Below are 57671 nucleotides of genomic sequence, written 5' to 3'. Positions count from 1 at the left end.
ATGGGCTATCCGCCGACGCCGGAGGAATTCTGGCGGATCCTGTTCTTCCTGATCATCGCCGTGGTCTATATCGGCTTCTGGCTGAACCTGTCGATCCTGTTCTCGATCCGCTTCCGCCAGGCAGCGACCTCGGCCTTGTCCGGCATTGCCGTCTGGCTGTTCCTGACTCTGTTCTACAGCATGATCATTAATCTGATCGGCAGCGCCACGGCGGTACCGGATACCGCTGCAGTCAGCGAGCAGCTGCGCCATGCCAACTTTATACTTACGCTAAACCGCCTGTCGCCGAGCGAGCTGTTCGCCGAGACGATCACCACTATGCTGTCGCCCGGCGTCCGCTCGCTCGGTCCGCTGACGATGGACCAGTTGGTGGGAGCGATCTCGGCTCCGCTGCCGCTGGGCCAGAGCGTGCTGCTGATCTGGCCGCAGCTGACGGGGCTGCTGGCCGAAACCGTATTATGCTTCGGCATCTCTTACTATCTGTTCATGCGTCAGGAGATCCGCTCGCGCAACTGAGGGCAGGACTGCCTATGACGGCAAAACGGGCCGACCCGGAAATCATCCGGATCGGCCCGTTTGTATGTGCCACAATTTGAAGCGGTATGATAAAGAGAATGGAATCAGCTGTTCTCCAGAATCGTCTGCAGTGTGGTTCGGTCAAGTCCCTCGACCAGCTTGATCAGCAGCTCTTTGGCAGCGTCAATATCATCGCTGTGAATGATGGAGGTCGCGGTATGGATGTAACGCGAGCAGATACCGATGACGGCCGACGGAATACCGATGCCGCTGACATGTACCTGACCGGCGTCGGTGCCGCCCTGGGAGACGAAATACTGGTATTTGATCTTGTGGGTGTCGGCCGTATCCTGCACATATTCGATCAGGCCGCGGTGGGTGATCATCGTCGGGTCAAAGATGCGCAGCAGTGCGCCTTGGCCGAGATGCCCGAAGGCCTGGCGGTCGCCGGTCATATCAGCGGCGGCGCTGGCGTCAAGGCCGAAGAAGATATCCGGCTGCAGCAGATTGGCTGCGGTGCGCGCGCCGCGCAGGCCGACTTCCTCCTGGACGGTGGCTCCGGCGAACACCGTGTTCGGCAGGGGCTTGCCGGCCAGCGCCTTCACCAGCTCAATGGCCAGACCGACGCCGTAACGGTTGTCCCAGGCCTTCGCCATAATCTTCTTCGGATTGGCGAGCGGCGTGAACGGGCAGACCGGAAGTATCTGCTGGCCTGGCTTGACGCCGAAGCCCATCGCTTCCTCGCGGCTGTCGGCGCCGATGTCGAGGTACATCTTGGCGATGTCGCCCGGCTTGTTCCGGTCCTCGGGGCTGACCAGATGGACCGGCACGCTGCCGACAACGCCATTGATTGCGCCCTGCGGCGTAATAATCTGCAGCCGCTGGGAAGCCACCGCTGCGGCCAGCCAGCCACCCAGCGGGGTGAAGCGGATCATACCGTTGTCCGTAATGCCGGTCACCATAAAGCCGACTTCGTCAAAATGGCCGGCGACCATAATCTTCGGACCGTTTGCTTCGCCGCGCAGTACGCCGAACAGGCTGCCGAGCCGGTCCTGCACGAATTCGTCTGTATATGGCGCCAGCTGTTCCTTGACATATGCGCGCAGCTCTCGCTCGAAGCCGGGCGCCGCCGGGAATTCAGTGAGTGTTTTAAACAAATCGAGGGTTTCCTGATTCATGTTGATCTCTCCTTTGCTGTTCCTTAACTATAAGTTGAACCATTGAAGTACTCAATCGGCTCTGTATGCAATGCGGTAATGTTTGGACTTCCGGCCGCTGTTAGATTTGGATTTCTTGGATTTAAACGAATCTCGGTAGAAATTCAAATCTAAAGGCGGACGCTCCCGCTCCTCCAGTTCCAAACCTTCCCTAAATTGCTGATGCCTCCGAGCATTCAAGTTCATCATATCCAGTATGAACATTGTTGGCGCGATTGTCCACGCCAGGAAAGGATGAACACCCGGCATAAAGCCCGCGAATAAGATAAGAGCGGAGGCTCTGTGCGTAAAGAGCCGCAGAAAGGAAGCGAGTGCAATGAAAGGTGCAGGAAGCCTGGCCCGCCCCGCCAGTCAAGGGTTCACCGGCAGGATGCGGACTAGCGGGATGCGGCGGACTTTTCCCCGCCGCTACGGTCCGCCCAGCGAAGCCGTGCTGATTTTAATCCTGTTTTTGCTGCTGGTCGTGGTGCTGTTGTATTTTTCCTGAACGGCGGGTGTCATAACGGAGCGGTATCCGGCGAACAATAAGGAAAAGTTATCGCGAAAGCAAAAGAAAACCGGAGGGAGCGCCGGATGCCCAGCAGCCGGCCTTTCCTTTCGCCATCATTCCAGGAGGTGTCCCTATTGCCGGTCAAAACGAAAACTTCCGGTGTCAAGCTCCGTCTAGACACTATGACCCCTCAGGACTACGAGAAATTGTCCAAGCCTTACGTACCTTCCCGTCCCGTCTTTAAGAACTGCATCCGCGCCTTTCTCTCCGGCGGATTGATCTGCGTACTGGGTCAAGGCATTCAGGAGGCCTTTATGGCCATCTTCGATATGACCTCACGTGAAGCGGCCAGTCCCACAGTCGCCGTATTGATCCTGCTGTCGGTCATCCTGACCAGCTTCGGGGTGTATGACAAGCTGGCCCAGTGGTGCGGGGCGGGAACCGCAGTGCCCGTAACGGGCTTTGCCAACAGCATGTGCTCGGCCGCACTGGAACACCGCGCCGAAGGACTGGTGCTCGGAGTGGGCGGGAATATGTTCAAGCTTGCCGGCTCCGTTATTGTTTTTGGTGTCGTCGCCGCCTTTGTGGTTGGCGTAGTCTACGCCATTATGGGCTGGGGAGGTTCACACTAAACGATGGAACAACTCGGCAGCCAGACCTGGCTTTATACCACCCGTCCCATAATTCTCGGGGCCTCCGCTGTCGTCGGCCCGGAAGAGGGCGAAGGCCCGCTTGCTTCAGATTTTGATTTCATCTATGATTCCCTGGAAATGGGGGAGAAAACCTGGGAGAAGGCAGAGCGTGCGCTCTTCGAGAAGGCGGCAAAGCTGGCGATTATGAACGCCAAGCTGGAGCAGGAGCAGCTGGAATTTTTTGTGGGCGGCGATCTGATGAACCAGATTATCAGCAGCTCGTTCGCGGCCCGAAAGCTCTCTGTTCCTTATCTAGGGGTGTTCGGCGCTTGCTCGACTTCCATGGAAAGTCTCGCGATTGCCTCCATGATTGTGGACTCAGGGGGCGGCAAATATGCACTTGCCGGTACCTCCAGCCATAACTGTACCGTCGAGAAGCAGTTTCGCTACCCGACGGAGTACGGTTCCCAGAAGCCGCCGACCGCACAGTATACAATCACCGGCTCAGGCTGTGCCGTGGTCGGCCGCAACGATGGCAGCCCCGGCGCTATCCATGTGGTATCTGCGACAATCGGCAGAATTATGGACCTCGGCTTGACCGACCCGTTCAATATGGGCGCAGCGATGGCTCCGGCGGCAGTCGATACGATTACCGCTCATTTCCGCGACACCGGCCTCTCGCCGGGGTATTACGATCTGATCGTTACGGGCGACCTGGCATCCGTTGGCCTGCCGATTGCCAAGGAGCTGCTGGCCAAGGAAGGCATTCCGATGGAGCAGACGACCTTCAACGACTGCGGCCTGCTGATTTACGATATGGACAAGCAGAAATATGTCATCGCAGGCGGGAGCGGCTGCGGCTGCTCGGCGACGGTGACCTACGGCCATCTGCTGAAGCGGATGCGCAAGGGGGAGCTGAAGCGCGTGCTGATCGTCGCTACCGGCGCGCTGCTCTCGCCCCTGTCGTATCAGCAGGGCGAAAGCATTCCGTGCGTCGCCCATGCCGTAGCGCTTGAGAGCGGAGGTGATGAAGCATGATTTATTTATGGGCTTTTCTGATCGGCGGGGCCATCTGCGTCATCGGGCAGATCCTGATGGATGTATTCAAGCTGACGCCGGCGCATACGATGAGCACCCTGGTGGTGACGGGGGCTGTGGCGGACGCATTCGGCCTTTATGATCCGCTGGTGAAATTCGCCGGAGCAGGCGCGAGCGTGCCGATTACCAGCTTCGGCAACTCCCTGGTGCACGGGGCGTTAACCGAACTGGAGCGGGATGGCTGGGTCGGGGTCGTTACAGGTATTTTTGACGTAACCAGTGCGGGGATTTCCTCGGCGATTGTATTCTCATTCCTGGCGGCGCTGGTGGTGCGGCCGAAGGGATGAGTTATATCAAACGGAATATGCAGTGGGAACGGACCGCCGATTGGCGGTCTTTTTCAATGCTACGGAATAGGCGGGACCATCTTGAAATTTTCTCTCGAAGTTCCGAAATATAGAGTGTGCTGTAGAGGTCTGCCTATTTATGAAAATGAATGCAAGCGCTTGGGATCCAGAGAATGGCCGGGGCCAGGGGGACGATGAACGAATTTCTTTTGGTATTATGCAGGCTAACAATAGGTCAAATGTTAAAAAAAAGTCGAAACTTGACGATATATTCTTAGATTCATGGAAAATATGGCGGAGGATGTGCAGGATGTTGAACAATCAGCGTAAAATTGAGCTTTTTTGGACTCGAAACAAAATTATTATCGGTGCTTTCTGGATAGTTTGCGCTGTGGCAGTGGTGCTGGCCTTTCAGTTGCCCAATCTGTGGGTATCCAACACTCCTGCTGTCCTTATGGCTGCAGCGGTAACGTACTGTAACATGAAGCGCAAAGGGGTGCTGGTCATTCCCTGGATTTTTACCGGCCTGCTTACACTGCTCGGTGTATATTTGACCATTTATGAAGTGAATGCGCTGGTTGTTCTTTTGTTATGTTCCGTGCTGTTATTCTATCCGGAATACAAATATTTCGCCGTTGCCGCCGGCTTAAGCACGCTGAATCTTCTGGTGCAGCTGAGTCTGACCGGTGAGTTCGCTACCTCCGAGGAGAGGTTGATGGCTTATGTGAACGAATTCGGCGTTTATCTGCTGATCAGCGGCGTTTTGATAGTGGTTGCGTTTCTTAACCAGCGTCTGATCCGTCATAGCGAAGCGCAGCGGGATGAGGTTGAGGCGGCCGGAAGCAGGATCGAATTTATGCTGGACCGGGTGAAGGCAGCGGTAGACGGTCTCTATAAATTTACGGGCAATTTCAAGGTTGAGGTGGAGATGGCCGGGGCCATTACCAATGAGGTGGCAATCGGATTCCAGGAAGTGTCCAAGGGCATTGAGTATCAGGCCGGAAGCATCTCCGAGATCACAGAAGCGATCTCCGTGTCGGACCGGCATATCCGCGATGTGGCCGGTTATTCGCAGGATATGAAGCGGCTGTCTGCGGCAACGGCTGAGGTCAGCGAGCAGGGAGGCGGCAGGGTGGCAGTGCTCACCGGGCAGTTCACGCAGCTGCAGCAGGTTATGGAGCAAACCACGACCCAAATGGAGGCGTTCGCGGAGCGGGGACAGAACATCCATGACATGCTGGAGGGCATCATGCAAATCTCACGGCAGACCAATCTGCTGGCGCTGAACGCGTCGATTGAGGCGGCACGTGCGGGTGAGCATGGCCGGGGCTTTGCCGTAGTGGCGGGCGAAGTGCGCAAGCTTGCCGAGAGCTCCGGGCAGACGGCCGACGAGATCAGCGGTGTAATCGCGGCGCTGCAGCGCCAGACTACAGAGCTGCTGGGATTGTTCGAGCACAGCCGGGAGCTGCTGGTTGAAGGCAGCGCATCAATGGTAAGCACAGAGCAGGTATTCCGCGAGATTCAGGACAACACCACCAATGTATTGAATCAGGCGGGTGAAATTGAACAGAGCTCGGAAGAAATGAAGCGTTTCTCGGAAAAAGTGGTCACAGAGATCACCGAATTCTCCAGTGTCACCCAGCAATCCAGCGCGGCTACGGAAGAGATCCTGGCGGGTGTCGAGGAGCAGCGTGCCATTACCCTTCATTTGGTGGAAAGCTTTATGGAGCTGGAGAGCCTGATTGTCAGCCTGAACGAACTGGTCGGGGAGAATGGCAAATAAAATCAGGTAAATTAAGCCCCGCGCCAGCGGGGCTTTTTATGTGAGCTGTCCGGGCAAGCGCCGGACCCCTGCAAAATATCGGAGTCAGCCTCGCCTCACATGCACCGCTTTGTGGCTTGAACTTGTGGGATTTGGACCCTTCCATGAACCCGAGTCAGCTTCACTGCATCCGCACCGGTTTGCAGGCGATGTTTTGTGATTTCTTCCGAATTTTCAAGGCGGCGGCAAACATGTACTTTGGCCCCCTATATCATGTAAAATGTAAATAATACGCTTATTCTGACATAGGAGGTTCACACTATATGCCCGTACGTCAAGAATCAACGCAAATTATGAACGCTGTCCGCACTAATTTGGAATCCTGCATACTAGGTAAAAAGTTTGAAATAGAATTGCTGCTTACGGCGCTTCTGGCCGGAGGCCATGTACTGATCGAGGATGTTCCCGGCACGGGCAAAACCCAGCTGATCCGCGCGCTGTCGCGGTCCATGTCCGGTGATTACCGCCGGATCCAGTGTAATCCCGACATTTTGCCGAGTGATATTACCGGCGTCTCCGTCTACCATCCGCGCGATGAAATGTTCCATTTCCGGCCGGGTCCCGTGATGACCAATATTCTGCTGGCCGACGAGATTAACCGCGCCACTACCAAGACGCAGTCCGCTCTCCTCGAAGTCATGGAGGAACGCAATGTGACGGTGGACGGCGAGACCTACCCGCTGCCCCACCCGTTCATGCTGTGCGCGACGCAGAATCCGATTGATTTCGAAGGCACCTATACACTCCCTGAGGCGCAGCTTGACCGCTTTATGCTGCGGATCAGCCTGGGTTATCCGGATGCCGATACGGAGAAAAGCCTGCTGCTCAGCCACCAGGAGGGCCAGCCGGTGGACAAGCTGAACGCGGTGACCAGCATGGAGCAGATCGCGGCAATCCAGGAGGAGATCCGCGAGGTTTATATCAGCGACCCCGTCCTGAACTATTTGCTGACGATTGTGCGCGCGACGCGCGAGAATCCGCTGGTGCTGCTGGGGGCAAGCCCCCGCGCTTCCCTTTCATTCATGATGGCTTGCAAGGCATACGCCTTCCTGCAGGAGCGTGATTACGTGCTTCCGGATGATGTGAAGACGCTGACTCCTTTTGCGCTGGGCCACCGTATTCTGCTCCGTCCGGAGAGCCGTCTCGATAATGTCAGCATGGATTCCCTGCTGCAGAAGCTCATCCAGAGTATTCAAGTGCCCGTGGCGATGAGGCAATAAGATGAAGAATCCATGGACCGGAGCAGCCGCTGTCATTCAGCCGGGAAAATTCGCCGGTATTCTGGTCATATGGGGGATTACGCTGCTCTATGTGCTGTTTCAGGGCGGCAAAACCTCCATTATGCTGTTTATTATGGTTTCAGTGCTGCTGATCTATTTAGTCGTTTCCGGAACCTTCGGCGTCCGCAAGGCCAAGGGCATGCGTCAGATGTCGTCCGGTATAGACAAGCCGGATCTGCTGCACGCCGGCGGACATCTCGCCGTCAATTTAAAAGTAACGATCCCCGGACTCCTGCCCCTGCCTTATGTGGTGGTCCGGGAAGTGCTGAAGCGCCACAACGGGGAATCCTGGGTGTTCGAGGAGAGCCTTGTTCCGAGCTTCAAGGGCCAGGGAGAATTGAATTTCCAGACGCCGCCGCTGGAGCGCGGGCGGTATACCTTCTCCGACACGGATATTCTCTGCGAGGATATCTTCGGACTGGTGGAGCACAAAGGCACCTTCCTGGCGGAGGGCCAGTTCCGGGTCCTGCCCCGGGCGGTATTGATTCCGCGCTGGCAGCTCTACGACCGGAGGTCGCGTCTCGCCGGGCCGCAGGCAGCCCTGATGCCTTCCCGCAGAGAGACGACGCAGATCAACGGTGTCCGCGACTATGTCTACGGGGACCGGCTGTCGCGGATTCATTGGAATGCGACCGCCAAGACCGGTGAGTGGAAATCGAAGGAATTCGAGCATGAATCCATTCCCAAGACCATGCTCGTGCTGGACGGCAGCGCCAATGCCTACGGAGGCTCTGCACAATTCGAGCTTGCCGTATCCATCGCCGCCTCGCTGCTCGGCTACGGGATCCGTGAGCGGATCGGCATCGGACTATGCTGCCTGGGGAAGAATACGGCGGTATTTCAGCCCGCCGAGAGCGAGGCGGAGCGCAAGCGGATGATCCAGTACCTCGTCGATATCAACGCCGAGGGCCGGGGGCCGCTTGCCACGCGGCTGGAACAGAGCAGCCGGATGTTCCCCAAGGGCTGCTACTTCGTCCTGATCAGCCCGCAGAGCGGCCAGCCTGCACTCGATGCGCTGCGCTGGGCGGAGCGCTCGGGAATGACGCCTTCGCAGATTTATGTCCGGCATCCCGGAGCGGTTCTCCGGGGCGGAGAGTGGCTGGAGGCGCTGAAGCAGCGGGGCATCACGGGCTACAGCGTGCACTCACTGCAGGAACTGCCCGCTGTGGTAGGAGGTGAAAGCCTAAGGTGAGAAGCTGGATGAACCATTTGAAATCCTCGTGGTACCGTGCCTTCAGTCTGCTGTTTTTGATGGTGTTCGCCCTGCAATGGATCTCTTATACGGAGCCCTTCTGGCTTCAAGTTACCACCGCTTCCGTCCTCTTCACCTTAACGGCGGTTGCAGTCATTGAAATCGCCGTTCCGCTGCGCTGGGGCTACCGGCTTGTGCTGGAAGCTGCAGCTGCGCTGCTGATCGTTTACCGCATGATATTGCATTACGGGGTTTATATTCCCGATCCGTGGCTGCCGGCACTGCGCGACCAGCTTCCGGATATTGTGGCACGGATGGTACCTTATCTTTGGTTTGCACTGGCGGCGGGTGCTGTATTCCTGCTGAGCTCCTGGTGGGTAACCACCAAGGCGCGGATTCTGATGTTCACTGCCACCAACATAGTTGCTTTCGCTGCCCTGGATTCGTTCACCCCCGCCATCCTGTGGCAGGAGGTCGCCTGGACGGTCGCTGCGGCAATGGGCTGGCTGGTGATCCGCCATCTGCGGAATTTTCAGCTGCATTACCCGCGCGGCTGGGTGCATTTGCTGAAGTATCCTTTTAAAATTGCTGTTAATGTTGCCATCATCTTCTCACTTGTCATCATTACAGGCATCAATATGCCGGCGGTACGGCCAGCCCTGACCGACCCGTATACGGCTTGGCAGGAATGGAACGGATCGGGCAGTCCGGGCAAGCTCGGTACATCGGGCGATGTCTCGGAGACCGGCGAAGGCGTGCTCTCCGCAGCGCGGACCGCCTCCGGCTACAGCACGGACGACAGTAATCTCGGCGGCGGCTTCAACTTTGATTATTCGCCTGTGATGACGGTGACTTCGGATCTGCGCACTTATATGAGGGGCGAGACCCGCAGCGAATATTCGGGCAACGGCTGGAGCGACGATGACACAGCTGCGCGCGGGCCCTATAGCGGGGTGAACGCAGGCGAGGGGCTGGAGCACAGCCCGGCTCCCAAGGCGCAGATTCGGGAATTGCGCCAGACGGTCAAGCTGCTGGGCGCCAATGATTATCCTGTGCTGTTCGGGGCGTATTCGCTGGCCATGGTTGAAACTGTAGACGGCGAGGACAGCAGCTCCGCGCTGGCTTGGAGAAGCCGGGACAGCGAGCTGCTATGGGATGCGGACGAGAAGGGCTTTTCGTATCCAATGAGCTATGTTGTGGTTTCCAAGGTTCCGGTTATCCCGCTTCAGGAGCTCAGCCAGCAGACGTATAGCCAGTTATATGAAGGACGGGACCTGGGGCAGTATCTGCAGCTCCCCAACAATTTCCCTGAACGGGTGAAGGCGCTGGCGCTGGAGGTCACAGCCGAAGCGGAGAATCCGTATGAGAAAATAGCCCTTCTGCAGCAATATTTGCAGCAGACCTTTCCTTATTCGAACCAGCCTGATGTCTCGAAGGGCAAGAGCAAGGATCTGGTCGAGCGGTTTCTCTTCGAGATCATGGAGGGATACTGTGACTATTATTCCACTGCGCTTGTGACGATGGCGCGTTCACTGGATATCCCGGCCCGCTGGGTGAAGGGCTATGCGCCCGGTGAACAGGCCGAGCTGCCGGAGAATCTGGCTCAGCAGGGCTATGTCAATAACAATTATACGATTACTAACGCCGACGCCCATTCCTGGGCGGAAGTATACTTCGGCGATTATGGCTGGGTGCCTATCGAAGCGACGCCAGGCTTCAGCGTACCGCTGCTGACTCAGAGCGAAGAGCCGCTCGCCGAGGAGACAGAGGAGCCTGAACCCGAAGAGACCCTGCCGGAGCAAACGCCTGTCGATAGCGGAACAACCGGCGGCGGGCTGCACATCGGTATATGGGCGGTCATTGCGGCCGGTGCCGTTCTGCTGCTGTGGGCGGGATACTTGCTGTGGCAGCACCGTAATTCCTTGCGGTTCCTGCTGCGCCGTCTGCGCAACGGGCGGCCGCTCACTCCGCTGCAGAAAGTTATAGCAGAGACGGAGCGCTGGGTAAGCTATGCGCGCAGAAAGGGTATGCTTAAGGAAGAGCACGAAACGCTGCGGGAATCCGTAAGCCGCTGGAGCCGGGAGCGTCCGGCAGCGGCGGCGAGCCTTGCAGAGCTGCTGCGGATTTTCGAACGGGCCAGCTACAGTCCCGAGATTATTGAAGACAAAGATTGGCATAGCGTGTATACTGAAGCTTTGCAGCTGAAGCGAAGCTTGCGGGCACGCGGCTGAGGCAGCATGTGCGGCCCGGCAAGAATAAGTTATAGTTTTTCCGAATAAAGAATGAGGTGAACGTTCATTGTTTGAAAAGCTGGTCCCGAAACTGCGGGTCAATACGGTATTCGATATTGCTCTGGACGAGCTGTATGCAGCGGGATACCGCGGAATTATCACGGATCTGGACAATACGCTGGTGGGCGCCAAGGCTCCTCTGGCCACACCCGAGCTCGTGCTCTGGTTCGCAAAGGTGAAGGAGCTCGGGTTCAAGCTGGTCATTGTATCTAATAACAACATGGACCGGGTGTCCAAGTTTGCAACGCCGCTGAATATCGAATTTGTGCATCAGGCCCGTAAGCCGAGCAATACTCCGTTTCTGAAAGCGATGAAGCTGATGGAGCTTAAGCCTCAGGAGACGATAGTAGTTGGCGACCAGATGCTGACGGATGTATACGGCGGCAACCGGCTGGGACTGTACACCGTATTGGTGCTGCCGATCTCGTCGGCGGATGAAGGTGTCGGTACAAGAATTAACCGCCGCATTGAGCGGATTGCGCTGACCCGGCTGCGCAAGCAAGGATTGTGGCAAGAGGAGGACAAAACCCCATGAGTGAACATCGTGATCATCAGCGGCCCGTGAAATGCAGCGGCTGCGGCATCAAGCTGCAGAACGACAATAAGGAGCTGCCCGGCTATATCCCGGAAGCCGCATTTGACCGGGAGCCGGTCATCTGCCAGCGCTGTTTCCGGATTAAGAATTATAACGAGGCGTCTTCCGTCTCCGTCGACCAGGATGAATTCCTGAAACTGCTCGGCGGCATCGGCGGGAAGAATGCGCTTGTGCTTCATATTGTCGACCTGTTTGATCTGGAAGGCAGCCTGATTTCCGGACTGCAGCGGTTTGTCGGCAACAACCCGGTCATCCTGGCTGTCAACAAATGCGATTTGCTGCCCAAGGTAACGAACTGGAACAAGCTGCGGAACTGGATGCAGCAGCGCTGCAAGGAGCAGGGCCTGCGAACGGCTGAAATCGTGCTCGTCAGCGCCAAACGCAACCAGGGCTTTGAGCGCCTGCTTGATGTAGTGAGTGAGCTGCGCGGGCAGCGGGATGTCTACGTGGTCGGTGCGACCAATGTGGGCAAATCGACTCTGATCAACCGGCTGATCTCTGATTACAGTGATCTTACCGAGGAGCTGACGACTTCCCGTTATCCGGGAACAACACTGGATATGGTCAAAATCCCGCTCGACGACGGGCATTTTATCGTAGATACGCCGGGGATCGTCTATCCGTGGCGCTACAGTGAACTGGTGGAGCGGCGCGATCTCGGCGCGGTGATGCCGGAGAATCCGCTGAAGCCGGCGGTATATCAGTTAAATGAAGGACAGACACTGTTCTTCGGGGGCTTGGGCCGCTTTGATTTTATTCAAGGAGAACGCCAATCGTTCACCTGTTATATCAGCGGTACGCTGAAGATCCACCGCACGAAGCTGGAGCGTGCCGATTCCCTGGCCGAGGAGCATCTCGGGGAACTTCTGTCTCCGCCAAGTGCAGAGGACAAGGATAAGCTTCCGGCCTGGCAGCGTCATGAATTCCGGGTCGCCAGGGGCGGTGCTACCGATGTATTCATCTCCGGACTCGGCTGGATCAAGGTCAACTCCACCTCCGGAGCCATAGTCGCAGTACATGTGCCGCGCGGCGTGAAGGTGCTAACCCGGCCATCCATGATCTGAACGGAAGGAGGAGGCCGGTTTGTCGAAGACCCATTATAATGTTAACGGCTTAGGCGGGGACATACTGCTGGGCGTTATGGGCGATCCCATCGCCCATTCGAAATCACCAGTTATGCACATGGCGGCACTCCAGGCACTGGGCATCCCCGGTGCTTACGTTCCGCTCCATATTGTGCCGGAGCGTCTTGCCGAAGCGGTACAGGCGGTCCGTGTGCTGGGCTTTCGCGGCGTGAATGTCACCATACCGCATAAGGTGGCGGTTATGCCTTATCTGGACAAGCTGGACGCCAGTGCGCTGAGCGTCGGCGCAGTCAATACCATTGTCAACGACAGTGGGGTGCTGACCGGATATAATACGGACGGCATTGGCTATGTTCGTTCCCTGAAATCAGAGTTGGCGCCGGACTTAAACGGCGCACGCATTGTGGTACTCGGTGCCGGCGGAGCAGCAAGAGGCATCGTCACAGCCTTGCTGCAGGAGCGTCCGGAGCAGATTGTCATTGCCAACCGTACGAAGGATAAGGCGGAGGAATTGGCCGAGGCCTGCCGGAGCGCCGTTACGGTCACCGGCATCGCCCTTGAACAGGCAGCGGAGGCGGTCTCCCAGGCCGATATTATCATTAATACGACCTCTGTCGGCATGGCCCCTCATCTGGACGGCATGCCGCTGGAGCCGTCGCTGCTGCGGCCGGGACAAATCGTCAGCGATCTGATCTACAACCCGCTGAATACTCGGCTGCTGAAGGAAGCGGAGCGTATCGGCTGCCGGATTCACGGCGGACTGGGCATGTTCGTCTACCAAGGGGCATATGCGCTGGAATATTGGACCGGGCAGGCTGCTCCTGTGGACATCATGCGGCAGGCTATTTTGGATTGTCTCGGTTAAAGCTATGGATATACCGCTTTAGGGTAATAATACTTATAAACTAAGGAGCATGTTGATTTATGTTAACTGGAAAACAAAAACGTTATCTCCGTTCGTTGGCCCACCATTTGGACCCGGTATTTCAGGTCGGCAAAGGCGGCGTGAACGATCACCTCATCCGTCATATCGAAGAGGCGATCGAGAAGCGGGAGCTGATGAAAATCAGTGTGCTGAACAATAATGCCGACGATCCGAAGGAGATCGGTGCAGAGCTGGCGGAGCAATCCGGAGCCGAACTCGTGCAGGTAATCGGCAAGACCATTATCCTGTACAAGGAATCCCGTGATTACAAAACAATCGAGCTTCCTAAATAAGGACATGTTACTAAGGTCCGCATGCAGAAGCACATATAAAGCTTAGGAACAGTGGAGGGGGTGACTCTCATGAAAGTCGGAATTATGGGAGGTACCTTCGATCCTCTTCATATCGGACATATGCTGGCGGCGGAGGCTGCACGCGAGGCATACGGGCTGGAGCAGGTCTGGTTCCTGCCTTCACATATTCCGCCCCATAAGCATGAGGCGGGTGCAACCGGTGCGCAGCGGCTGGAGATGGTGCACAGCGCTGTAGCCGGCCATCCTGCCTTCCGTGTCCTTGACTGGGAAGTCGCCAGGGGCGGCGTATCCTATACCATCGAAACGGTGCGCCGCCTGCAGGCCGAATATCCGCAGGATGAGTTCTATTTCATCATCGGTGCTGACATGGTGCAGTACCTGCCGAAATGGCGGGATATCGATGAGCTGATCCGGCGGCTTTATTTTATCGGCGTCGGACGTCCGGGCACTCCGCTTGATCTTGCAGCGCTGCCCCGGCATATCGCGCAGAAGGTGCTGCTTGCGGACATGCTTCAGGTGGATATTTCGTCCACGGTGCTGAGAAGCCGCGCGGCGGCAGGGAAATCCATCCGCTACATGGTTCCGGATGCGGTGTTCGATTATGTGCAAAGGAGTGGATGTTATGGAATACAGCCGTGAAGCGCTGATGGAAGCGGTCTCTGCCCAGATGCCCGCCAAGCGCTGGCAGCATACGCTGGGCGTGATGGAGACCTCTGTACAGCTGGCGGAACGCTACGGTGCCGATCCGGCCGTTGCCGAGACGGCCGCCATTTTGCATGATGTCGCCAAATACTGGCCGGTCGACCAGCAAAGACAGATCATCGAAGCGAATGGTTTGTCCGCCGAACTGCTCCTGTACGACAAATCGCTGTGGCATGCGGAGGTCGGGGCATTCGTGGCGGAACGGGATTACGGCATCTCCGATCCCGAGGTGCTGGGCGCCATCCGTTATCACACATCGGGGCGCGTGGGTATGACGAAGCTGGAAAAGATCGTTTGCCTGGCCGACTATATCGAACCCGGCCGCAGCTTTCCGGGAGTTGAGGAGATCCGCAGGCTTGCCGGGGTCAGCCTTGAAGAAGGGCTCGTCGCCGGATTTGATTCCACGATCAGCCTGCTGCTGCAGAAGCGGCAGATTATTTTTCCGCTGACTGTACTGTCCCGCAATGATTTAGTAAGAATACTGGAGGATAAATAATGAGTGTACAATCGAACAAGCTGATGGAATTAGCCCTCAAAGCCGTAAATGACAAAAAGGCAATGAATGTCGTTGCGCTTGACCTGCGCAGCATTTCGCCGATCAGCGATTTCTTTATTATCTGTCACGGGAACTCCGATACCCAGGTGCAGGCCATTGCTACTGAAGTCCGTAAAGTGGTTCACGAAGCCGGCGGGATGATCCGCGGTATTGAAGGCATGGATGCGGCGCGCTGGGTGCTGATGGATCTCGGGGATGTAATCGTGCATATTTTCCACCGCGATGAGCGGGAATATTACAATATTGAGCGTCTGTGGTCGGATGCCAAGGTTGTGGAGTCGGTATGAGTCTGATTGCAGGAACTATTGTTACCCTGGAAGTTCTGCGGGAAGTATCGCCATACGGATATTTCCTTGGAGCAGGCGGACAGGAGGTTATGCTGCATTATACCGAGCTCGTGGGCAGCAAGCCGAAACCCGGTGCCAAGGTTGAGGTCTTTATCTTCTTTGATACCGAGGACCGCTTGGCGGCAACGATGAAGAAGCCGCTGCTGACTCTGGGCGAAATGGCGCTGCTGGAAGTGGCGGATATTCATCCGCGGCTGGGCTGCTTTCTGGAGATGGGACTAGGGCGCCAGCTGCTGCTGCCGATCGGTGAGCTTCCGGAGCTGACCGAGCTGCGGCCACAGGTCGGCGATAAAGTGTATGTCATTATGGAGCATGACAAGCAGGGACGCCTGCGTGCCAAGCTTGCAGGTGAGCAGGAGCTGGCACCGCTGGCTGTTGCCGCGCCAAGCTCATGGATGGGCACTGCCGTAACGGCACGGGTGTATAAGCCACTGCAGATGGGCACGTTCGTGCTTGCGGATGCAGGTGTGCTGGGCTTTGGCGTCATCGGGATGGTCCACGCCTCGGAACGCACCCGTATGCTTCGCTTGGGTGAGCAGTTCGAGGCCCGGGTCTCGCATGTCCGCGAGGACGGCCGGGTGAATCTGTCGATGAGCCAGCGCAAGGAAGTCGGCCGCGATGTCGATTCCGCCATGCTGCTGGAGTTCCTGAATTCCCGTCCGGGGGGCTCCATGCCCTATTCGGACGCTACACCTCCGGATATTATCAAGCAGCGCTTCGGCATCAGCAAATCGGCGTTCAAACGGGCGCTGGGCAAGCTGATGAAGGAAGGGGTGATTACCCAGAAAGAGAACTGGACCTATCTGGCTCGTCCAGAGGAACAGGCGGCGGAAGCAGAACAGGATTGAGCTAGCGCGGGCGGGCTAGTGCTGAGCAGGCGGCCTAGAGTAAGCTAAAGGGCGAGCTAGCTGAGCAGGCGGGCTAGAAGTAAGCTAAAGGGCGAGCTAGCTGAGCAGGCGGGCAAGAGTGAGCTAAAGGGCGAGCTAGCTGAGCAGGCGGGCTAGAGTAAGCTAAAGGGCGAGCTAGTGCTGAGCAGGCGGGCTAGAGTAAGCTAAAGGGCGAGCTAGAGTAAGCTAAAGGGCGAGCTAGCTGAGCAGGCGGGCTAGAGTAAGCTAGCCGAGTTGGCCTGCTGGTTTATCCGTCCTTGCTGGCCTAGCTTTCCTATCTAACCCAGCTAACCTACCTAACCTAACTGTCCTAGCTGTCCTAGCTGGTATGATCCGGCAAGCTGGTCCAAGCGGATTGACCAGTCTTGAAGGCTGGGAGCCTGGAATACTGGAGCTTGCGCTTCAGATTCACTACATGAGAGCAAGAAAGCGGTGTGCGAATTGTCTTCCTATGGGAAATTTGCTTATGTGTATGACGAACTGATGGCAGACATGCCGTATCCCCGATGGCTGGAGTTTGCGGAAGAGGCCTGGAGCCGGTACGGTAAGCCTCGAACAGTAGCCGAGCTGGGCTGCGGCACGGGAGCCATCACCATTCCGCTCGGCGGAGCGGGATATCATATGACAGGCATTGATCTGTCCTCGGATATGTTGTCTGTAGCGCAGCAGAAGCTGGAGCTGCATCCTCAAGGCCGCCGCTTTTTGCGTGAGGGCAGCGTGCGCTGGATCAGGCAGGATATGAAGGAATGGGAGCTGCCCGAACAGGTCGACTCGGTAATTTCCTTCTGTGATTGCCTTAATTACGTGCTGGAGCAAGAGGAGATTCAGGCCGTGTTCGCCAGGACCTATGCCGGATTGAAGGAAGGCGGCTCGTTCATCTTCGATGTTCACCACCCGGACACGCTGATCCGTTATGAGGAGGAGCAGCCTTTTGTTCTGGACGAGCTCCCGGTGTCGTACATTTGGACCTGCTCACTCGATGAACTGCGGATGGAGATCGAGCATCACTTGTCCATATTCGCACGCGAGGAAGGGAAGGATAGTCTGTACCGCCGGTTTGAGGAGACGCACATCCAGCGCGCCTATGATCCGCAGTGGCTGAAGCAGGAGCTGCAGGCTGCGGGGTTCAGGGATGTGAAGGTGTACGCCGATTTCACCTGGCATGAAGCCGATGAAGACGCCGAACGGTTATTTTACGTGGCTTTAAAATAGAGTAGCGCAGAGTCCTTGCCCTGGAGGCAAGGGCTTGTTTATTGATTACGGCGGCATGTGCTCTGAAGCGCAGGGGGCCGCAGCTTGAATACAACGGAATGGGGGAGCCTGACACCTGTCCCAATGCAGATTATGCTTAATTAAACGCAGTGGCTACGTGCTTAAGCCCAGTGGCTACGTGCTTAAGCCCAATAACAACATGCTTAGCCCAGTAACTACGTGCTTAAGCCCAGCCAGGAGTGCTTAGTTGCATTTTGTACAACTAAAGCTGCCTTTATAGGCGGTAATACTGAAATAGCTGTATTTCGTACAACTAAAAATGGCATAATCCCCTTCTCGGGCGGGTTTAGCCAATTATAGTTGTAGAAAGTGCAACTATCCCTTAAAAAGAGCTGTTTACTGCGGAAATAGTTGTACAAAGTACACTTATCGCTTCAAACAGCGGCCCTGCGTCATTCCTTCACATTCCCGCAATCATTTGCGTGTTCTCATGCTACTGTGTGTACCCATAAAAAACCGGCCCGCACAGGTTGTGACGGGCCGGGATCTTCCAAAACCTTTACCGATGCTCAAACAAGTCGATGGCGCCAAGCACGATATGTGCCAGCCCGAAGCCCAGCACCCCAGTGGCTGCCAGCTTGTACTTGCTTCCCAGAAATGCTGCGCCGGAAGCGGAAACGACGGTACCAAGAACGGTGGGGATTAATCCTTCACGCATATCGGAAACACTCCTTCTCGGTGGTATGGGAGACATCAGTTAGTGTGTTCAAGCAGGACGCATTTATACTTCGTTCTCACAGGACATGTGGTCCGGTTGCTTATGGTTGCTTATTGGCCGGCGGGAAGCTCAATCCGGACCTCCAAATCCTTCAGGAATTGGCTATCTTGTATATCCTCCGTGAAGTCATCTTTAATAACAAAAGGCTTAACGGTGAAATATTTGCTCGTTCCCGGCTGTGAGGCGTAACGGCGGTCGAAGGTCAGGCGGTTCCCTTCAATGATACCGTCTCCGTTAAGGGCAGTCAGCCGGCGGCCCTGATCATCAAATATGGCAACGCCAATCCGGATCAGCCGCTGTTCCTCCTTCAGCGTTAAGGTCTCGGCATCGGAGAGCGCGATAGAGGTTTTCAGCCGGGTGGTAACCGGCGTTACCCAGATATCGGCAACGGAGAAGGTTAGATCATTGGCCGATTTTACGGAGTTGGGACTTGCTTTGATCCCTTCACCGGTTGTCTTGTGGAATGGTATATCCATGCTGAACTCATGATCAATCCCGTCCAGTGCAAGGGTGAACGTTGCATCAAGAAGCCCAGGGGCATTCCGGGGATCGACAGTTTGCTCAAAGACGAGTGTGTTCGGGTACGCTTCGCCGGCGCTTCCATAGAAGGTTCCGCCCTGGAATATCGAGCCTGGCTCATCCTGAGCCTTACCGTCCAAAGTAAAGGTAACCTGTGAAAGGGCATCGCTAAGTTTAATCTTCTTTCTGCCGTTATCGTAGATCCCGTCAACAAGATTAGGTGCACTGACATTCAGCAGAAAGGCAACACGGTTACCGTCATATAAGGCCTCTGTCACTTCAAGCTTTACATCCTCATAGGCAACAGTCCGGTTGATGTTCGAGGTTAACCCGAGCTGTCCGGCCAGACGCAGCCCTTCGTCTCCCTGAATGGAACTGAAGACGCTGCCGATCACGGGAAGCTTCTTCAACGAATCCGCCATGACCGGTGACACGAAAGCGGAGGCGAACATCCCCGCTGCCAGTATCCCGGAGGCTGCTGCGGTGTAGGCGAATTTGCGGGCCGGTGACGGCTTTTTCCGGCGGACTGAGCCTGCATCCATGGATATAGCCTCATAGGTTTCTTCCAGACGCGTGCGGACGAGCGGAGAAATCTGGTTGTCCTGAATATCGAGCTTTTTCATTTCTTCCTCTAATTTATATACGGCCATAGTTCATCTTCCCTTCATGGTAATTTCCTATCGTTCTTTGCAGCGTATCGCGGGCCCGCATCAGCCGCATCTTTACGGCACTCTCCGAAATATTGAGAGCCTGGGCCACCTGACGCAAGGGGAGGTCCTCGAAGTAATGCAGAATCACGGTTATGCGCTGGGATTCCTCCAGCCGGTCAACGGCCTCCCTCAAATCCACCCGCCCGTAGTCATCGGCAGAAACAGCCAGCGGGGGAGCTTCCTCCAAGGATACCGAACCGGATCGCTCTGCCAGAATGTTATGGCATTCATTGATCAGAATCCGGAAGATCCATGTCTTGAAATACTTGGGTTCCCGTAAGGAGGTAACCGCTTTGTAAGCTTTGAGAATGGTCTCCTGCAGAGCATCCGCAACATCTTCGTCCCTGGATACCAGGGACTTGGCCATGTAGTGCAGAGAATTCTCAAGCTGCCTGACCGCAGCGATGAACGCTTCGGGATCACCTTTGGCTGCCTTGGCCGCAAGGATTGTCAACTCCACTGTATCCTCACCTTTCTGTAAGTTTGTGTTGATAATAGTTAGACCGGGTAAATGCACAAATGGTCACATTTAAAATCGTGCGTATTTTTGCAAAGCGGAATATATGGCAAAAAAAGCGCGGTATAAAAGCGGTTATCCGCTCTTTATACTCGCGCTTTAGGTGCCCTTGCCCGTTCGCCCTGTACCGCAGGGTCAGTTTATTCCACGCTTGCCGCGCCGCTCGTCGTCAGCTTGCAGTTCATCTCGCCAACTTCATGAACATTGTACAGGACCCGGGCCAGCAGATCCTGGCTGTAGTTGCCGAAATGCTTGCCATAGATGGTCAGGCCGCGTTTGTTGACCGGTTTGTCGGTGACAGCGATGCGGAAAGTCAGCTCGCTCTTGTAATCCAGCTTGATGTCATCTAGCGTAATATCCGAGATCCGGCAGCCGTCAATGAAGCTGCCTTCATTGTTGATGCGGATCAGCTTCAGCATGCCGTATTGATTGAGATGCGGCGGCCACCAGTCCGGATTGAAGGTGCCGCGGGTATCGCCGAAATCGCCGGGACTGGTCCAGTAGCCGATTTCAATGCCGTTGATATAGAAATAGATATCGGATGGATAATTCTCATTGTAGCCCGGTGCTTCGGAACCGATCTCCATGGAGAACTGGATTTCGCGGAAGGTCTGATTGGCTTTGAGGTAGTTCGGGATACGGTACTCCAGAAACCCTTCGGCCATCCAGATAATCTCCGATTCGATGCGCTGCGGATCGGCGAAATAGCGGGGTTCGTCGAAGTCCCCGATGATACTGTCCTTAGTCGCCAGTCCGCAGGTTGGAGTCGCCTGGTAGTTGCTGTAGTGCCCTACCTGGATTTCCACCTCATAGAGGTTGTCGACATCCTTGCTGCGCAGATCGACCATTAATTTATCCTTATTCAGATAGCATACTTTCTGGATGCCGTGCTTGCCTACGGAAGTATTGATCTCGATCAGGCCGCTCTCCTCCAGCTTCTTAATGTGCATGGTGATCGCACCGTTACTGAGGTTCAGCCGTTTGGCGATTTCGTTGAGGTTCAGCGCCTGGTTGCTGGCCAGCAGCTCGAGAATCTGAATCCGGATCTCGGAGCTGAGCGCTTTAAAAATATCAATCCCACTCATTAAATCTTTAATATAAATCATTATATTGTACCTTCCTCCGCGGACGTCTTAAATCGACTATTTTATAAAATTATAAACTAATTGAGGTAAAAAAGAAAGCTTCCTGACTTTATTTGTGTCTTCTCATAAATTTTACAGCATTTTTGCAATACAAGCTGCCTTTTTTTCATAATAAATTAAATATTACAGCCTGACAATTGTAAAAATCACCGAAATTACGGAAATTATAAGAAAAATTTCTTTTTTACTTTATAAAAGTATAAAAAGTTTTAAACATTCAATTTACTTTAACCCTTATATATGTTATTTTATATCTGCAAGCGGATACATTCAAATGTTTTTTAACTATTTGATAAAAACATAAAATGGCAGGTGGTTAGTATGGCGGCAGATGTACTTAAGGCGACGTTGATTGTGGACAAAGCATTTGTGATTGCTGAAGTGGATAAGCGCATATACGGCTCCTTTATCGAGCACTTGGGCAGAGCGGTATACGGCGGAATATATGAACCCGGGCACCCGGCGGCAGATGCGCTCGGCTTCCGGAATGATGTGAAGGGGCTTGTTCAAGAGCTGAATGTGCCGATTATTCGCTACCCCGGAGGCAATTTCGTTTCGGGATACAATTGGGAGGACGGCGTAGGGCCGGTAGAGAACAGACCGCGCAGGCTGGAGCTGGCCTGGAGAACCATAGAACCGAATGAAGTGGGCACCAACGAATTTGCCCAGTGGGCCAAGGATGTGGGCTCGGATGTCATGATGGCCGTTAACCTGGGCACCCGCGGTGTGGATGCGGCCCGCAATCTGCTGGAATACTGCAATCATCCGGGAGGCTCGTACTGGAGCGACCTGCGCCGGAGTCACGGTGTGGAGCAGCCTCACAAGTTCAAGACCTGGTGCCTCGGCAATGAGATGGATGGTCCGTGGCAGATCGGACAGAAGACGGCCGCCGAATACGGCAGACTGGCTTATGAGACCGGAAAAGCGATGCGGCTGGTGGACCCCGATATTGAGCTGGTCTCCTGCGGCAGCTCCAGCTCGGCCATGCCGACCTTCCCGGATTGGGAGGCTATAACGCTGGAGCATACGTATGATGTGGCCGATTATGTATCGCTTCATCAATATTACGGCAACCGTGACAATGATTCGGCCAATTTCCTGGCGCGCAGCATGGATCTGGAGCATTTCATCAAGACGGTGACCGCGACCTGCGATTATATCCAAGCGAAGAAACGCAGCAAGAAGAAGATGAATCTCAGCTTCGACGAGTGGAATGTGTGGTATCATTCCAACGATGCGGACTCGAAGATCGAACCATGGACCGTCGGGCCGCCGCAGTTGGAGGATCATTATAATTTTGAGGATGCGCTGCTCGTTGGCAGCATGCTGATTACCTTTATCCGCCATGCCGACCGGGTGAAGATGGCTTGTCTGGCCCAGCTCGTCAATGTAATCGCGCCGATCATGACAGAAGCGGGCGGAGCCGCCTGGAAGCAGACGATTTTCTATCCATATATGCATGCTTCGAGATACGGACGCGGAATTTCATTGCAGCCGGTGGTAAACAGCCCGAAATACGATGCACAGGATTATACCGATGTTCCTTATTTGGACAGTGCGATCGTATACAACGAAGAAGCCGGTGAGCTGACCATTTTCGCCGTGAACCGCAACTTGGAGGAAGGGCTGCATCTCAGCTGTGATGTCCGGGGATTTGCCGGTTATTCACTGCTGGAACACATCGTGCTTCAGCATGATGATTTGAAGGCCGTCAACAGCGCAGGCGAGGAGCGTGTGAAGCCGCAGCTGATGAAGGATACGACCTGCAAGGACGGCTATGTAGAGACAGTATTACCGAAGGCTTCATGGAATGTAATTCGTCTGGCCAAATAAACCGGACTCGAAAAGAGCTGCTCTGTATAGGGAGTAGCTCTCTTTTGGAAGCAGGCGATTTTGTTACATAAAACGCTTACAACGAAGTGTTAGTTTATATTTATATAAAATGAATCTGAAAGATACCAGAAAAAACATGGTGTTTTCAGTGGTTTATATCGTAAGGATGTACTTTAGTTTTATTAAGTGTAAAAAGATTTATATTTTTATATTTACAAGCGTAATATTGTATGATATTTTATAACTGTAAGCGAATTCATTAAATGATACATGAAACGGTTTATAAGAATTTAAAGTAGTTACTTACACAGGGTTCGTTGTTTGCAAAAACATTTTGTAGATAATTGACTAAAATCAGTACATTAGGAGGAGAAAGTGTTGAAGAAAAAGTGGGGTTTTTCAGTATTAGCTTCTGTACTTTTATTATCCACGGTTTTGACAGGTTGCGGTGGGGACGACAATACAAAGACAATTACGTTCTGGACGCCGCTGACTGGTGATGACGGTGCTTATATGGATCAGCTGGTCAAGGATTACAATGCAACCAATCCGGAGATTAAAGTGAAACACGTCATTACGGCCGATATGTATACCAAGATATCTACTGTTCTGAGCTCCGGTAAAGGGGTTCCGGATCTGTCCATCATCCATGCGGACCGCGTACCGGGTTATGTGAAGCAGGGTGTACTGGAGCCGATGACTGACGTGATCGCTGCGCAGCCGGAACTGAAGCAGGACAACTATCTGCCGCAGGCATGGTCGACTGGAACCATCGACAATGTTCAGTATTCAGTGCCGCTTGATATTCACGCTAACGTTATGTATTACAATAAGGATTTGCTTGCGAAATACGGTGTGGAATCCTTCCTCGACGACAATGTGGTAACCATCGATGAAATGCTGTCGCTGCAAGGCAAGCTGGACGAAGGCGATTATGTAGTGAATGACGCTCTCCTGGGCTGGGTCATCCTGGCGCAAATCCAGAACCTTGGCGGAGACATCCAGCAGGATGGAAAGCCTGCAGTGAACACTCCGGTAATGAAGCAGGCGTTCGAAGAGGTTAAGAAGGTTAATGATGCCGGCCTGATGACTCCATTCGGCGAAGACGGCTACCTGATGTTCCAATCCGGCAACGTTCTGTTCTCCACAGACGGTACCTGGAGCTCCACGGCACATGCCGGCGTTGAAGGCCTGAACTTCGGGGTTACCAATGTATACTCCACTTCCGCCGACAAGTTCACGAACAGAGGCTCCTCCCACTTGTTCGCGATGCTGAAGAACGAAGACAGATCCGAAGAGAAAGTGGCAGGTATTGGCCAGTTCCTGGAATTCATCCGTGCCAACTCGATGGAATGGGCGAAAGCCGGTCAGATCGTAGCCTCGAAGCAAGTGAATGAAAGCCCTGAATACAAGAATTATATGCAATCCTTCTTCACCTCCGATGAAAAAGAAACTCAGTCCCTTTACATCTACACCTACGAATACTATCCATACATTGCTGAAGCTGTAGACACTTATTGCGGCGATATCGTCCGCGGCAATGTCGATATCGACGAGACGCTGCAGACCATGCAGAAATTCGTAGAAGACAAGATTGCCGAAAGCGCGGGCGCAGCGCAGTAACAGATAAAGGAAATGACTGCATAAAGCAATGTGCCGATTACGGTACATTGCTTTGTGCCAAAGGAGAAAAGATTGCTTATGAAAAAGAAAATGAGTCTGGCTCCAGCTTTCTTTGTAGGTCCGCACATCATATTATTTCTTATCTTTATTCTGCTGCCGACCATTTACGGGATATACGCATCCTTCACCAAGTGGAACCTGATGAGCGACCCGACATGGGTAGGTCTCGACAACTACAGAACCATTCTGTTTGACGGCACATCTACCTTCCATACGCAATTTACCAACGGTCTCAAGAACACGCTGCTCTTCGTGCTCTTTACCGTGCCTGTCCTGATTGTGCTTCCGCTCCTGATTGCCGTTGCCCTCGAACATAAGAAAGTAAAGGGTAAGGGTCTGATTCAGGCTGTTCTTTATGTTCCGGGCCTGATCTCCATTTCTGCCGGTGCGCTGATCTGGCTTCTGCTGTTCAATAAACAGCTGGGCTTCGTAGGCAATCTGTTCAACTCCGATGTCTCCTGGCCGGCCAACCAGCCGTATGCCTGGATCATCATTATTGTCATTACAGTCTGGGGCGGCGTCGGGGGCAACCTGATTATTTACCGCGCATCTATCAGCGGTGTAGCCCAGGACCTCTATGAGTCGGCGTCCATCGACGGCGCCGGTCCGATCCGCAGATTCGCGAGCATTACGTTGCCTTCCATCCGCTTCCCGCTGATCTATACCTTTGTCATGACTACCGCCGGCGCGTTCAACGTCTTTGGCCAGCCGCTCATGATGACCGACGGCGGACCGCGCCAAAGCACGCATGTTCTGATGATGTATATCCGCCAGTTAGCCTTCGGCAACGGGGAATCCATTGCAGGGATGGCTTCGGCGATGGCGGTGCTGCTGGGTATCGTTATCCTCATCATCTCGGCTCTGCAGTATTACGTGATGAACCGGAATGCGGCTTAAGTGCACGGGCACGGATGAAACTGGAATTTGAAAAGGCGGGTGTAATCATATGTCAAATCAGATGGCGGAGCAAGTGAACAAGAGTCCGTTAATCAATAATAGCAAAGCAAAAAAAGGCTCCAGTATCAGCATTTCCAAATATATCTCCTATCTGTTCTTGCTTATTTTGTGCGTAATTTGGATTGTTCCGGTTGTCTTCGGGATCACTACCTCTTTCCGTTCGCAGACCGAAGTGGTCTCCTCCGGATTCCGTCTGTTTCCGAAGGAATGGATATTTGACAACTATGTCACCATTCTGGAGAACACATCAACGGCACCTATCCTGCGCTGGCTGGTTAACTCGCTGTATATCGCCTCACTGCACACGTTCCTCGTAGTGGTGGTCATCTCGATTACCGGCTACGGCTATTCACGGATGAACTTCAAGGGACGGGACACCCTCTTTTTCACCTTGATGGGGATTTCCTTCTTCCCGGGCGTTGTAAACCTGATTCCTTCCTACAAAATTATCGACAGCCTTGGTTGGGTCAACTCTGCATGGGCGATGATTATTCCGGGTCTGGCCGGTATGGGCAACATCTTCCTTGTAAGACAGTTTATGCGGGGCATTCCCAAGGATCTCGATGAATCCGCACATGTGGACGGCGCCGGACATTTCCGGATTTATTGGTCCATCATTATGCCGCTCGTTAGACCGGTATTGATTGTATGCGCACTGTTCTCCTTTACGGGCTCGTGGAATGACTTCCTGTGGCCGGTTATCGTATTTACCGATGTGGACAAAATGCCGGTAACGGCGGGGCTCTTGCTGCTGCAGGATATTTACGGAAACTACCGGATGATCGGCCAATTGATGGGCTCGGCGATCCTGGCGATTATTCCGACACTTGTCATCTTCCTGTTCGCGCAGAAATATTTTACGCAATCCATTAACCTGAATTCCGGGATAAAGGGCTAAACAAAAAAACGCCCAAGGAGTGAGAAGCCGATGACTGTAAATCTTAGAATCAATGCCGATGTTCCTGTACATCGGATCAGCAAATATTTGTACGGGCATTTCGCCGAGCATTTGGGCAGATGTATCTATGAAGGGCTATGGGTCGGAGAAGATTCGCCGGTCCCGAATACCGACGGAATACGCAACGATGTCGTATCTGCACTGAAAGAGCTGAAGATTCCCGTATTGCGTTGGCCGGGAGGCTGTTTTGCCGATGAATATCACTGGAAGGACGGCATCGGCCGGCCGGAGGAACGCAAACGCATGATCAACACCCATTGGGGCGGAGTCGTGGAAGACAACCGCTTCGGCACGCATGAATTCTTCCGTCTATGCGAGCTGCTGGAGTGTGAGCCGTATATTTGCGGCAATGTCGGCAGCGGCACGGTCCAGGAGATGGCCGAATGGGTCGAGTATATGACCTTTGACGGCGAATCGCCGATGGCGGCTCTGCGGGAAGAGAACGGGCAGAAGGAGCCGTGGAAGCTGAAATATTTCGGTGTAGGCAACGAGAATTGGGGCTGCGGAGGCAATATGCGCCCGGAATATTACAGCGACCTGTACCGCCGCTATCAGACCTATGCCCGCAATTATGGCGATAACCGGCTTTATAAGGTTGCCGGCGGCGCCAACATTGACGATTACCACTGGACTGAGGTGCTGATGCGCGAATCGGGGCGCTTCATGGACGGCTTGAGCCTGCACTACTATACGATTCCCGGAAGCTGGGAAGAGAAGCGCTCTGCATTGGGCTTTGAAGCGGACGAGTGGTTCGAGACGATGAAGAAATCACTATATATGGATGAGCTGATTACGCGCCACTCCGCAATAATGGATCAATATGACCCGGAGCGGCGGGTAGGATTGATTATAGATGAATGGGGCACCTGGTTCCTCAGTGAGCCGGGGACGAACCCGGGCTTCCTGTATCAGCAGAACACGCTGCGCGATGCTCTGGTGGCGGGAATTCACCTGAACATATTCCAGAAGCACAGCGGTCGTGTGCACATGGCGAACCTGGCGCAGATGGTCAATGTGCTGCAGGCGTTAATTCTGACCGAAGGCGAGCAGATGCTGCTTACGCCGACTTACCATGTACTCAACATGTACAAGGTGCATCAGGACAATGATTTGCTGGAGGTTGCTTATGATAGTCCGGTTTACAGTCTCGGCGGGGATCAAATTCCGCAGCTGAGCGTCACAGCCTCCCGCGATGAAGCGGGCAAGCTATATGTGTCCATCTGCAATCTGAGCCATGTTGACGGTGCCTGCCTCAAGGTTGCCGTCGACGGTCTGCAGGCCGGTTCTGTAACCGGACAGATTCTGACGCATAAAGACCTGGATGCCCACAATACATTCCAGTCACCGGACAATGTGGCGCCGGTTCCTTATAATGGTGCAACCCTCAAGGACGGCTTGCTGACCTGCGAGCTGCCGCCGGCTTGTGTCGCCGTTCTGACCCTGGAGTAGCCATAGTACCTGGGGAGAGAAGGAACGGCAGGCCGCAGCGTCTTGGTCCGTCCGTTCTTTCTGCTCTCCCTGCAGAAATAAAGTATAAGACTAAAGGAGAAACCATTATGAGCAGAAACAGAGAATACAATAATCCGCTGATCGAGCAGCGTGCCGATCCATGGGTATATAAGCATAGCGACGGATATTATTACTTTACGGCTTCGGTACCGGAATACGACCGGATTGAAGTGCGCAGAGCCAAGACCCTTGAAGGCCTGCGGGATGCCGAACCGGCGGTAGCCTGGCGCAAATATGAGACCGGCCCGCTAAGTGCCAATATCTGGGCCCCGGAGATTCACTACATCGACGGCAAATGGTATATCTATTTCGCCGCAGCCCGTACGACCGAGACTAACGAAGGGCTGTTCGACCATCGTATGTTCGCCCTGGAGAACGAATCGGCTAATCCGCTGGAAGGCACATGGACCGAGAAAGGCCAGGTCAAGACCGCTTGGGAATCCTTCGCCCTGGATGCAACTTCATTCGAACATAAGGGTGTCCGCTATTATGTATGGGCACAGAAGGACCCGGAAATTCCCGGCAACTCCAATCTGTACATCTCGGAGATGAGCAATCCATGGACACTTAAGGGCAAGCAGACGATGATCGCCACTCCTGAATATGAATGGGAGAAAATCGGTTTTCTGGTCAATGAGGGTGCTGCGGTGCTGAAACGGAACGGGCGCATCTTCATGAGCTTCTCGGGAAGCGCCACCGACCACAACTACTGCATGGGATTGCTCTATGCCGATGAGGACAGCGACCTGCTCGATGCTGCGTCGTGGACCAAGCTGCCGGAGCCGGTATTCCAGACCTCCGAGGAGAACGGACAATACGGTCCGGGCCACAACAGCTTCACCGTCAACGAAGACGGGGAGGATGTGCTGATCTACCACTGCCGCAATTATAAGGAGATTACCGGTGATCCGCTCTATGATCCGAACCGCCATACCCGTGCGCAGGTGCTGGCCTGGAACGAAGACGGCACTCCGCATTTCGGTGTTCCGGTAAAGGACAGCCGCAAGCAGGAAGGTTAATGAGGAAAAGACTGGATATAACAACGGAGATTGTCCGGTTGTAACTGGGAACAACTGAAGAGAACCGGCAACAACGAGAGACAACCGGGAACATCCGGGAACAACCGAAACCACCGGAACCGACTGGAACCGTGCGGAACCAACCGGAACCAACGGAGGCAATCGCAACCGGTGTCAACCGGCGCATAGAGGGCAGCCCTGCACGCTTAGTTAAGCGAGCGGGGCTGCCCTCTATAATTATAATCAGTTGTCCGTAAGGATGATCAGCGCTCCAATAATGGAGAAGCTTCTCTCATTAACCGCCTAACGGACTTCAATGCGGTTGTTTTATCTATTCAGACTTTCTTGACTGGGTAAAGGACCGTACAGGTATTGCGCTTGTTTGAGAATGATAACGCATACATCTCTCTGTTCAGCCGAAATAAGTGCCGCTGTGTCCGATCATCGGGCGATAACGGGCTTAATAACGAAATAACGTCTGTGTGGTCTGCAAGCCAATAGGAAGCTCCGGTGGCCCCGGAGATTTACGCTTTATGCTTATTATTCATAGAATAACAGCCGTTTGGCATAGGCATTCCGGTATTCGGACGGGGTCAGGCCGACGATTTTCTTGAAGGATTTCATAAAGTTATGAGCATCCTTATATCCCAGTTCCTGCGAGACCTCGGTGATATTCCGGTTGGTATCCGTGAGCAGAAATTTCGCCAGCTCCATCCGCTGCTGCAGAATGAACTGCTTCAGGGAAGTCCCGGAGATCGTAGTGAACAGGTGCGAGAGGTATTTCTCATTGTAGCCGAAATAATCGGCAATTTGTGAGACCTTGATCTGTTGGCTGCGGCTCCATTTGATATAGTCGACAATGTCGTTGTAAAGCTGCTCCTGCTTCGTCTTCCGCGGCGGATGCTGCACACTGTGGAAAACCTGGCTGTAGAGCTCGCACAATACGGCGGTCGACATATAATTGTTCAGCGTCTTCTGGTTATAGCCGCGCACGCAATCCTGCAGCTGTTTCATCAGGACAATGATCTTCTCCGGACTCTTCAGCTCTCCATATTGCGGGAGGATCAGCTTGTGCTCCTCCGGCTCTCCCGGCGGGGCGGTTAGGTCTAAGGATTGGACCGGCTGCGGCGTCCTGAAGTGCAGCCAGTAGAAGCTGCAGGAAGATGCCCGGTATCCGTATTGCCGCGTGTGAGGCGGCAGAAGCAGATATTCGCCCGGGGCTACAGTGAAATGCTGCTGATCCCCGGCAAGATAAAGCACGCCTTCGGTCATCACGATCAGTTCATAGTCCTGCAAAATCCGGCTCATATGGATCCAATCGGGGGAGGGGGCGAGAAATTTGCCCGTGATCTCCAGATCCACCGGTGTCTCCACTCTTAGCTCATAGGCAATCATAGCTGTACCCCTTTGCTTATTGTACGCATTTATTAGACTCATAACTTCATAGCTTCATTCAGTATAAGCACAGCCGCCTGCCAGTTCAATGGATAGGCAAAAAGCTGTTCCGGCGCAGAGCCCGCTGCAACCGGAACAGCTTCCAGCTTTCAGGCTAAGCCTGAATAATATCGACAGTATACTCCATTGTGGCTTCCTGGTCCTCTGCCTTGACGGCAACATGCAGCGAAGCGGCGGCGCCTTCCTTCAGCATAACCTCTCTGGGCAGCGTATCTTCGATCAGAACGCCGTCCACATAAACCAAGGCATTCTTATGCTGCGGCGTGGCCTTCAGTGTTATCCGTCCGGTACCGGCCGGAACAGTAAGCGTATAAACCGGATGCTTGCCGGTGAAAGCAGGGGACAGCTCCCCAGTACTGAATTCCAGCGACTGCAGCTCAGCATTGCCGTCGAAGCCGGTCATCATGCGCAGCAGGTCAAAGATCCCGTTCTCCTGTCCGGGGATGACGAATTTGACCTCGACCTGGCTCTTGCCGCGGGTGAGGGCGGCCGGCAGCGGGTAGAGCTTCGTGTAGAAGCTGCGCGGCTCATCGGTATGCAGGGTCTCGCTGACCAGCAGCTCCCCGTCAATATAGATAGCGATATCCTTGCCGTTGCTGCCCCAGAAATAGGTTACGGACAGGAAATTGTCCTCCTCCGGTGCGGTTCTCATCCGGTAGCTGAACCAGCCGCCTTTCTCCGCTTTGCGGATATTGTATCCGTCCCAGGTCGCTACGGTGGTCTGCTCGCCCTTCACGCCATGCTCCAGCTCGTATTGATCGTTGCCTACCGGCAGGCTGTCCAGGGTCGCATCCGCTACCCGCTGGCGCAGCTTGCCCTGCAGGAGATGCTGCTGCAGCTCCGGTGAATCGGCTTCGACCAGCCGCCAATACATCCCGTACCGCTCGCTATGCTGCTTGTAATGCGGAGTGAAGACCAGCCGCTGATCTTCGTCCGTACCGCGCAGGGTGAAGGCAAGTCCGCCTTCCGTCTGCACGAAATTTCCGGCGAAGTCCGTTAGCCATGCGTCCGGTGAGGTCTGCAGGGTGAGGAAATCCTTCACCAGCATGTTCCGCGTCGGCACGCTGACGTCCACGCCGGTTGCGGATACCGCCATATCTTCCTGTCCCAGCGCCGCGCTCAGTACGGCCGGGCCGTATTTGAAAGCGACGACGTGGGGCGCATCGGGCAATGTGTAGTAAGCCGGCTTCATCGGCAGGTGGAGCGTCAGGCTGTCCCCGCTGGCCCATACTCTGTTCAGTACGGCGTAACGTCCTTCCACGGTGAAGCCGGCCGGTTCACCGTTCAGCAGCAGCTCGGGTGATCCGGCAATCCAGTCGGGAATCCGCAGCTTCAGGGCCAGCGGCTGAGCAGCCGGGCTGAGCACTTCCAGCTCGAAATGCACGGTGTCCCGATCAGGAAGCGCAGCACGCTGTACCAGCTTGAGGCCGTGTTCTTCCGAGACCAATGCCGAGCTAAGGTATTGGTTCACATAGATACCTTCGGCATCATAAAAGTAAATACTGTCATTCAGCTTGGTGAAGCTCTCCATTCCGGTTCCCGTGCAGCACCAGAAATGCTCGAAGGGTGAGCTGTAGACCTTGAAATAGCCGGTGGCCATCGGCTGGAAGTACATCGTCATCCCTGTGTGCGGATGCTGGGAGGAGAGGATGGCGTTAATGAACGTATTCTCATAGAAATCGGCGTACTTCACGTCTCCGGTCAGCTTGAACAGCTCACGGGACAGCTTCAGCATATTGTAGCTGTTGCAGGTCTCGGCGGTGAAGTTCGAGCGTTCGCGGTCGAGCAGGTCAGGGTCGCCGAAATGCTCCCACTCGCTGTTGCCGCCGGTAATATAGCTGTGATGGTTGACGACCATCTCCCAGAACTGCTGCGCCGCTTCCAGGTAGAAGACCTCGCTCTCGCCCAGGACGCGGTACCGGTTCAGAGCGCCGATGAACTTCGGAATGGTGGTGTTGGCGTGCTTACCCTTCAGAATATCCCTGCCTTCACGAACCGGGGTGAACAGGCTCAGCTCGTCGAAGCAATGGGCGGCGTGCAGATGGAGCTTGCTGCCGGTGATCTTGTACACATCGTACAGACAGTCGTTCATTCCGCCATATTCTACGGACAGCACCTGGGCTTGCAGCTCAGGGGACCAGGCAGAGGCTCTGTTGTACACCCAGTCGCCCAGCTTGCCGACAATGTCGAGAGCGGTTTCATTACCGGTGGCGGAATATACCGCCGTCAGCCCGGAAATGATCTTGTGCATGGTGTACCAGGGAACCCAGGCCGGCTTCCGGTTCTCCACGTTGTCGAATAACACCTCCGGGAAGGCCGACAGGTAGCCGTTGTCATGCTGGCAAAGGGCCAGCTCGGATATCAGATATTTCAGCCGCAGAGCGATTTCGTCATCCCCGGTGCCGGAGTATGCCTGGGCAAGTGCAGCAAGATAATGTCCCAGGGTGTGGCCGCGGATTTCCGTGCTCTCCCAGCCGGGATACTTGTCCTTCCTGGGCGCAAGGCCCCGGGTCTCACGGAAGCCGGCCAGCAGCCGGTCCGGGTCGTAGCTCTTGAGGTAAGCAATCTCCTTGGCGAAGGCATTGCCGAAATAAGGGTCGCTTACGTTCACCTGATCCATGCGGAAATCCTTGATGTCGCCGCGGTCCGCCGTCAGCTGCGGGGTTGTTCCAACAGGCATATTTTATCACCATTCCTATACGTATTCAGTGCCGCTTCAGGCAATGTAGATTACATAAATAAGCCTATAGATAAAGTGTTTTTGCGTAAATGGCTGCAGCGGCTGAATAAGTGTGAAAAGGTTAGATTTATCTGGCTCTTCCGGACGCTTGACGAGATGCCCTGCAAGCCAAAAAGAAGCGCACCGCCGGGCGGTGCGCTTCGAGTAACGTCAGGGTTAAGGAGTGTACTGCTGAACGATGGAGACGACTTCGCCGTCCCGGATGGTCAAATGATACGGAGACTGGCTCAGGTCGATGATATCCTTCTTGGCAAATTCACCGGTGAATTGGCTTAAGGCTATCTCCTCGTTCCAGTTAATATCCAGATCCTCTATGTTGCCTGTGCGGTCGTGGATTTGCATGACCACCTTGGCGTCCGGCGCTACCGGATAAGAGGCTAAGGTGTCGCTGTCGTTGATAATATAATAGCCATCCGGTGCCCCGCCCAGTTCGGCTGCGCTTTCCGGATCACGCTCTGCGAATACTTTGTCGGCTGCGGGACCTTCGTACCAGCCGATTTCATCTGCGTCCAGGACCAGCTTATGGCCATGAGACTGCAGCGAGTCGATGTATACGGTGAATTCCCGGTCGGAATTTCCGCTTTGCGCCTCCGCCCGCGACAGAGATGTGCTTGCCGTCGATGCGAGGGAAAGACTAAGCAGAAGCAGTGCGGGCAGCACGTAGGCAGATCTTTTTGAATTCATGATGATTTCCCCCTTGGCATAATTCATTACGGTCAGATAGGTCTATATACCTCTTTACCCCCAGCTATCGTTCTTAAACGGGGGATGTACAACTATAAACGAATCTCTGCAAAAAATGTTGCAACAAATTCATGCTTCGTTACTTCTATTAGACGCCGCAGTCCTCCCGTTCCCTGCATGCAACAAATTCCATTCCGCCGGGCATATTAAATTATCCGATTTATAGTCCGGAGGTGACGGCAGAGAGTGGCGAACATTTGGAGAATTTACCGCAGGGATTGGCTTAATCTGTTCAAGGCGCCGGTGGCGCTGCTGCTGGTCTGCGCCCTGATCGTGCTCCCGTCGGTCTATGACTGGGTGAATGTAGCTGCGGTGTGGGACCCTTACAGCAATACTTCAGGAATCCGGATTGCTGTGGTGAATCTGGATGAGGGGACCAGTGTGGAGGGGCAGCAGTTTAATATCGGCGGGCAGGTACTGGATAGTCTGCGCGGGAACAGGACGCTTGGCTGGATCTTTACGGATGAGAAGACAGCCCGCAGCGGCGTCCGGCGGGGCGATTATTATGCGAGCATCGTGATTCCGGCCGATTTCTCCCGCAAGCTGGGAGGCCTTCTGGAGGGCAGACTGGACAAGCCGCAGCTCATATACACCGTCAATGAGAAAATCAATGCGATCGCTCCCAAAATCACGGCCAAAGGCGCCTCGACCATTACGGCGCAAATCGGCGAGCATTTCACGCAGGAGATCAGCAGTACCGTACTGACAGCTCTCCGCGGAATCGACCGCGAGTTTCAGGCTGAGCTGCCTGTAATCCGGCGCGTGGAGCAGGGACTGTTCACCTTGGAGGCGCATCTGCCGGAGCTGGAGGAAGCCGGAAGGCTGGTGCTGAAGCTGGAGCGGCAATGGCCGGAAATAGCGGCCCAGGCGCAGACGCTCACTGCACTGACGGACAGGCTGCCTGCGCTGGAGCGCGCCGGCCAGGCGGCGCAGGCGCTGGATGCAGACTGGCCGCAGCTCAGCGCGGCCGCAGAACGTCTGCGTCCGCTGCAGGCGCAGCTGCCGGGGCTTATGCAGGCGGCGCAGCAGACCGCCGCCCTGGCTGGGCAATTCGGCCGGGTGGACGAATTGCTGGAGGCGGCCTCCGCCCGGCTGGCGGAAGCGGAGACCGCCGTGGCCGCCGCCGCGGACAGGCTGCCGGACGCGGCGCAGTTCACCGCTGCCGCTGAGCTGGAGCGGCAGCTGCAGCAGTACCTGGCGGCGAACGGCGACGCCTTCGCCGCCGTTCCGGCAGTGCTGCAGCAGAATTTGCTCCTGCTGCAGCAGACCGGCCACGCGGCCGTGCTTCTGGCCGGCCGGCTGGAGGGCGGCGCGGAGCCCGCCGCGCCGCAGCTGCGCAGCGCCTCCGCCGAGCTCGCGGCGGGGAGCGCTGCGCTCGGGGATGCGGCCGCGCTGCTGGCCGCAGTGCATGCGCTCGCGCCGGATGCCGTGTCCGGCGCGGAGCTGCAGGGCCTGCGCGCCGCGCAGCAGCGCTACGGCGCGGGGGCGGAGCAGGCCGGGAGGCTGGCGGCCGGCCTGGAGAAGGGCGGCGAGCCGGCGGCGGCGCAGCTCGCGCAGTTCAGCGAGACCGCGCAGCAGGGTCTCGAAGCGCTGGAGCGGTTCGCCGCCGGATACAGCGGCAAGACGCAGCCCGCGCTGCGTCAGTCGCTCAGCCGGCTTACCGCCAGCGCGGCGGATGCCTCCGGCACGCTGGCGAATGTGCCGCAGCAGCTGGAGGCCCTCTCATCGCTGCTGGCCGAAGCGCAGGAAGCGATTGCCTTCGGCGGGACCCGGCTGGCGGCGCTGCGGGAGGAGCTGCCCGCGGTCCGTAGCGGGCTGCAGGCTGCTGCGGACGGAACGGCAGAGCGGCTGGCGGCGCTGAGCGGGCTGTTCACGGAGACGCTGCCGCGTATCGAGAGCGGCCTGCCTGCCGCAGGCGCGGCGGTGCACCGCGCCGCCGAATTCGCCCGCACGGACCTGCCCGCGGCTGAAGAGCGGCTGCGCGAGGCTGCACAGCTGGTAGAGGGCGGACTGCCGCAGGCCGGCAGAGGCGTATCGCGTGCTGCCGGGCTGGTGCGCAGCGATCTGCCCGCGCTGGAAGCCGCCATACAGAAAGCGGCAGCCACGGTGCGCAGCGTCAAGGAAGACGTAAACCTGGATGAGCTGGCTCAACTTCTGGGGGGAGATATCAAGACCACCAGCGATTTCCTGGCCAGTCCGGTAGAGCTGAAGGAGCATGCGCTGTACCCGATCCCCAATTACGGCTCGGCAATGACGCCGTTCTATGTCGTGCTGTCCCTCTGGGTGGGCGGGACGCTGCTGGTATCGCTGCTGCGCACGACAGTAGAGGACACCGGCGGGATGGCTTACAGCAGCCGGCAGAAGTACTTCGGCCGGCTGTTGACCTTTATGACGATCGGCGTGCTGCAGGCGCTGGTTGCCGGGCTCGGCAACCTGTTTCTCCTGGGAGGCTATGCCGCCAATCGGGCAGGGTTTGTACTGGCCGCGCTGCTGATCAGCCTGGTGTTTGTAACCATTATTTATTCTCTGGTCGCCGTATTCGGCAATATCGGCAAGGGCATTGCCATCATCTTCATGGTGCTGCAGTTCTCCAGCTCGGGCGGCACCTTTCCCGTCAGCACCACGGGGCACTGGTTCCAGCTGCTGCATCCGTTCATGCCCTTTACGTATGCAATCAGCCTGATGAGGGAAACGGTAGGCGGAGTGGTTCCGGAGGTGGCGATCCGCGACGTTCTGCTCCTGCTGCTCTCCGGCCTGCTCGCCATGCTGCTGGCGCTGACGCTGCAAAAACCGCTGGAGCCCTTTATCCGGAAGGCTGCCGAGCGGGCGGAGAAATCCCGTCTGATCTCTTGATGAACAGGCTCCCTGTTGTTGGTATAATGGGCACATACCATCATTAATCTATGTCGAGGGAGTGCAATCATGACAGATTCCGGCGCAAGGAAAGGCAAGGTTATATTGTTTCAGGGCGACTCGATTACGGACGGCAACCGGGGGCGCGATCTTGATCCGAACCATATCCTGGGGCACAGCTATGCCTACATCATCGGAGCCAGGCTGGGCTTCGAACGGGCGGAGGAGGGACTGGCCGTATACAACCGCGGCATCAGCGGCAACCGGATTTCCGATCTGTATGCCCGCTGGAATGAGGATGCCATCTATCTTCAGCCCGACGTGCTCAGTATCCTCATTGGTGTGAACGATCTGTGGCGAACGATGAAAGGGGAGCCGAGCGGCTGCACTGACCGTTTCGAGCGGGCGTACCGGCATGTGCTTGAGGAGACCCGCGACGTGCTGCCAGAGACTAAGCTGGTGCTGTGTGAACCTTTTATCCTCAATACGGGAGCTCCGGCGGAGGACTGGGAGGAATGGCAGAAGCGCATTGCCCATTACCAGGAGGTTGTGCGGAGTCTTGCCCTGGAATTCGATACGGTGCATGTGCCGCTGCAAGCCGCGTTCGAAGCCGCTGCACAGCGGGCGTCCGCAGAATACTGGATCTGGGATGGCGTCCATCCGACGTATGCCGGCCATGAGCTGATTGCCCGGGAGTGGCTGAAGGCTGTAGAGCCGAGCGGGATACTTTAATAGGGATACAGGCATAACAATGGTATCCAACAATGAGCAGAGCAGCGATTCCACCTGTATAGGGAGGATCGCTGCTCTTTTTGTTCACTCTATGGAGTATGCATACACTGAAAACGGTACTGGACATGGTTTAACGGTTCTGCTTACGGTACTGAAGCGGAGAACGCCGGGTGATCGCCTTGAAGACACGGCCGAAATGCGCAATGCTGTCAAATCCGGTCTCTTCGGCAATGGCGGTTACTTTGTCATCGGTCTCGCGCAGGCGGCGCTGCGCCTCCTGGACACGGATCGTATTCAGATATTCAATGATGGTGAAGCCGGTCGATTGCTTGAACAGGCGGCATAAATACGTGCTGCTGAGATAAAAAGTATCCGCAAGCCCGCCAAGGGTAAGCTTCTCGGTATAATGCGCCTGCAGATAACCTGTGATCTCATAGGCCTTGCGCCGTTTCTCGTCATGAACGGGTGCGATTGCTTCAGAGGCATTCTCGCGGATGCGGTTCATGGCGATGAGCAGCTGCACCAGCAGCGTCTGCAAATAAGCAGTCTGCCCGGTCCGCTGCGCCCCCTGCTCCTCCAGCATGGTGAACAGGTGATTTTCTATCAGGCCCTGATCATGGTCATCCGGACGCAGCAGGAGGCATTGTTCGTGCAGGAACGGCAGCGCCAGCGGAAGGGACGCCATCAGCCCGGCCAGGAACTCCCGTCCGAAATTAATCAGAATCCGCTCATGGCGGACATTGCCCTTGGCGGTGGTGCGATGCAGCTCGTTCCGGTTGATGAAGAGCAGGTCGCCTTTGCGCAGGGCATAGACCAGGTTGTTGACGTAGTAATTGCGCTCCCCGGCAAGCAGATAATAGATTTCATAGGTATCATGCATGTGGTCCATATCCATGCTGAAGGTTCCGGTCCTTTTGATCTGCTCGATCATAAAGGGAGGGTTCTCATCCGGCAGCACCAGAAATCACTCCTTTCAGAACCGCCCCATTGTGCGGCATTTCACTCACTCCGGCTTGTGAAGCTAAGATTTGCAAAGTTTATGGAGAATTCGCTAATTAAGGCTTAGAAAGCGACCTATTTTATACAGTACACTATAACCGGATAGCGTAACCAATTCAATCAGCGATGGAGTGAGTGATAATGGCCAGCACAAAATACGCATTTGTCGGAACGGGCGGACGCGCCGAATTTTTTTACGGTGAGATTACACAGAATTACCGGGAGACCGCCGAAATTGTCGGCTTCTGCGATGTAAATAGTGTGAGAATGGAATATGCGAACAGCCTGCTGGTAGAAAAGTACGGATACCATGCGGTGCCGGTCTATAAGGCCCATGAATTCGACCGGATGATTGCCGAGACGAAGCCGGACACCGTGATTGTGACCAGCATCGACCGTACGCATCACCGCTATATTGTCTGGGCGATGGAGCTCGGCTGCGATGTTATTTCCGAGAAGCCGATGACGACGGATATAGAGAAATGCAGTGAAATTCTGGAGGCGATTGAACGGACGGGCCGCAAGCTGCGTGTAACCTTCAACTACCGCTATGCGCCGCATAACACCAAGATCCGCGAGCTGATTATGGAGGACACTATCGGTGAGGTGCTGTCGGTCAATTTCGAATGGCTGCTGAACACGCAGCACGGTGCGGATTATTTCCGCAGATGGCACCGCGACAAGCGCAACAGCGGAGGACTGCTTGTGCACAAGTCCACGCATCATTTTGACCTGATGAACTTCTGGCTCGGCTCCAGACCCGATACGGTATATGCCATGGGCGATCTGCGATTCTACGGGCGGGAGAATGCCGAGAAACGCGGAGTAACCGAGTTCTATCAGCGGGTACACGGCAGCGCTGCGGCGGAGAACGATCCGTTCGCCTTGCATCTGAAGGACAACGAGCATCTGAAGCACATGTACCTCGATGCTGAAGCGGAAGACGGTTACTTGCGCGACCAGAGCGTGTTCGGCGACAATATCAGCATTGAGGATACGATGGGCGTAATGGTCAAATATAAGAACAAGACCATCATGAATTACTCGCTGAATGCCTATCTGCCATGGGAAGGCTTCAATGTAGTGTTCAACGGGACGAAAGGGCGGCTGGAGGTCAAGGTCGTCGAGCAGTCCTATGTCAACTCCGGCGGCGACAAGGCTGCGGAAGGGGCACTCAAGAACAAACAGATTACGGTCTATCCGCATTTTGCGGCACCTTATGAGGTGGAGATCGAGGAAGGCACCGGGGGCCACGGGGGCGGAGATCCGGTAATGCTGCGCGACATATTCGAGCGTCCGGCCGATGACCGCTTCCACCGTGCCGCTTCCCACGTGGATGGAGCCCTGTCCATTCTCACGGGCATCGCCGCCAACCGCTCTATGGCCACAGGCCTGCCTGTGAAGGTGGATGAGCTGATTAAGCTATAGGAATAAACGAAAGATCCTACAGGACAGGGTAGGGTCGGTAGGGTGAGTTAAGCCAAACTTATCGCTCACTGCAAATAGTTGGATATTCGCACACTAATCTAGCCTGTATTACGTATTTCGGGCATCTAATTGGATTATCGCCACTTATATTGGTCGATATTGATGGATTTACTGTTTGTCACCCATATTAAGTGGCGAATATCTAACTAGGCCTGTGATTATCCTCCATGTAGGTATAATTAAGTGGCGATTTTCCAACTACAGTCTGCGATCAGGGGCTGCCTTTCGTTCATCCTAACTATACAGAGCTGGCTACCAGCGGATTGCAGCAATTGGCGGTATTCATCCGGAAATCGGGGGAAGGGCAGCGGACAGCGGACGGAAGACCATAACTTTACTGACTCACTTTCCGGCCTAGACATCCCTCAACCTAAGGGATGTCTTCTTATGATCTGCTACATAAAGTCAAAGAAATAACGGATGACATGGAAAAAGACCGGTGAGGTATAGGCCAGGCTGTCGACCCGGCTCAGGTAGCTTTTGCTCAGGGCGGCGAACTTGTCGTCATCCCCGATCAGCAGATCCCGCTTCAATACAGAGACGGTCAGGCTGCCGAAGAATCCGCTCAGGCTGATCAGCATGCCGGACAGAAAGCCGAACGCCGGCGTAAGCGGCGTCAGGTAAGGATAGATCAGATAAGACACCGCTGTCGTGACGATGAACGCGCAGCTAAAGCCTTCCCAGGTCAGGCTCGGGTTGGCGGTAGGGACGATTTTTCTTTTGCCGAAATAGATGGAAGCCAGGTAGTGGACTGCATCGTTCAACTGAGTCAGCACGACCAGGAACAGCACCAGCCCCGCCCCGTACTCCGGAGTGGCGAACTGGAAATAGGCCAGGTGGCTGAGCCCGAACACCATCAGCATAAGCCCCCACTGGGTGGAGCTGACACTGCGCAGGAAGCCGAGCGTGCCTTTGTTGATCATCCGCGGCAGCGGCAGCAGCAGAAAGACATAGACAGGGATGAACACAATAAACATGCCGTACCACTCGATATAGATCCAGTAGAACTGCAGCGGGATGGACAAATAGGCCCAGAGGAACAGCCTGCGGTCGGCTTTTCGCGTGCGGATCATGGAGAAATATTCTTTAAGCGCGAAGAAGCTGAGGGCCATTAAGGACAGCAGGGAGACGACCGGATTGATTAGAGTGGCCAGACAGAAGATAAACAGCATGCCCCACCAGGTCTTGATGCGAAAGGCGATGCCTGAGTAATCTTTGTCCTTTTGCAGCCTGCTAATAAGCGCATAGATCAGATGGATGGCCGAAAGGGCGGCCAAAATAATCACTAATGTTACCATGGATCTGTTCACCGGCACATCACCAACTTATCAAGAGATAGGATTCCATATCAGGGAGCTTATGTTAAGATATCTAAGGATACAGCTTTTATTATTATGAGGGAAACCTTCAAACTTGATAAGGGGAAATTGTAGAAATGGCAGAGGATTGCTCGGTTTATATCCTGCTAACCAATACCGGCACACTGTTTACGAGACTCATACAAGGCTATACGAGAGCGCCGTACAATCACGCTTCGATCTCCTTTAACCGTGAACTCTCCGAGCTGTACAGCTTTGGGAGAAAGCACCCCAATAACCCGCTGAACGGCGGATTTGTGCGGGAGGATATCAAGACAGGCACATTCAGTAAATATCCGGATACTACATGTGTCCTCTATGAGCTGAAGGTGTCCGAACGCGAAGTGGAGAAAATGAAACGGGTTCTGCACATCTTTATCCGCAGCCGTCAAAAATATCTGTACAACATTCTCGGCGTCATCGGCATCGCACTCAAGGAGCCGGTGGAATTCAGCAATTCTTACTTTTGCTCGCAGTTCGTTGCGGAAATCCTGGACCGTTCCGGGATCAAGCTGTGGAACAAGCTGCCTGCACTGGTGACGCCGGATGATTTCCGGCAGAGCGACAGGCTGCAGCTGATCTATGAAGGCAAATTAAGCGAGTACAATACGCCTTAGCTCTCCGGTGCAATCGCAAGGACAGGATGAGGGATTGAAGCAGGCTGCCTCCGTACTTCCAATATTTTGGCGGTGATAACAGACGTCAAATTTAATATACTTTCGGCTTATTGCCGGAAGGAGCCGAGAGAAATACAGTGATGAAGAGAATATGGGGCAGAATAGCGGCTGTGGCCGCAGCCGTCTGGTGCGCGGCCGGAGTATGGGGTCAGTATGCTTCCGCTGAGGCTGTGCTGCCTTTCAATGATATAGCAAGCAGCTACGCCAGGAATGAAATCATAGATTTATATCACCGGCAGATCTTAACCGGGACCTCTAAGACAAGCTTTTCGCCGGCCAAGCCGATCACCCGGGCTGAATTCATCGCCGTGCTGGATCGTCTGCTGAAGCTTGAGCCTGTTCCGGGTCCTATCTCGCCTTATAAGGATGTTGCGGCAAGCGCGTGGTACTGCGGCTGGATACAGGCCGCCGTTCAGCTGGAGCTGGCGAGCGGCACTTCAGCCGCAACCTTTGCTCCGGCGCAGCCGGTTACGCGGCAGGAGGCTGCAGTGTGGCTGGCCAGGACGCTTAAGCAGCCGGAGATTTCACCTGCGGTGCAAACCGCCTATACGGATACAAGCGGCGTAGCCGTCTGGGCAAGCAGTGCTGTGGATGCAGTAAGCAGGCTTGGCTTAATGCAGGGTGATGGGACGGGAGCCTTCCGCCCGGCCGATTATATCACAAGGCAGGAGACAGCCGTGCTGATGGACCGGGTGCTGCAGCAGGAGGCATGGTCGGCGGAGCTTAATGAGGAACCGGAGGAGCAGGTGGTGCTGGGGTGGCAGTACGGGCAGACCGCAGCTCAGTATGAAGGCACAATTATGCGTTCGAATGTAAATACATTGTCTCCGCGCTGGTATTTTGTGGGGGAGACAGGGGCCGTTTCGGATTCTACGGATTCCACGCTGGTTGACTGGGCGGAGAAGAAGGGGAAGCAGCTATGGCCGATGGTAGGCAACCGGTCTGACCTTGAGGCTACACATCAGATGCTCTCCAGTACAGCGGCAAGGAACACCGCAGTCAATCAGCTGGCGGCACTGGTCAGCAAGCACGGACTGGATGGGCTGAATCTGGATTTCGAGAATGTAGGCGGCGCGGACCGGGCCGCTTTGACTGTCTTTGTAGCGCAATTGGCCGCAAGGTTACATACTCTGGGAGCGGTACTGTCCGTGGACGTCTCTCCCGATCTCGGGACAGACTGGACGGAAGCCTTTGATTATGCAGCGCTGGGGATGAAGGCCGATTATATTGTGATGATGGGGTATGACGAGCATTACAGCGGCAGCCTGAGTCCCGGGTCCAATGCTTCACTGCCTTATGTGGAAGAAGCGGTGACGAGACTGCTTAAGACCGTCTCCAGCCGGAAGGTGCTTCTGGCCCTGCCCTTCTTTAATCATGACTGGACCCTGAGACAGAATGGCATATCCCCGTCTTCAGCCCCGCTCTCGCTGACCGGGCAGAACGGGATCGTAAGCCGCTATGGGCTGCTGCCGGTGTGGGACAGCTCAATCGGACAGTATGTAGCCAGCTACACTGCCGGGTCGCTGAAGCATACCATCTGGCTGGAGGATGGCCGTTCCTTAACCGCCAAATTTAATCTCGCGGCAAAGTATAAGCTGGCCGGCATCGCCTATTGGCATATCGGCGGAGAGAGTCCGGATATTTGGACCAGCTTGAGCAATGCGGAGAAATTCGCGGGTTATTCCTTTTGAATGCTATTGCTATTATTACAGCAGACTCTTAAAAGAGTGGCGGATCACATCCCCGCGGCTGATAATGCCCACCAGTACGCCGCCCCGTTCCACGGGAACCTTCTTGATCTGTTTCTTGCCGAGAATGGTCGCAATCCGTTCGACATCCTCTTCCCAGTTCACCGTGACGACCTTCTTCTTGGCAATAGCCATGACGTTGAGATCGAGCAGCCGGCGCGTTCGTTCCTCATATTCGTCCTCGTCCCCTTTAACCACATTCACCTGAAAAAAAGAGTCGACGACAATATCATCATGCTTGCCGATATAGCGCATAATATCCCCGTCGCTTAAGTAAGCGACGATCTCGTTCCGGTCATTGATGACCGGCATGCCGCTGATCCGGTATTCGATGCATTTCTCGATGAAGTTACGTACCGTATCGTATTCCTTGACCTTGTAGACCTGTCTGATCATGATCTCATGCGCTTTCATTCCTGGGCCATCCTTCCGCTGGGCGCTTTGCCGGACAAGGTCCGGCTATTATAAAGTTGTATGATGAAAGTATATACTTGTATTATACAAGTGAAGATGGTAAAGTCAATGACTACAAGAGCACATTTAAGCTTACAGGAAGAGCAAATTTCAAGGCACTGGAAATGAGGTTAAGCCACCATGGAGCAAGGTTCGATTGCCGCGATTGAGCTGGAGATGGCGCTGCTGGTCCGTCAGCTAATTGCAATGACTACATATAAGAAGAACGGTTCACTGGACCGGGCTGCCTACCTGCTGCTGCATCATATCGTCTCCAGCCCGGGTTCCGGCGTCAAAACCATCGCCGATGAGTTTCACCTCGATATTTCCACGGTCAGCCGGCAGGTTGCTGCACTGGAGCAGCGGGGTTATATTACGCGCTTGCCCGACGAGTCGGACGGACGTTCCTATACGCTTGCCATAACAGAGCTGGGGGCGGAGGTACTGAAGGAGAGTCAGGAAGCGCGGCAGGAGAGTGTACGCCAGCTGCTTAAGGACTGGGACGAATCGGAGCGGCAGAACTTCGGGGAGCTGTTGCGGAAGTTTAACGCCGCTTGTCTGGAACAGACCTGACCTGCGGGACACGGTAAGCGTATCTCTACGCTGGAGATTGTCACAGCCGGAGCAGCCGACACTGAGGGAATGGAAGCTTTGCCGGCGAACGCTTTGCTTTGGAGCAGCAGGATTTCCAGCAGCGGCATTCCGGCTGCCGAGCGGTGACGAGGAAAACTTATACTTTAAGTTCATCCCGTCTCCGGGATAAGCTTTTGTGCGTGCCATGTGGATTGTGGTCGGTTAATCGTACACATTAGGCCAGTTTCCCCTCGCAACAGCACATTGTGGTCGTTTTTTCGACTACATTGGGCCCGTTACCCCTCGCAGCAGCGCATTGTGGTCGGTTTTTCGTACACATTAGGCCAGTTTCCCCTCGCAGCAGTACATTGTGGTCGGTTTTTAGACTATATTGGGCCCGTTTCCCCTCGCAGCAGCACATTGTGGTCGGTTTTTCGCCTACAATCACAAATGGTCAGCCGGTACTGTGTTATTTATCGCCCGGTTAAGCGCAAGAACACGATACACGATACACAGTACACAGTACTTACTGGGCGCCCCTTAGCAAAGGAAAGTTAATTATTCAGAATGGGCTGCTTGTTCCTTTTTAATAGTCTCAAGTTCAAGTAATATAACTGATTTATGTGGTTGCATAGGGAGAGGAATTGGCATATATTACATATAGATAAATTTCGATATGTAATACATCAAAATGTTGTCCGGAGGTGTGTATGGGAGTCAAGGAGACGTTCAAAGCGTTGTCGGATGAATACCGGCGGGAGATGCTGGAGCTGCTGAAGAACGGCCGGATGACGGCCGGAAGCATCGGTGAGCACTTTGCCATGACGCAGGCGACGGTCTCCCACCATCTGTCCGTGCTCCGCGATGCAGATCTCGTGCGGACCGAGCGGGACGGCAAGTATATCTATTACGAGCTGAATACCTCGGTATTCGAGGATGTGCTCAAGTGGATTCTGACCTTCAGGGAGGAATAACAATGTTTAAATGGAAGACGACGACTGTATTCTCGTTGCTAATCGCTCTAATCCCGCTCGGACTGTACTTGTATCTCTATCCGCAGATGCCCGAGACTGTCCCGATGCATTTTGATTGGCGGGGCCAAGCCGACCGTTTCGTGGAGAAATCCAGCCTGGAGGTGCCGCTTCTGGCGGGGCTCGGAGTGATCGGGTTCGCGGTGCTTAAAGGGATTTTTGCCCTGACACTGCGCTTTGGAGGGCAGCAAACGAAGGACAACGGCCCCGCAGCCGCCAAAATTGTAGACCTGTCCATCCTGTGCTGTACGGTGCTGTTCGCCGCCATTTCTGTGCATGCGCTCGTTGTGCAGACAGGGACTGCCGCCTTCTCCGGACTGGTTATGGTACGGATCACTATAGTCATGTTAGGGCTCCTGATGCTGGTTACCGGCAACCTGATGCCGAAGCTGCGGCGCAATTCGCTGGCCGGCCTGCGCCTGAAGGAGACACTGACGGACGACCGGGCCTGGTTCCGGGGCCAGCGTTTTGCCGGACGGTGTTATGTTGCAGGAGGCATGCTGATGCTTGCGGGACTCCTGCTTCCCGGATGGTGGGTTGTGTACACCGGGATTGCTGTTTTTGCGCTGGCGAATGTGCTCCCTATCGTTTACGTGAAGAGGAAATTATGAGAATGAAGTTTTATATGCTGTCATCTGAAATTACGAAAGCTGTCTGGGGCGTCGGGCCCCGGATGGCTTTTTGCTTGTTATGCGAAAGGATATGGATTCATGGGCAGTTTATATGTGATGTACATGTTATATTTATCGAAAATAACAAACAGAAAACTACTTTTTTCGTAAAAAAAACGAAGACTTTGTGTTTTTATTGTAATATAATCTAACACATAGCAAGTCACTGTAGACAAAATGTTATATAAAGTGACATTATTCGACGGAGTGGACTCAGGAGAGGAGCATGCACCATGCAGATTGCAGCATCACCATACATGTGGCCCTATGACGGCGCCATAGATCCGGCCAAGACGGCGCTCATGATTATCGACATGCAGACGGATTTTTGCGGCAGGGGCGGTTACGTGGAGAGAATGGGCTACGACCTCTCGTTGACCGCCAGGGCGATAGAGCCGATCAAGCGGCTGCTGGCGCGGGTCCGGGAGACCGGCGGCTTCACCGTCATCCATACCCGGGAAGGACATAAGCCTGACTTGTCCGATCTGCCGGCGAACAAGCGCTGGCGAAGCCGGCAAATCGGCGCCGAGATCGGCTCAGAGGGACCGGCGGGACGCATTCTCGTGCGGGGTGAGCGAGGCTGGCAGATTATTGATGAGCTGGCCCCGGCTCCGGGTGAGTACATTATCGACAAGCCGGGCAAGGGCAGCTTCTATGCCACCGACCTGGATTTGATCTTGAAGAATAAAGGCATCACCCACCTGATTCTGACCGGAATCACCACCGATGTCTGTGTGCATACAACGATGCGGGAAGCGAATGACCGCGGCTATGAGTGCCTCATTCTGGAGGATTGCACGGGAGCGACAGATTATGCCAATCACCTGGCGGCGCTGAATATGGTCAAGATGCAGGGCGGCGTATTCGGCAGCGTGAGCGACTCGGAAGCGGTGCTGGAGGCGCTGGAACAGCTGTAGAGGCCTGAATAAATATCAAATTCATCATAACGGGGGAATCATCATGTGGAAAATGACAAGACCTAAGGCGCTCATTCTGCTGGCTTCGCTGATGCTGCTCATTACCGCTTGCGGGAACGGAACGGACACCGGCAAGGTGGAGGGGCAGGGAACGGAAGGCTCCGGCGAATTGAAAAAGGTTGTGCTGCGGCTCAAGTGGATACACCAGGCGCAGTTTGCCGGCTTCTATACTGCGGTGGAGAAGGGCTTTTATAAGGAAGCGGGTCTGGATGTGGAGATCCGTCCGGGCGGCTCGGATTTTCCGGCGGTGCAGATGGTGGCTTCCGGCAGTGAAGAGTTCGGGGTGACCGGTGCCGACCAAATCATAATTGCCAGAGAAAAGGGCGTGCCGGTCAAGGCGTTGTCCGCCATTTACCGCAAAACCCCGTTCGTTATGTTCGCCCTCAAGGAGTCGGGCATTACCACGATGGAGGATCTGATCGGGCAGAAGGTGGGCATCAAGCTGGGCGGCAATGAAGAGCTGACCTTCCGGGCGATGGAGAAGAGTGCCGGCATCGAAACCTCGCAAATTGAAGAGATGCCGATTAAATATGATCTGAGCCCGCTGCTGAGCGGCCAGGTTAAGGCTTGGCCCGGCTATGTAATCAATGAAGTTCTGGCCGTGGAGGAGCAGGGCAAGGAGGTCAACATTATCGACCCGAACGATTATGGCATCAATTTCTATGCCGATACCCTGTTCACCACAGAAACGGTCATTGAGAAAGACCCGGAGATGGTCCGGAATTTCGTGCAAGCCTCGATGAAAGGCTGGGACTATGCGTTAGAGAATCCGGAGGAAGCAGCTGAATTCGGTCTGAAATACGGCGAAAAGCTGGATCTGGAGCATGAAGTCAACATGATGAAGGCAAGCGTTCCGCTGCTGGAGCCAGAGAAGCTGCCGCTGGGCTCCATGGATGAAGCGGCCTGGGAGACACTGCAGCAGAACCTGATTGATCTGGATTTTGTGAAGAAAGAGCAGGACCTGAGCGCATTGTTCACCAACGATTATCTGGAATAAGGGGGTTAAGCCGATGACAACAGCGATCAAAGAAATAGCGAGCAAAGAATGGACGGATTCCGCCGCCGTGCGGAATTCCGGGAACCGGGAGATCATGCTCTCCTTGCGCAACTGCTCCCTGTCCTTCGGCAATGTGCCTGTGCTTAACCAGGTTAGTCTGGACGTATACCGCAATGAATTCATTTCCATCCTGGGTCCAAGCGGCTGCGGCAAATCGACCACGCTGCGGCTGATGCTGCGGCTCCTTAGCCCGGAAGGCGGCGGAGAAGTGACTTACGCTTCTCCCGATCTGTCACTGGGCATGGTGTTCCAGAAGCCGGTGCTGATGCCCTGGCTGAGCGCCCTGCAGAATGTCATGCTGCCGCTGGAGCTGGGCGAGAAGAAGAAGTTCAGCAAGAAGGAAGCGCGGGAGAAGGCGGAAAGCGCTCTGCGGCTCGTGGGCCTGCAGGATTTCCAGAATCATTTTCCGCATCAGCTCAGCGGCGGAATGCAGCAGCGGGCGGCCATTGCCAGAGCGCTGGCAGCCGATCCGACCGTGCTTTTGATGGATGAGCCGTTCGGCGCGCTGGATGAATTGACCCGCGAGAAGCTGAATTTCGAGCTGCTGCGGCTGTGGGAGAGCCCGGAGACGAGCCTTAGCAGCATTGTGATGGTAACCCACTCCATTCAGGAATCCGTGCTCCTGTCGGACCGGGTGGTCATGATGTCGCCCCGGCCTGCCGGCGTGACGGACATCATTCCGGTACCGCTGCCTTCGCCGCGCGAAGCGGGTATGGAGGAGCTGCCTGAATTCCACCGCACCGTCAAGGAACTGAGAAAGCGGGTGAAGCACCTATGACAGCCAAAATCAAAGACAGTCTCTATCCGGTGTTGTTTGCCCTTGGCTTTCTGATTCTCTGGGAGCTGGCCGTTAAGCTGTTCGCCATTCCGATGTATTTGCTGCCTGCTCCGACACAGGTCGTCTCGGCGATTGACGGTTCGCTGTGGTCGCATACGCTGGTTACACTCGGCGAATCCCTGACCGGCTTTCTTCTGGCCAACATTCTGGGCTTTGCTACCGCGATTATTTTCGTCCATTCCAAGCCGATCGAGAAGGGGATGTTCCCGCTCGCAATCGCCCTTAAGACTACACCGCTGGTTGCGCTGGCTCCTCTGCTCGTGGTTTGGCTGGGAACCGGATATACCTCGAAGGTGATCGCTTCGATGCTGATTTGCTTCTTCCCGATTCTGGTCAACAGCGTCAAAGGGCTCAAGGCGATTGAATACGAAGCTTGGGAGCTGTTCTCCACCTATAAAGGGACGAAGTGGGAGATCTTCTGGAAGCTGCGGCTGCCGACGAGCCTGCCGTACATATTTTCCGCACTCAAAATCTCCACCTCGCTGGCCATTGTCGGGGCGATAGTCGGAGAATTTGTCGGGGCCAACAAGGGGCTCGGTTATGTGGTGCTGGTCTCTTCCTATCATATGGACACGCCGGTCATGTTCTCGGCCATTATCGCTTCGGCGCTGTGCGGTCTGCTGCTGTTCTGGGTCGTCGGGGCGCTGGAGAAGAAGGTTATTTTCTGGACAAGGAGCGATGATTTGTGATGAAATGCTCGGTGGTCAAAATCCCTGCAGGTGCGCCGCATGACATGACGGGCCTGCAGTCGGCGATAGAGGGAGGGCTGCTGAAGCCCGGCGAGGTTGTAGCTGTGCTGGGCAAGACAGAGGGCAACGGCTGCGTCAACGATTTCACACGCGGCTACGCCGTCATGGCGCTGAAGCGATTCTTCGCTGCGGCAGGGCAAGAAGAGACTGCAGACATTTCCTATGTCATGTCCGGAGGGACGGAAGGCGTGCTCAGCCCGCATTTTACCGTCATCAGCCGCAGCGGCTCGCCGGAGCCGGGCGGGGCTGGCACAGGCACGGGCGGTCAGGCGCTGGCCATCGGTACGGCCCGTACACGGGATTTCCGGCCTGAAGAGCTCGGCCGTCTAGTCCAAGTCGACGAGGTGGCCGATGCCGTGGCCCGCGCTGTATTCGATGCCGGGATTACCTCGGCGGCTGACGTGCATTTCGTGCAGATTAAATGCCCGCTGCTCACCGGGGAACAGCTCTTCGAAGCACATGGCCGGGGGACATCGCTTGTTACAGAGGACACCTACAAGTCCATGGGATACTCCCGGGGCGCTTCTGCCCTGGGAGCCGCCGTGGCACTGGGCGAAGTCGAGCGCTTTGTTCTGCGTGAAGAGGATATATGCGTGAACTGGGACCTGTACAGCTCCGTAGCCTCTACTTCGGCCGGCAGCGAGCTATCCTGCTGCGAAGTCATCGTCTTCGGCAATTCCGCCGCGGCGGAAGGACCGTATCACATTGATCATGCTGTCATGCAGGATGCCATCGACGGTACAGCACTGCAGAGCCTCATGGACCGTCATTCCGGCGATGAGCTGGTGCAGGTGCTGGCCAAGGCCGAAGCCGATCCGGATGGAATGGTCCGCGGGCGGCGCCATATCATGCTGGATGATTCCGACATCAACCATACGCGCCATGCGCGGGCTGTAGTCGGCGGCGTGCTGGCCTATGTCGGCGGCGATCCGATGATTTATGTCTCCGGCGGCGGCGAGCATCAGGGACCCAAGGGCGGCGGGCCGGTAGCGGCTGTATTCCGCCGCAAATAACCAACACTTTACTCCATGGAGGAATGACATATGCATACACAAGAAACGGAAGTGCTGACGGCAGCGGAGATGACCTGGGAATTAATGCCGAATCATATTGAGCTGTACCACCGCGAGATTGTCTCGGCGGAGCAGGCGGACCGGCTGGGCATCCGGATGAGCTCGATTCTGTGGGAGAAGCTGGGCGTCGGCGGGCAGGTGGTTCCGCACTACCACGATGTAGTGGAGATTATTCATATTACTGTAGGCGAGGTCAAGCTGCTGTGTGACGGCGAGTGGTACAGCTACCGGGCTGGTGATACGTTCCATGTTCCCGCGAATGTGGTCCATTCCGTGGCTAATGCTGGTGATACGCCGTCCGAGCAGATCAGCATTTTTGTGCCGGCGGAGGAGGGAGTGCCGGCGAACAGCTTTTTCGGAACGACTCTGATTGAGGATATTTATTCTTCCAAGCTAAAGTAAAGGCGGCGGGGCTTCATGGGAAGTGGTGTGATCACAGGGTTGACCTGCAGCGATATTCTGCTTATCCCCGATCTTAAGGAAGCTGTGGTGCTGGCCGGCTCCGGCGGCCTCGGCCGTTATATTAACCGCGTAAATGTCATGGAGGTCCCGGATGTTATCGACTGGGTGCGTCCCGGAGAGTTTCTGATTACGAGCGGCTTTCCCTTCCACGGGCAGCCCGGGCTGATCACCGAGATTATCCCTCAGTTGAACCAGAAAGGCGTATCCGCGCTCGGAATCAAAACAAAGCGTTATATCGACGAGGTTCCGGCGGAAGCGCTGGAGCTGGCCGACCAGCTTGATTTCCCGATCTTCGAGCTGCCGGCCCGAACCTCCTTCTCCGATGTCGTGCGGGATATTATGGAACGGGTGCTGGTGCAGGAGGCCCGTGAGCTCTCCCAGCTGCAGAGCCGCTTCCAGAAGCTGTCCAGGCAGCTGCTGCACGGCGACGGCATCGAGGATTTCCTGCAGACGCTGGACGGCATGCTGCACAATCCGATTGTGCTGCTGGATGATACGGATCAGGTCTTCTGCTCGCCGCAGGCGGATGAGCTGGGACTGGCCGGAGAGCTGCCGGCCTGGATGCAGCTGCGCCAGGAAGGCAGCCTCGGCATCAGCTTCCTGACCGTCGGCGGGCGGCGCATCCGCGCTTATGTCTCGGCGGTTAACGACAAGCAGAATGACCAGTGCCTGCTCATTCTGCTGGAGTGGGACCGCGAGCTGTCGGTCGTCGATCAGCTGACGATCGACCGCGTCGGCGTACTGGTCGGGCTGGAAATGATCAACGCCGGCGCCCGCCGTGAAGTGGAGCTGAAGTACGTCGACCAGTTCCTGCAGGACTGGATCAGCGGCCGGATTGCCGCGGCCGAGGACTTGAAGCTGCGGGCCGAAGCCTGCGGCTGTCCGCTGCCCGAGCGGCCGCTGCGTGCGGTGACGGTGGGCTGGCTGGAGGAGAAGCCGGAGCTGAAGCAGCTGCAGCAGGCGGTGAAGCGGGTGCGGGCCCGGGCCGATCTGCAGCAGGTGAAGCTGACCATTATCGAAGGCGAGCTGGTCCTGACCGTTCCGGAGCTGCCGGAGAGTCCGCTGGAAGAGACGCTGGGGCGTCTGCTCGCGGAACTGCACCGCTCACTGCCGGGGGAGAGCTGTGCTTTCTGCATCGGCGACCGGGCGGAAGGTCCCGCTGAGGTGCGTTTCAGCTATGAGTCGGCCCGCAGGATCGCCCGTATCCGTGAAATCAGCGGATACAGCGGACCATATGTGGATTACCGGAAGCTGGGCGTGTTCCGCCTGCTGTACCATCTGCCGGAGCTTGCTGAAATCGGAGAATACAGAGACCAGTATGTGATCCCGCTGCTGGAGTATGACCGCAAGCACAACGCTTCGCTGCTCCAGACGCTCCAGCTTTATTTCAAGTGCAACCGCAACATTAAACGGACTTCCGCCGAGCTGTTCACCCACTATAACACGGTCACCTACCGGATTGACCGGGCTTGCGAGCTGCTCGGGCTCAGCCTGGATGACGGCGATGACATGCTGGAGCTGCAGCTTGCGCTGAAGCTCCATGAGATGGGCCGGGGAAGGCGCGGAGAGTAACCGCAAGAGAGGAGATGAACCGCATGGAAGCGGCAAGAACAGAACTACCCGCCAAGCTGAGCGCCGGCTGGCTGCGCGGGCAATACTTAAGCGGAGCGCTTGATCCGGAGGAGGTCATCCGTGAAATCATCCGCCGCGCCGCGCGTGATCAGGGGATGAACATCTGGATCGAACCGCCGTCTGAGGCGCACATCAGGCCCTATCTGGAAGCGCTGCGGGAGCTTGATCCGCTGCAGTATCCGCTATGGGGTATCCCGTTTGCGGTCAAGGACAATATTGATGTCGGAGGCCTGTCGACAACCGCAGCCTGTCCAGCCTACGCCTATCAGCCCGAAGCGGATGCGGCGGTCGTCGCCCGCCTGATTGCGGCCGGAGCCATTCCCGTCGGCAAGAGCAATCTCGACCAGTTCGCCACCGGCCTCGTCGGGGTGCGCAGCCCGTATGGCGAGACGCACAACGCCCTGCGGCCGGAGTACATCAGCGGCGGCTCCAGCTCCGGCTCGGCCGTGGCTGTTGCACGCGGCCAGGCGGTGTTCAGCCTCGGCACGGACACCGCTGGCTCAGGGCGCGTGCCGGCAGCGCTGAACGGGCTGGTCGGCTACAAGCCCAGCCTTGGTGCCTGGACGGTGCGCGGCGTGGTGCCGGCCTGCGCCAGCCTCGATTGCGTCACCGTGTTCGCGCATAATCTGGAGGATGCGCTGGCGGTGGACCGCGTGGCGCGCGGCCTGGACGCAGCCGATCCGTGGTCACGCGCTGTGAAGCGCCGCGCTGCCCGGCTGCCGCAGCGGCTGCTGCTGCCGGACGCGCCGCTTGAATTCTACGGCCCCCATGCGGACGAATACCGCCGGGCCTGGGAGAGAGCCGAGGCCGCTGTGCTGGCCTCCGGGCTGGCGGCCGAGCGCGTGGACTGCGCGCTGTTCTTCGAAGCGGCGTCCATTCTGTACGACGGTCCGTGGGTAGCCGAGCGCTGGGCAGCACTGGGCGAATTCGTGGAGAACCACCGGGAAGCTGTGCTTCCGGTAACGGAACGTATTCTGTCCTCGGGTGCGGCGGAGCGCCATACGGCTGCAAGCCTGTTCCGGGCGATGCACCGGCTGCAGCGGTATAAGGGCGAAGCCGCGAAGCTGCTGGAGGATGCTGTGCTGGTGCTGCCGACCTGCGGGGGAACCTGGACCCGGGAGCAGCTTGCGCTGAATCCGGTCTCCGCCAACTCCGATATGGGGCGGTATACCAATCATTGCAACCTGCTGGACTTGTCGGCTGTTGCCATTCCCGCCGGCGAAGCGGCGGAGAAGCTGCCGTTCGGCATTACATTGTTTGCCTTGGCAGACAGCGAGCATCTGCTGGCAGGAGCCGCCGCGCGGCTGCTTGGGGAGACCGTGCTGCCGCAAACAGCTGACGGGGAGCCTGCGCCCGGCTGGACCGTGCTGGCCGTCTGCGGGCTGCATATGCGCGGCTTCCCGCTGGAGCGGCAGATGCTGGAGCATGGCGCATCCTTTTGGCAGGAAGCCCGTACGGCTCCCTGCTATGAGCTGATTAAGCTTCGGAGTGAGCCGGCCAAGCCCGGGCTGATCCGGCAAGCGGCGGGGGGCAGCTCCATAGAGCTGGAGCTATGGCTGATGCCGTCTGAGTCGCTGGGCGCCTTTGCCGCACTGATTCCGGCGCCGCTCGGGCTCGGCCGGGTGGAACTGGAGGATGGCCGGAAGGTCACCGGCTTCATCTGTGAGGGGTATGCCGGGGCGGAGGCGGAGAACATTACGGCATATGGCGGATGGAGATATGCAGTGAACCGTTAACCGGACGATTCCGGAACAGGAAGCGCCGCGCAGGCAGCACCAACGCCTGCACGGCGCTTCTTTACGCCCGGACTGAAATGGAGGTGGATTGCCCCGGAGCAGCTGGCGATTACGCAGGTGACCGGATCTTCCTGGCGGTCCCTTCTGCCGGGCCGGATGCTTCCGAAGCACAGCAGCTAATGGATACTCCGATCTGGCGTAATCTTCCGGCGGTGAAGTCCGGACGGGCGCATACACTTGACCTGCGCTTGGCCAATTATAATCCGCTGACGCTGGATGCGCATCTGGAAGCGGTGGGCGGACTGCTGTTGTGAGGCCAGTAAGACCCGCTGCGGCAGGCGGAGAATACGTCTACGTCTGGCGCCCAAGACATGAATTGACAAAAAAAATCCCCTGAGCTATAATTCCTGTAATCTTATAGTTCACATACGCTGAACGAGCGCAGTAGCAGACTTGTCCCTGTCCCAGAAAGCCGGGGGGTGATGGAACCCGGTACACACAAGGGCCTGTGAATTACACTCCGGAGTATCTTGGGTAATGCCAAGCGGAACCTGGCGAACGATATCTCGCCTATGAGCGGCGTGGGCCGCAGAGATTTAGTTCTCTGCTCCGCGCAAGTTGGGTGGTAACACGGTTATTCAATCGTCCCTTAAGTCTGCATAGACTTGGGGGGCGATTTTTTGTTTTTCAGGCAACTCACTATATCAAAAGGGGCTGTACAGATTGAACATTATTGATGAACTGGAGTGGCGCGGCGCCATTAACCAGCAGACGGATGCGGAAGGACTGCGCGAATTGACAGAAACCAAGGCGGTCTCGCTCTATTGCGGTGTGGACCCGACCGGCGACAGTATGCATATCGGGCATCTGATTCCCTTTATGATGCTCAAGCGGTTCCAGAATGCCGGACACCGCCCGGTCATTCTGATCGGCGGGGCCACCGGAACGATTGGCGATCCCAGCGGACGCTCCACGGAACGCTCCCTCCAGACCATGGAGCAGGTGCAGGAGAATGTGGACGCATTGACAGCGCAGATGAAGAAGCTGTTCGTCACTGACGGGGACAATCAGGTCCGCCTGGTCAACAACTATGACTGGACCAAGGAAATCAATGTCATTGAATTCCTGCGCGACTACGGCAAGAACTTCAGCATCAACACGATGCTGGCCAAGGATGTCGTCTCCAGCCGTCTGGACAGCGGGATTTCGTTCACAGAATTCTCCTACCAGATTCTGCAGTCGATCGACTACCTGCACCTGTACCGGAACGAGGATGTGCAGCTGCAGATCGGCGGCTCCGACCAGTGGGGTAATATTACAAGCGGACTGGACTTGATCCGCAAAAAAGAAGGCGCCGATGCTAAAGTCTTCGGTCTGACGATCCCGCTGATGCTGAAGGCAGATGGCACGAAATTCGGCAAGAGCGCCGGCGGTGCCGTCTGGCTCGATCCGAAGAAGACCACGCCTTACGAGTTCTACCAGTTCTGGGCCAATGCCGACGACCGTGACGTGATTAAATACCTGAAGTACTTCACCTTCCTGAGCCAGGAGGAGATTGCCGCGCTGGAAGAGAAGGTGCAGACCGAGCCGCATAAGCGGGAGGCACAGAAGGCGCTGGCCGAGGAAATGACCCGCTTCGTACACGGCCAGGAGCTGCTGGAGCAGGCGCAGCGCATCACGGCCGCCCTGTTCAGCGGGGATATCCGCTCGCTGACGGCGGAAGAAATCGAGGAAGGCTTCAAGGAAATGCCGACCTTCACCGCCGGCAAGGACACGAAGAACATCGTAGAATGGCTGGTCGAGCTGGGTATTGAGCCATCGAAGCGCCAGGCGCGCGAGGACATTACCAAAGGCGCGATTTCCATCAACGGCGAGCGCGTAAGCGAGCTTGAGGCCGACATTACGGCCGAGCAGGCCATCGGCGGCAAATTCATCATCGTCCGCAAAGGCAAGAAGAACTACAGCTTGGTGAAGCTGGTGTAAACCGGGATTCTAGTGCGCGAATACGTTACGTGAAGAAAGCCGACAGACCTTTAGGGGTCCGTCGGCTTTTTGCTGATTGTAGCTTTAGTGCCAGGTGTACTCTTAAAATTCATCGAGTTCAGCGAGAAGTGCAACGAATGATGGAATTCACCAAGTTCACCAAGTTCACCAAGTTCGCCAAGTTCGCCATCCCGGCGTAATCAGTATGTTAAGTGTGTACAGCAAGTTCGGTATATCCAGCAGATTAAGTTCACCAAGTTCGGTTTGTCCAGCATCTAATTAAGGTATGTTTACCAAATAGAGAGTGTTCACTAAGTTTACCTAGTCCAGCATGTTCACCGTATTCAGCATGTTCACCTCATTCAGCAGGCTCAACGACCAGTATGTTCCGCACGCATGTTGAAGGCTATTCAGCAGCTTCAAGATTTAGTTCGATTTCGGCCACTTAATGTGCCATTCTTTGCTGATTTCGATGGCGTAAAATAAGTTGTGTACCAAGATTTGGGGCCTAGTCAGGCAACAAAAAAGTAGGGTATTCTCGGGATTGTCGAAGTCCACCAAGAAAG

53 protein-coding genes (1 of these 53 running past the window's edge) are annotated in these 57671 nt (G+C 55.6%); 42 read left to right on the top strand and 11 right to left on the bottom strand.

The window, feature by feature from the left end:
* Positions 1 to 516: the end of an ABC transporter permease gene (locus F1379_RS24665; RefSeq protein ID WP_150275054.1), read on the top strand. It extends 555 nt beyond the left edge of the window; the window shows 516 of its 1071 coding nt (coding positions 556-1071); its start codon lies beyond the left edge, outside the window; its stop codon occupies positions 514 to 516.
* Positions 517 to 620: 104 nt separating this feature from the next.
* Here F1379_RS24665 and F1379_RS24660 read toward each other — a convergent pair whose 3' ends face one another.
* Positions 621 to 1694, bottom strand: coding sequence for a M42 family metallopeptidase (locus F1379_RS24660; protein WP_150275052.1), 1074 nt, complete (start codon positions 1692 to 1694; stop codon positions 621 to 623).
* 355 nt (positions 1695 to 2049) lie between these two features.
* On the opposite strand from F1379_RS24660, the gene F1379_RS29900 reads away from it, so the two are divergent.
* From F1379_RS29900 to F1379_RS24580, 17 genes are all read left to right on the top strand, one after another.
* On the top strand, positions 2050 to 2220 hold the full coding sequence (locus F1379_RS29900; protein WP_162551277.1) for a hypothetical protein: 171 nt from the start codon (positions 2050 to 2052) through the stop codon (positions 2218 to 2220).
* Positions 2221 to 2405: 185 nt separating this feature from the next.
* Positions 2406 to 2855 carry a stage V sporulation protein AC gene (spoVAC, locus tag F1379_RS24655; protein WP_150275152.1) on the top strand — a complete coding sequence of 150 codons (450 nt, stop codon included), beginning with the start codon at positions 2406 to 2408 and terminating at the stop codon, positions 2853 to 2855.
* Between the two features lie 3 nt (positions 2856 to 2858).
* Entirely contained in the window at positions 2859 to 3893 is a 1035-nt protein-coding gene (gene spoVAD / locus F1379_RS24650) for a stage V sporulation protein AD (RefSeq protein WP_150275050.1), read from the top strand.
* Positions 3890 to 4240, top strand: coding sequence for a stage V sporulation protein AE (gene spoVAE / locus F1379_RS24645; RefSeq protein ID WP_150275048.1), 351 nt, complete (start codon positions 3890 to 3892; stop codon positions 4238 to 4240). The genes spoVAD and spoVAE overlap by 4 nt, the downstream gene beginning before the upstream one ends.
* Before the next feature lie 391 nt (positions 4241 to 4631).
* Positions 4632 to 6023 (top strand): methyl-accepting chemotaxis protein, encoded by a 1392-nt coding sequence (locus F1379_RS24640; RefSeq protein ID WP_162551276.1) that lies wholly within the window; start codon positions 4632 to 4634, stop codon positions 6021 to 6023.
* A 302-nt stretch (positions 6024 to 6325) separates the two neighbouring features.
* Positions 6326 to 7282 carry an AAA family ATPase gene (locus tag F1379_RS24635; RefSeq protein ID WP_150275044.1) on the top strand — a complete coding sequence of 319 codons (957 nt, stop codon included), beginning with the start codon at positions 6326 to 6328 and terminating at the stop codon, positions 7280 to 7282.
* Between the two features lies 1 nt (position 7283).
* Positions 7284 to 8534, top strand: a complete 1251-nt coding sequence (locus F1379_RS24630; protein ID WP_203457172.1) for a DUF58 domain-containing protein — start codon at positions 7284 to 7286, stop codon at positions 8532 to 8534.
* Positions 8535 to 8542: 8 nt separating this feature from the next.
* On the top strand, positions 8543 to 10765 hold the full coding sequence (locus F1379_RS24625) for a transglutaminase-like domain-containing protein (protein ID WP_239004797.1): 2223 nt from the start codon (positions 8543 to 8545) through the stop codon (positions 10763 to 10765).
* A 67-nt stretch (positions 10766 to 10832) separates the two neighbouring features.
* Entirely contained in the window at positions 10833 to 11360 is a 528-nt protein-coding gene (locus F1379_RS24620) for a YqeG family HAD IIIA-type phosphatase (protein ID WP_150275039.1), read from the top strand.
* Positions 11357 to 12484, top strand: coding sequence for a ribosome biogenesis GTPase YqeH (gene yqeH / locus F1379_RS24615; protein WP_150275037.1), 1128 nt, complete (start codon positions 11357 to 11359; stop codon positions 12482 to 12484). Before F1379_RS24620 ends, yqeH begins: the two co-directional genes overlap by 4 nt.
* Positions 12485 to 12503: 19 nt before the next feature.
* Positions 12504 to 13370: a shikimate dehydrogenase gene (aroE, locus tag F1379_RS24610; protein WP_275262655.1), complete on the top strand. Its 867-nt coding sequence runs from the start codon at positions 12504 to 12506 to the stop codon at positions 13368 to 13370.
* 59 nt (positions 13371 to 13429) lie between these two features.
* Positions 13430 to 13723: a ribosome assembly RNA-binding protein YhbY gene (gene yhbY, locus F1379_RS24605; protein ID WP_150275034.1), complete on the top strand. Its 294-nt coding sequence runs from the start codon at positions 13430 to 13432 to the stop codon at positions 13721 to 13723.
* A gap of 69 nt (positions 13724 to 13792) precedes the next feature.
* On the top strand, positions 13793 to 14383 hold the full coding sequence (locus F1379_RS24600) for a nicotinate-nucleotide adenylyltransferase (RefSeq protein WP_150275031.1): 591 nt from the start codon (positions 13793 to 13795) through the stop codon (positions 14381 to 14383).
* Positions 14367 to 14942, top strand: coding sequence for a bis(5'-nucleosyl)-tetraphosphatase (symmetrical) YqeK (gene yqeK, locus F1379_RS24595; RefSeq protein ID WP_150275029.1), 576 nt, complete (start codon positions 14367 to 14369; stop codon positions 14940 to 14942). The genes F1379_RS24600 and yqeK overlap by 17 nt, the downstream gene beginning before the upstream one ends.
* Positions 14942 to 15289, top strand: coding sequence for a ribosome silencing factor (rsfS, locus tag F1379_RS24590; protein WP_150275027.1), 348 nt, complete (start codon positions 14942 to 14944; stop codon positions 15287 to 15289). The genes yqeK and rsfS overlap by 1 nt, the downstream gene beginning before the upstream one ends.
* Complete coding sequence (locus F1379_RS24585; RefSeq protein WP_150275024.1) at positions 15286 to 16197, top strand: CvfB family protein; 912 nt, start codon at positions 15286 to 15288, stop codon at positions 16195 to 16197. Before rsfS ends, F1379_RS24585 begins: the two co-directional genes overlap by 4 nt.
* A gap of 480 nt (positions 16198 to 16677) precedes the next feature.
* Complete coding sequence (locus F1379_RS24580; protein ID WP_150275146.1) at positions 16678 to 17448, top strand: class I SAM-dependent DNA methyltransferase; 771 nt, start codon at positions 16678 to 16680, stop codon at positions 17446 to 17448.
* Positions 17449 to 18007: 559 nt separating this feature from the next.
* On the opposite strand, the gene F1379_RS24575 is transcribed toward F1379_RS24580, so the two are convergent.
* From F1379_RS24575 to F1379_RS24560, 4 genes are all read right to left on the bottom strand, one after another.
* Positions 18008 to 18166, bottom strand: a complete 159-nt coding sequence (locus F1379_RS24575) for a hypothetical protein (RefSeq protein WP_039871250.1) — start codon at positions 18164 to 18166, stop codon at positions 18008 to 18010.
* A gap of 110 nt (positions 18167 to 18276) precedes the next feature.
* Positions 18277 to 19395 (bottom strand): DUF4179 domain-containing protein, encoded by a 1119-nt coding sequence (locus F1379_RS24570; RefSeq protein WP_150275022.1) that lies wholly within the window; start codon positions 19393 to 19395, stop codon positions 18277 to 18279.
* A complete protein-coding gene (locus tag F1379_RS24565; protein WP_150275020.1) occupies positions 19382 to 19915 on the bottom strand; it encodes a sigma-70 family RNA polymerase sigma factor in 534 nt (177 codons plus the stop codon). Before F1379_RS24565 ends, F1379_RS24570 begins: the two co-directional genes overlap by 14 nt.
* A 197-nt stretch (positions 19916 to 20112) precedes the next feature.
* The gene (locus F1379_RS24560) at positions 20113 to 21078 is read right to left on the bottom strand and encodes an ArsR/SmtB family transcription factor (RefSeq protein ID WP_150275018.1); all 966 of its coding nucleotides are present in this window, start codon (positions 21076 to 21078) and stop codon (positions 20113 to 20115) included.
* 360 nt (positions 21079 to 21438) lie between these two features.
* Here F1379_RS24560 and arfA point away from each other — a divergent pair, with 360 nt between their 5' ends.
* The 6 genes from arfA (at position 21439) to F1379_RS24530 (ending at position 29076) form a co-directional block, all read left to right on the top strand.
* Positions 21439 to 22950, top strand: a complete 1512-nt coding sequence (gene arfA, locus F1379_RS24555) for an arabinosylfuranosidase ArfA (protein WP_150275016.1) — start codon at positions 21439 to 21441, stop codon at positions 22948 to 22950.
* 375 nt (positions 22951 to 23325) lie between these two features.
* On the top strand, positions 23326 to 24573 hold the full coding sequence (locus F1379_RS24550) for an extracellular solute-binding protein (protein ID WP_150275014.1): 1248 nt from the start codon (positions 23326 to 23328) through the stop codon (positions 24571 to 24573).
* A gap of 78 nt (positions 24574 to 24651) precedes the next feature.
* Positions 24652 to 25530: a carbohydrate ABC transporter permease gene (locus F1379_RS24545; RefSeq protein WP_150275012.1), complete on the top strand. Its 879-nt coding sequence runs from the start codon at positions 24652 to 24654 to the stop codon at positions 25528 to 25530.
* A gap of 49 nt (positions 25531 to 25579) precedes the next feature.
* Positions 25580 to 26488, top strand: a complete 909-nt coding sequence (locus tag F1379_RS24540; protein ID WP_150275010.1) for a carbohydrate ABC transporter permease — start codon at positions 25580 to 25582, stop codon at positions 26486 to 26488.
* A 30-nt stretch (positions 26489 to 26518) separates the two neighbouring features.
* The gene (locus F1379_RS24535; RefSeq protein ID WP_150275008.1) at positions 26519 to 27997 is read left to right on the top strand and encodes an alpha-N-arabinofuranosidase; all 1479 of its coding nucleotides are present in this window, start codon (positions 26519 to 26521) and stop codon (positions 27995 to 27997) included.
* Between the two features lie 107 nt (positions 27998 to 28104).
* Positions 28105 to 29076 carry a glycoside hydrolase family 43 protein gene (locus F1379_RS24530; RefSeq protein ID WP_150275006.1) on the top strand — a complete coding sequence of 324 codons (972 nt, stop codon included), beginning with the start codon at positions 28105 to 28107 and terminating at the stop codon, positions 29074 to 29076.
* Between the two features lie 540 nt (positions 29077 to 29616).
* On the opposite strand, the gene F1379_RS24525 is transcribed toward F1379_RS24530, so the two are convergent.
* The 3 genes from F1379_RS24525 to F1379_RS24515 form a co-directional block, all read right to left on the bottom strand.
* Positions 29617 to 30471, bottom strand: coding sequence for an AraC family transcriptional regulator (locus tag F1379_RS24525; RefSeq protein WP_150275004.1), 855 nt, complete (start codon positions 30469 to 30471; stop codon positions 29617 to 29619).
* A 154-nt stretch (positions 30472 to 30625) separates the two neighbouring features.
* Entirely contained in the window at positions 30626 to 33211 is a 2586-nt protein-coding gene (locus tag F1379_RS24520; RefSeq protein WP_150275002.1) for a beta-L-arabinofuranosidase domain-containing protein, read from the bottom strand.
* 216 nt (positions 33212 to 33427) lie between these two features.
* Positions 33428 to 33955, bottom strand: coding sequence for a hypothetical protein (locus tag F1379_RS24515; RefSeq protein WP_150274999.1), 528 nt, complete (start codon positions 33953 to 33955; stop codon positions 33428 to 33430).
* 246 nt (positions 33956 to 34201) lie between these two features.
* Here F1379_RS24515 and F1379_RS24510 point away from each other — a divergent pair, with 246 nt between their 5' ends.
* Positions 34202 to 36868: a YhgE/Pip domain-containing protein gene (locus F1379_RS24510; protein ID WP_150274997.1), complete on the top strand. Its 2667-nt coding sequence runs from the start codon at positions 34202 to 34204 to the stop codon at positions 36866 to 36868.
* A gap of 69 nt (positions 36869 to 36937) precedes the next feature.
* Complete coding sequence (locus tag F1379_RS24505) at positions 36938 to 37600, top strand: SGNH/GDSL hydrolase family protein (protein ID WP_150274995.1); 663 nt, start codon at positions 36938 to 36940, stop codon at positions 37598 to 37600.
* Between the two features lie 130 nt (positions 37601 to 37730).
* On the opposite strand, the gene F1379_RS24500 is transcribed toward F1379_RS24505, so the two are convergent.
* Positions 37731 to 38558 (bottom strand): helix-turn-helix domain-containing protein, encoded by an 828-nt coding sequence (locus tag F1379_RS24500; RefSeq protein WP_420850530.1) that lies wholly within the window; start codon positions 38556 to 38558, stop codon positions 37731 to 37733.
* Positions 38559 to 38740: 182 nt separating this feature from the next.
* On the opposite strand from F1379_RS24500, the gene F1379_RS24495 reads away from it, so the two are divergent.
* Entirely contained in the window at positions 38741 to 40027 is a 1287-nt protein-coding gene (locus F1379_RS24495) for a Gfo/Idh/MocA family protein (protein WP_150274993.1), read from the top strand.
* A gap of 455 nt (positions 40028 to 40482) precedes the next feature.
* Here the strand turns inward: F1379_RS24495 and F1379_RS24490 are convergent, their stop codons facing one another.
* Positions 40483 to 41385 carry a phosphatidate cytidylyltransferase gene (locus F1379_RS24490; protein WP_420850529.1) on the bottom strand — a complete coding sequence of 301 codons (903 nt, stop codon included), beginning with the start codon at positions 41383 to 41385 and terminating at the stop codon, positions 40483 to 40485.
* Positions 41386 to 41522: 137 nt separating this feature from the next.
* On the opposite strand from F1379_RS24490, the gene F1379_RS24485 reads away from it, so the two are divergent.
* Both F1379_RS24485 and F1379_RS24480 read left to right on the top strand, forming a co-directional pair.
* Entirely contained in the window at positions 41523 to 42062 is a 540-nt protein-coding gene (locus F1379_RS24485; protein WP_150274989.1) for a hypothetical protein, read from the top strand.
* A gap of 140 nt (positions 42063 to 42202) precedes the next feature.
* Complete coding sequence (locus F1379_RS24480; RefSeq protein WP_150274987.1) at positions 42203 to 43813, top strand: S-layer homology domain-containing protein; 1611 nt, start codon at positions 42203 to 42205, stop codon at positions 43811 to 43813.
* A gap of 15 nt (positions 43814 to 43828) precedes the next feature.
* Here the strand turns inward: F1379_RS24480 and F1379_RS24475 are convergent, their stop codons facing one another.
* A complete protein-coding gene (locus tag F1379_RS24475; protein WP_150274985.1) occupies positions 43829 to 44284 on the bottom strand; it encodes a CBS domain-containing protein in 456 nt (151 codons plus the stop codon).
* Between the two features lie 180 nt (positions 44285 to 44464).
* Between F1379_RS24475 and F1379_RS24470 the strand changes: the two genes are divergently transcribed.
* The 13 genes from F1379_RS24470 (at position 44465) to tyrS (ending at position 57105) form a co-directional block, all read left to right on the top strand.
* On the top strand, positions 44465 to 44896 hold the full coding sequence (locus F1379_RS24470; RefSeq protein ID WP_150274983.1) for a MarR family winged helix-turn-helix transcriptional regulator: 432 nt from the start codon (positions 44465 to 44467) through the stop codon (positions 44894 to 44896).
* 710 nt (positions 44897 to 45606) lie between these two features.
* Entirely contained in the window at positions 45607 to 45870 is a 264-nt protein-coding gene (locus tag F1379_RS24465; protein WP_150274981.1) for an autorepressor SdpR family transcription factor, read from the top strand.
* A 2-nt stretch (positions 45871 to 45872) separates the two neighbouring features.
* Positions 45873 to 46538 (top strand): SdpI family protein, encoded by a 666-nt coding sequence (locus F1379_RS24460; RefSeq protein ID WP_150274978.1) that lies wholly within the window; start codon positions 45873 to 45875, stop codon positions 46536 to 46538.
* A gap of 293 nt (positions 46539 to 46831) precedes the next feature.
* A complete protein-coding gene (gene biuH, locus F1379_RS24455) occupies positions 46832 to 47515 on the top strand; it encodes a biuret amidohydrolase (RefSeq protein WP_150274976.1) in 684 nt (227 codons plus the stop codon).
* Between the two features lie 43 nt (positions 47516 to 47558).
* Entirely contained in the window at positions 47559 to 48572 is a 1014-nt protein-coding gene (locus F1379_RS24450; RefSeq protein WP_150274974.1) for an ABC transporter substrate-binding protein, read from the top strand.
* Positions 48573 to 48585: 13 nt separating this feature from the next.
* Positions 48586 to 49410 carry an ABC transporter ATP-binding protein gene (locus F1379_RS24445; protein WP_150274972.1) on the top strand — a complete coding sequence of 275 codons (825 nt, stop codon included), beginning with the start codon at positions 48586 to 48588 and terminating at the stop codon, positions 49408 to 49410.
* A complete protein-coding gene (locus tag F1379_RS24440) occupies positions 49407 to 50159 on the top strand; it encodes an ABC transporter permease (protein WP_150274970.1) in 753 nt (250 codons plus the stop codon). Before F1379_RS24445 ends, F1379_RS24440 begins: the two co-directional genes overlap by 4 nt.
* Positions 50159 to 51232, top strand: a complete 1074-nt coding sequence (atzD, locus tag F1379_RS24435; protein WP_150275141.1) for a cyanuric acid amidohydrolase — start codon at positions 50159 to 50161, stop codon at positions 51230 to 51232. Before F1379_RS24440 ends, atzD begins: the two co-directional genes overlap by 1 nt.
* Before the next feature lie 30 nt (positions 51233 to 51262).
* A complete protein-coding gene (locus tag F1379_RS24430) occupies positions 51263 to 51694 on the top strand; it encodes a cupin domain-containing protein (RefSeq protein ID WP_150274967.1) in 432 nt (143 codons plus the stop codon).
* Positions 51695 to 51709: 15 nt separating this feature from the next.
* Entirely contained in the window at positions 51710 to 53326 is a 1617-nt protein-coding gene (locus F1379_RS24425) for a PucR family transcriptional regulator (protein ID WP_150274965.1), read from the top strand.
* Positions 53327 to 53349: 23 nt separating this feature from the next.
* Positions 53350 to 55122: an allophanate hydrolase gene (atzF, locus tag F1379_RS24420; RefSeq protein WP_150274963.1), complete on the top strand. Its 1773-nt coding sequence runs from the start codon at positions 53350 to 53352 to the stop codon at positions 55120 to 55122.
* Positions 55098 to 55436, top strand: coding sequence for a hypothetical protein (locus tag F1379_RS24415; protein ID WP_150274961.1), 339 nt, complete (start codon positions 55098 to 55100; stop codon positions 55434 to 55436). Before atzF ends, F1379_RS24415 begins: the two co-directional genes overlap by 25 nt.
* Positions 55437 to 55845: 409 nt before the next feature.
* A complete protein-coding gene (tyrS, locus tag F1379_RS24410; protein ID WP_150274959.1) occupies positions 55846 to 57105 on the top strand; it encodes a tyrosine--tRNA ligase in 1260 nt (419 codons plus the stop codon).
* The last annotated feature ends 566 nt before the right edge of the window (positions 57106 to 57671 follow it).

The organism is Paenibacillus tepidiphilus, assembly GCF_008635795.1.
Classification (GTDB): domain Bacteria; phylum Bacillota; class Bacilli; order Paenibacillales; family Paenibacillaceae; genus Paenibacillus_AQ; species Paenibacillus_AQ tepidiphilus.
This window is presented reverse-complemented; position numbering and strand designations above follow the sequence as displayed.

Excerpts from the sequence above, each read along its gene's own strand:
- F1379_RS24660 (WP_150275052.1), bottom strand. The coding sequence starts at position 1,694 with ATGAATCAGGAAACCCTCGATTTGTTTAAAACACTCACTGAATTCCCG.
- F1379_RS29900 (WP_162551277.1), top strand. The coding sequence starts at position 2,050 with ATGAAAGGTGCAGGAAGCCTGGCCCGCCCCGCCAGTCAAGGGTTCACC.
- spoVAC (WP_150275152.1), top strand. The coding sequence starts at position 2,406 with ATGACCCCTCAGGACTACGAGAAATTGTCCAAGCCTTACGTACCTTCC.
- spoVAD (WP_150275050.1), top strand. The coding sequence starts at position 2,859 with ATGGAACAACTCGGCAGCCAGACCTGGCTTTATACCACCCGTCCCATA.
- spoVAE (WP_150275048.1), top strand. The coding sequence starts at position 3,890 with ATGATTTATTTATGGGCTTTTCTGATCGGCGGGGCCATCTGCGTCATC.
- F1379_RS24635 (WP_150275044.1), top strand. The coding sequence starts at position 6,326 with ATGCCCGTACGTCAAGAATCAACGCAAATTATGAACGCTGTCCGCACT.
- F1379_RS24630 (WP_203457172.1), top strand. The coding sequence starts at position 7,284 with ATGAAGAATCCATGGACCGGAGCAGCCGCTGTCATTCAGCCGGGAAAA.
- F1379_RS24625 (WP_239004797.1), top strand. The coding sequence starts at position 8,543 with ATGAACCATTTGAAATCCTCGTGGTACCGTGCCTTCAGTCTGCTGTTT.
- yqeH (WP_150275037.1), top strand. The coding sequence starts at position 11,357 with ATGAGTGAACATCGTGATCATCAGCGGCCCGTGAAATGCAGCGGCTGC.
- yhbY (WP_150275034.1), top strand. The coding sequence starts at position 13,430 with ATGTTAACTGGAAAACAAAAACGTTATCTCCGTTCGTTGGCCCACCAT.
- F1379_RS24600 (WP_150275031.1), top strand. The coding sequence starts at position 13,793 with ATGAAAGTCGGAATTATGGGAGGTACCTTCGATCCTCTTCATATCGGA.
- yqeK (WP_150275029.1), top strand. The coding sequence starts at position 14,367 with ATGGAATACAGCCGTGAAGCGCTGATGGAAGCGGTCTCTGCCCAGATG.
- rsfS (WP_150275027.1), top strand. The coding sequence starts at position 14,942 with ATGAGTGTACAATCGAACAAGCTGATGGAATTAGCCCTCAAAGCCGTA.
- F1379_RS24585 (WP_150275024.1), top strand. The coding sequence starts at position 15,286 with ATGAGTCTGATTGCAGGAACTATTGTTACCCTGGAAGTTCTGCGGGAA.
- F1379_RS24575 (WP_039871250.1), bottom strand. The coding sequence starts at position 18,166 with ATGCGTGAAGGATTAATCCCCACCGTTCTTGGTACCGTCGTTTCCGCT.
- F1379_RS24570 (WP_150275022.1), bottom strand. The coding sequence starts at position 19,395 with ATGGCCGTATATAAATTAGAGGAAGAAATGAAAAAGCTCGATATTCAG.
- F1379_RS24560 (WP_150275018.1), bottom strand. The coding sequence starts at position 21,078 with ATGATTTATATTAAAGATTTAATGAGTGGGATTGATATTTTTAAAGCG.
- arfA (WP_150275016.1), top strand. The coding sequence starts at position 21,439 with ATGGCGGCAGATGTACTTAAGGCGACGTTGATTGTGGACAAAGCATTT.
- F1379_RS24545 (WP_150275012.1), top strand. The coding sequence starts at position 24,652 with ATGAAAAAGAAAATGAGTCTGGCTCCAGCTTTCTTTGTAGGTCCGCAC.
- F1379_RS24540 (WP_150275010.1), top strand. The coding sequence starts at position 25,580 with ATGTCAAATCAGATGGCGGAGCAAGTGAACAAGAGTCCGTTAATCAAT.
- F1379_RS24535 (WP_150275008.1), top strand. The coding sequence starts at position 26,519 with ATGACTGTAAATCTTAGAATCAATGCCGATGTTCCTGTACATCGGATC.
- F1379_RS24530 (WP_150275006.1), top strand. The coding sequence starts at position 28,105 with ATGAGCAGAAACAGAGAATACAATAATCCGCTGATCGAGCAGCGTGCC.
- F1379_RS24525 (WP_150275004.1), bottom strand. The coding sequence starts at position 30,471 with ATGATTGCCTATGAGCTAAGAGTGGAGACACCGGTGGATCTGGAGATC.
- F1379_RS24520 (WP_150275002.1), bottom strand. The coding sequence starts at position 33,211 with ATGCCTGTTGGAACAACCCCGCAGCTGACGGCGGACCGCGGCGACATC.
- F1379_RS24515 (WP_150274999.1), bottom strand. The coding sequence starts at position 33,955 with ATGAATTCAAAAAGATCTGCCTACGTGCTGCCCGCACTGCTTCTGCTT.
- F1379_RS24505 (WP_150274995.1), top strand. The coding sequence starts at position 36,938 with ATGACAGATTCCGGCGCAAGGAAAGGCAAGGTTATATTGTTTCAGGGC.
- F1379_RS24495 (WP_150274993.1), top strand. The coding sequence starts at position 38,741 with ATGGCCAGCACAAAATACGCATTTGTCGGAACGGGCGGACGCGCCGAA.
- F1379_RS24490 (WP_420850529.1), bottom strand. The coding sequence starts at position 41,385 with ATGGTAACATTAGTGATTATTTTGGCCGCCCTTTCGGCCATCCATCTG.
- F1379_RS24485 (WP_150274989.1), top strand. The coding sequence starts at position 41,523 with ATGGCAGAGGATTGCTCGGTTTATATCCTGCTAACCAATACCGGCACA.
- F1379_RS24480 (WP_150274987.1), top strand. The coding sequence starts at position 42,203 with ATGAAGAGAATATGGGGCAGAATAGCGGCTGTGGCCGCAGCCGTCTGG.
- F1379_RS24475 (WP_150274985.1), bottom strand. The coding sequence starts at position 44,284 with ATGAAAGCGCATGAGATCATGATCAGACAGGTCTACAAGGTCAAGGAA.
- F1379_RS24470 (WP_150274983.1), top strand. The coding sequence starts at position 44,465 with ATGGAGCAAGGTTCGATTGCCGCGATTGAGCTGGAGATGGCGCTGCTG.
- F1379_RS24465 (WP_150274981.1), top strand. The coding sequence starts at position 45,607 with ATGGGAGTCAAGGAGACGTTCAAAGCGTTGTCGGATGAATACCGGCGG.
- F1379_RS24460 (WP_150274978.1), top strand. The coding sequence starts at position 45,873 with ATGTTTAAATGGAAGACGACGACTGTATTCTCGTTGCTAATCGCTCTA.
- biuH (WP_150274976.1), top strand. The coding sequence starts at position 46,832 with ATGCAGATTGCAGCATCACCATACATGTGGCCCTATGACGGCGCCATA.
- F1379_RS24450 (WP_150274974.1), top strand. The coding sequence starts at position 47,559 with ATGTGGAAAATGACAAGACCTAAGGCGCTCATTCTGCTGGCTTCGCTG.
- F1379_RS24445 (WP_150274972.1), top strand. The coding sequence starts at position 48,586 with ATGACAACAGCGATCAAAGAAATAGCGAGCAAAGAATGGACGGATTCC.
- F1379_RS24440 (WP_150274970.1), top strand. The coding sequence starts at position 49,407 with ATGACAGCCAAAATCAAAGACAGTCTCTATCCGGTGTTGTTTGCCCTT.
- atzD (WP_150275141.1), top strand. The coding sequence starts at position 50,159 with ATGAAATGCTCGGTGGTCAAAATCCCTGCAGGTGCGCCGCATGACATG.
- F1379_RS24430 (WP_150274967.1), top strand. The coding sequence starts at position 51,263 with ATGCATACACAAGAAACGGAAGTGCTGACGGCAGCGGAGATGACCTGG.
- F1379_RS24425 (WP_150274965.1), top strand. The coding sequence starts at position 51,710 with ATGGGAAGTGGTGTGATCACAGGGTTGACCTGCAGCGATATTCTGCTT.
- atzF (WP_150274963.1), top strand. The coding sequence starts at position 53,350 with ATGGAAGCGGCAAGAACAGAACTACCCGCCAAGCTGAGCGCCGGCTGG.
- F1379_RS24415 (WP_150274961.1), top strand. The coding sequence starts at position 55,098 with ATGGAGATATGCAGTGAACCGTTAACCGGACGATTCCGGAACAGGAAG.